The sequence below is a fragment of the Culturomica sp. genome, from assembly GCF_003524185.1.
Taxonomy (GTDB): Bacteria; Bacteroidota; Bacteroidia; order Bacteroidales; family Marinifilaceae; genus Culturomica; species Culturomica massiliensis.
In genome coordinates, this window is record NZ_DOED01000031.1 from 1 (window position 1) to 57,671 (window position 57,671).

Annotated in this window: 40 protein-coding genes and 1 tRNA gene (1 of these 41 running past the window's edge); 15 read left to right on the forward strand and 26 right to left on the reverse strand. The window is 42.2% G+C overall.

The window, feature by feature from the left end; genetic code table 11:
• Positions 1-190: 190 nt before the first annotated feature.
• The 6 genes from DD657_RS10275 (at position 191) to dnaG (ending at position 14,006) form a co-directional block, all read left to right on the forward strand.
• Positions 191-3,343 (forward strand): SusC/RagA family TonB-linked outer membrane protein, encoded by a 3,153-nt coding sequence (locus tag DD657_RS10275; RefSeq protein WP_021987855.1) that lies wholly within the window; start codon positions 191-193, stop codon positions 3,341-3,343.
• A 12-nt stretch (positions 3,344-3,355) separates the two neighbouring features.
• Positions 3,356-5,209, forward strand: coding sequence for a RagB/SusD family nutrient uptake outer membrane protein (locus DD657_RS10280; RefSeq protein WP_287049803.1), 1,854 nt, complete (start codon positions 3,356-3,358; stop codon positions 5,207-5,209).
• 118 nt (positions 5,210-5,327) lie between these two features.
• Positions 5,328-6,296, forward strand: a complete 969-nt coding sequence (locus DD657_RS10285) for a DUF4959 domain-containing protein (RefSeq protein ID WP_021987853.1) — start codon at positions 5,328-5,330, stop codon at positions 6,294-6,296.
• Positions 6,297-6,459: 163 nt separating this feature from the next.
• Entirely contained in the window at positions 6,460-9,216 is a 2,757-nt protein-coding gene (locus DD657_RS10290) for a M60 family metallopeptidase (RefSeq protein ID WP_287049805.1), read from the forward strand.
• Positions 9,217-9,303: 87 nt separating this feature from the next.
• On the forward strand, positions 9,304-11,919 hold the full coding sequence (locus DD657_RS10295) for a TonB-dependent receptor plug domain-containing protein (RefSeq protein ID WP_273133024.1): 2,616 nt from the start codon (positions 9,304-9,306) through the stop codon (positions 11,917-11,919).
• 137 nt (positions 11,920-12,056) lie between these two features.
• The gene (gene dnaG / locus DD657_RS10300) at positions 12,057-14,006 is read left to right on the forward strand and encodes a DNA primase (RefSeq protein ID WP_021987850.1); all 1,950 of its coding nucleotides are present in this window, start codon (positions 12,057-12,059) and stop codon (positions 14,004-14,006) included.
• Here dnaG and DD657_RS10305 read toward each other — a convergent pair whose 3' ends face one another.
• The 7 genes from DD657_RS10305 to DD657_RS10335 form a co-directional block, all read right to left on the reverse strand.
• A complete protein-coding gene (locus DD657_RS10305; protein WP_021987849.1) occupies positions 14,007-14,708 on the reverse strand; it encodes a hypothetical protein in 702 nt (233 codons plus the stop codon). It abuts the gene before it with no gap.
• A 60-nt stretch (positions 14,709-14,768) separates the two neighbouring features.
• Positions 14,769-19,514 (reverse strand): efflux RND transporter permease subunit, encoded by a 4,746-nt coding sequence (locus tag DD657_RS10310; protein ID WP_287049807.1) that lies wholly within the window; start codon positions 19,512-19,514, stop codon positions 14,769-14,771.
• Between the two features lie 24 nt (positions 19,515-19,538).
• Positions 19,539-22,613 carry an efflux RND transporter permease subunit gene (locus DD657_RS10315; protein ID WP_068691475.1) on the reverse strand — a complete coding sequence of 1,025 codons (3,075 nt, stop codon included), beginning with the start codon at positions 22,611-22,613 and terminating at the stop codon, positions 19,539-19,541.
• Positions 22,614-22,809: 196 nt separating this feature from the next.
• Entirely contained in the window at positions 22,810-23,868 is a 1,059-nt protein-coding gene (locus tag DD657_RS10320) for an efflux RND transporter periplasmic adaptor subunit (protein WP_068691473.1), read from the reverse strand.
• Between the two features lie 36 nt (positions 23,869-23,904).
• On the reverse strand, positions 23,905-25,365 hold the full coding sequence (locus tag DD657_RS10325) for a TolC family protein (protein WP_021987844.1): 1,461 nt from the start codon (positions 25,363-25,365) through the stop codon (positions 23,905-23,907).
• 19 nt (positions 25,366-25,384) lie between these two features.
• Positions 25,385-28,720, reverse strand: coding sequence for a golvesin C-terminal-like domain-containing protein (locus DD657_RS10330; RefSeq protein WP_287049812.1), 3,336 nt, complete (start codon positions 28,718-28,720; stop codon positions 25,385-25,387).
• Positions 28,721-28,728: 8 nt separating this feature from the next.
• On the reverse strand, positions 28,729-29,658 hold the full coding sequence (locus DD657_RS10335) for an ABC transporter ATP-binding protein (protein ID WP_021987842.1): 930 nt from the start codon (positions 29,656-29,658) through the stop codon (positions 28,729-28,731).
• Between the two features lie 177 nt (positions 29,659-29,835).
• On the opposite strand from DD657_RS10335, the gene rsgA reads away from it, so the two are divergent.
• Positions 29,836-30,756, forward strand: coding sequence for a ribosome small subunit-dependent GTPase A (rsgA, locus tag DD657_RS10340; protein WP_021987841.1), 921 nt, complete (start codon positions 29,836-29,838; stop codon positions 30,754-30,756).
• Here rsgA and recO read toward each other — a convergent pair whose 3' ends face one another.
• From recO to DD657_RS10370, 6 genes are all read right to left on the reverse strand, one after another.
• On the reverse strand, positions 30,757-31,473 hold the full coding sequence (gene recO, locus DD657_RS10345) for a DNA repair protein RecO (protein ID WP_118773707.1): 717 nt from the start codon (positions 31,471-31,473) through the stop codon (positions 30,757-30,759).
• Positions 31,474-31,593: 120 nt separating this feature from the next.
• Positions 31,594-32,181: a non-canonical purine NTP diphosphatase gene (locus DD657_RS10350; RefSeq protein WP_021987839.1), complete on the reverse strand. Its 588-nt coding sequence runs from the start codon at positions 32,179-32,181 to the stop codon at positions 31,594-31,596.
• A 217-nt stretch (positions 32,182-32,398) separates the two neighbouring features.
• Positions 32,399-33,775: a COG3014 family protein gene (locus DD657_RS10355; protein WP_287049816.1), complete on the reverse strand. Its 1,377-nt coding sequence runs from the start codon at positions 33,773-33,775 to the stop codon at positions 32,399-32,401.
• Between the two features lie 127 nt (positions 33,776-33,902).
• A complete protein-coding gene (locus DD657_RS10360) occupies positions 33,903-34,502 on the reverse strand; it encodes a penicillin-binding protein activator LpoB (RefSeq protein ID WP_068691467.1) in 600 nt (199 codons plus the stop codon).
• A 56-nt stretch (positions 34,503-34,558) separates the two neighbouring features.
• Positions 34,559-35,434 carry an N-acetylmuramoyl-L-alanine amidase-like domain-containing protein gene (locus DD657_RS10365; protein WP_287049817.1) on the reverse strand — a complete coding sequence of 292 codons (876 nt, stop codon included), beginning with the start codon at positions 35,432-35,434 and terminating at the stop codon, positions 34,559-34,561.
• The gene (locus DD657_RS10370; protein ID WP_068692353.1) at positions 35,431-35,916 is read right to left on the reverse strand and encodes a CYTH domain-containing protein; all 486 of its coding nucleotides are present in this window, start codon (positions 35,914-35,916) and stop codon (positions 35,431-35,433) included. The genes DD657_RS10365 and DD657_RS10370 overlap by 4 nt, the downstream gene beginning before the upstream one ends.
• Positions 35,917-36,378: 462 nt before the next feature.
• On the opposite strand from DD657_RS10370, the gene DD657_RS10375 reads away from it, so the two are divergent.
• Positions 36,379-37,653 (forward strand): serine hydrolase domain-containing protein, encoded by a 1,275-nt coding sequence (locus DD657_RS10375; RefSeq protein WP_287049818.1) that lies wholly within the window; start codon positions 36,379-36,381, stop codon positions 37,651-37,653.
• Between the two features lie 161 nt (positions 37,654-37,814).
• Here the strand turns inward: DD657_RS10375 and pheS are convergent, their stop codons facing one another.
• The gene (gene pheS / locus DD657_RS10380) at positions 37,815-38,834 is read right to left on the reverse strand and encodes a phenylalanine--tRNA ligase subunit alpha (RefSeq protein ID WP_287049819.1); all 1,020 of its coding nucleotides are present in this window, start codon (positions 38,832-38,834) and stop codon (positions 37,815-37,817) included.
• 266 nt (positions 38,835-39,100) lie between these two features.
• Between pheS and DD657_RS10385 the strand changes: the two genes are divergently transcribed.
• Positions 39,101-40,687 (forward strand): glycoside hydrolase family 31 protein, encoded by a 1,587-nt coding sequence (locus tag DD657_RS10385; RefSeq protein ID WP_287049820.1) that lies wholly within the window; start codon positions 39,101-39,103, stop codon positions 40,685-40,687.
• A gap of 7 nt (positions 40,688-40,694) precedes the next feature.
• On the opposite strand, the gene DD657_RS10390 is transcribed toward DD657_RS10385, so the two are convergent.
• From DD657_RS10390 to rbfA, 4 genes are all read right to left on the reverse strand, one after another.
• A complete protein-coding gene (locus DD657_RS10390) occupies positions 40,695-41,090 on the reverse strand; it encodes a VanZ family protein (RefSeq protein WP_021987831.1) in 396 nt (131 codons plus the stop codon).
• A gap of 21 nt (positions 41,091-41,111) precedes the next feature.
• Positions 41,112-41,918, reverse strand: coding sequence for a peptidylprolyl isomerase (locus DD657_RS10395; RefSeq protein ID WP_287049821.1), 807 nt, complete (start codon positions 41,916-41,918; stop codon positions 41,112-41,114).
• A 34-nt stretch (positions 41,919-41,952) separates the two neighbouring features.
• Positions 41,953-43,155, reverse strand: a complete 1,203-nt coding sequence (locus DD657_RS10400) for an ABC transporter permease (protein WP_287049822.1) — start codon at positions 43,153-43,155, stop codon at positions 41,953-41,955.
• Between the two features lie 71 nt (positions 43,156-43,226).
• Complete coding sequence (rbfA, locus tag DD657_RS10405; RefSeq protein ID WP_021987828.1) at positions 43,227-43,562, reverse strand: 30S ribosome-binding factor RbfA; 336 nt, start codon at positions 43,560-43,562, stop codon at positions 43,227-43,229.
• 89 nt (positions 43,563-43,651) lie between these two features.
• Between rbfA and DD657_RS10410 the strand changes: the two genes are divergently transcribed.
• From DD657_RS10410 to speA, 5 genes are all read left to right on the forward strand, one after another.
• Positions 43,652-43,724: transfer RNA gene (locus DD657_RS10410), tRNA-Pro, on the forward strand.
• 208 nt (positions 43,725-43,932) lie between these two features.
• Positions 43,933-44,844: a L,D-transpeptidase gene (locus DD657_RS10415; RefSeq protein ID WP_021987826.1), complete on the forward strand. Its 912-nt coding sequence runs from the start codon at positions 43,933-43,935 to the stop codon at positions 44,842-44,844.
• Between the two features lie 4 nt (positions 44,845-44,848).
• On the forward strand, positions 44,849-45,484 hold the full coding sequence (locus DD657_RS10420; protein ID WP_287049824.1) for a murein L,D-transpeptidase catalytic domain family protein: 636 nt from the start codon (positions 44,849-44,851) through the stop codon (positions 45,482-45,484).
• A 168-nt stretch (positions 45,485-45,652) separates the two neighbouring features.
• Entirely contained in the window at positions 45,653-47,113 is a 1,461-nt protein-coding gene (locus DD657_RS10425; protein WP_287049825.1) for a hypothetical protein, read from the forward strand.
• A gap of 200 nt (positions 47,114-47,313) precedes the next feature.
• Positions 47,314-49,209: a biosynthetic arginine decarboxylase gene (speA, locus tag DD657_RS10430; protein WP_021987823.1), complete on the forward strand. Its 1,896-nt coding sequence runs from the start codon at positions 47,314-47,316 to the stop codon at positions 49,207-49,209.
• 117 nt (positions 49,210-49,326) lie between these two features.
• Here the strand turns inward: speA and DD657_RS10435 are convergent, their stop codons facing one another.
• From DD657_RS10435 to DD657_RS10470, 8 genes are all read right to left on the reverse strand, one after another.
• Positions 49,327-50,190 carry an AraC family transcriptional regulator gene (locus tag DD657_RS10435; protein WP_021987822.1) on the reverse strand — a complete coding sequence of 288 codons (864 nt, stop codon included), beginning with the start codon at positions 50,188-50,190 and terminating at the stop codon, positions 49,327-49,329.
• Positions 50,191-50,282: 92 nt separating this feature from the next.
• A complete protein-coding gene (locus DD657_RS10440) occupies positions 50,283-50,882 on the reverse strand; it encodes a rhomboid family intramembrane serine protease (protein WP_021987821.1) in 600 nt (199 codons plus the stop codon).
• Between the two features lie 75 nt (positions 50,883-50,957).
• Positions 50,958-51,656 (reverse strand): peroxiredoxin family protein, encoded by a 699-nt coding sequence (locus DD657_RS10445; protein ID WP_118773715.1) that lies wholly within the window; start codon positions 51,654-51,656, stop codon positions 50,958-50,960.
• 36 nt (positions 51,657-51,692) lie between these two features.
• The gene (locus DD657_RS10450) at positions 51,693-51,977 is read right to left on the reverse strand and encodes a YciI family protein (protein WP_287049827.1); all 285 of its coding nucleotides are present in this window, start codon (positions 51,975-51,977) and stop codon (positions 51,693-51,695) included.
• Positions 51,978-52,049: 72 nt separating this feature from the next.
• Positions 52,050-53,072, reverse strand: a complete 1,023-nt coding sequence (locus DD657_RS10455; protein WP_287049828.1) for a 1,9-bis(guanidino)-5-aza-nonane synthase — start codon at positions 53,070-53,072, stop codon at positions 52,050-52,052.
• A 114-nt stretch (positions 53,073-53,186) separates the two neighbouring features.
• Positions 53,187-54,041, reverse strand: a complete 855-nt coding sequence (gene speB / locus DD657_RS10460; RefSeq protein ID WP_021987817.1) for an agmatinase — start codon at positions 54,039-54,041, stop codon at positions 53,187-53,189.
• 179 nt (positions 54,042-54,220) lie between these two features.
• Positions 54,221-55,099, reverse strand: coding sequence for a DUF3078 domain-containing protein (locus DD657_RS10465; RefSeq protein WP_021987816.1), 879 nt, complete (start codon positions 55,097-55,099; stop codon positions 54,221-54,223).
• A 73-nt stretch (positions 55,100-55,172) separates the two neighbouring features.
• Entirely contained in the window at positions 55,173-56,477 is a 1,305-nt protein-coding gene (locus DD657_RS10470; RefSeq protein WP_287049830.1) for an amidohydrolase family protein, read from the reverse strand.
• Between the two features lie 110 nt (positions 56,478-56,587).
• On the opposite strand from DD657_RS10470, the gene DD657_RS10475 reads away from it, so the two are divergent.
• A protein-coding gene (locus DD657_RS10475; RefSeq protein WP_068691455.1) for a discoidin domain-containing protein crosses the window boundary here: on the forward strand, positions 56,588-57,671 show its 5' portion. Its footprint extends 425 nt past the window's final position; only the first 1,084 of its 1,509 coding nucleotides appear in the window; its start codon is at positions 56,588-56,590; its stop codon lies beyond the right edge, outside the window.

Genomic DNA, 57,671 nt, shown 5'->3' on the forward strand with positions numbered 1-57,671 from the left:
CATGCCTGGTAAGCAGGTATCATTTTTAAACTAAAACACAAATTATCAAACTATTACAATTAAATCACCCTAAAAAAGGGGGGGATAAACGAAAGAATTTATTCACACAAACAATATAATCATTATCAAAAACAGAAATTGGAAAGAAGTTGTTAGGTGCTATTCATTAATTAACATTTTAAGTCACATTATGAAATTACCAAATTTAATCTCGAAGCCCTCACACCGTTTCGCTGTTCTTAGCAAAATAAGTGTGTGTTGTTTGCTTTTCCTCCTTTCGGGAATAGCGGCAAATGCTCAGACACAGAAAGTAAGGGGTATCGTTCAGGACTCCAAAGGAGAGTCGATCCCCGGTGTTTCGGTCGTAGTTAAAGACAATCCGACCCTCGGTGCAGCAACAGACCTGGACGGTCTTTTTGAATTGGATGTACCCATCGATGCTACCTTAAAAATTTCTTTTGTCGGAATGAAGACACAGGAAGTAAAAGTAGGCGGCCAAAAATTCTTGACCATTGTTTTGTATGAAGATTCAGAAGCATTGGAAGAAGTTGTCGTTGTCGGTTACGGTACACAGAAGAAAGAGTCGGTGGTCGGTTCTGTACAAACGATCCAGCCTTCCGAACTGAAGGTTCCTTCCGCTAATTTATCTACCAGTTTTGCCGGACGTATGGCAGGTGTAATTGCCGTACAACGTAGCGGTGAACCGGGAGCTGACGGTGCTAATTTCTGGATCCGGGGTATCTCTACATTCGGTGGCTCTACAACACCTTTGATTGTCGTAGACGGAGTTGAAGTTTCTACCGGCGACCTGAATGCCATCGATCCGGAAGTCATCGAAAGCTTTTCTATCCTGAAAGACGCTACCGCAACAGCTCTTTACGGTTCCCGAGGAGCTAACGGTGTCATGATTGTAACGACAAAATCCGGTCGTGACCTGGATAAACCGATCATTAATTTCCGTGTCGAAACTTCATTCGCAACTCCGACCAAAATTCCGAAATTCGTAAGCGGGAGCAGATACATGCAAATGTACAACGAAGCCGTAACAAACCGGAATACCGGTGAGGTGCTTTATTCCGATGATAAAATTGCCGGTACCCTGGAAGGACGTGATTCTTATGTTTATCCCAATGTCAATTGGTATAACGAAATGTTCAAAGACCTGGCAATCAATGAAAAAGTCAATTTCAACATCCGGGGCGGTAGCAAACGCCTGGACTATTTCATGAGCGTTTCAGTCGATCACGAAACCGGTATGATCAAAGACCGTTGTAAAGATTACGGTTTTTCATTCGATAATAACATCGACATCTGGCGTTACGTATTCCAAAACAACCTGAATGTAAACGTATCTCCGACAACGAAAATATCATTGAAATTAAATACTCAATTGCGCGACTATCACGGTCCGAATGCAAATACAAACGACATCTTCGGTATCGTTATGGAAGCGAATCCGGTAGATTTCCCGATTACATTCCCGAATGATCCGACGGTAGACCATATTCGGTGGGGAGGTAGAAGCGGAGGACGTTACAATTCAGGTATCCGTAACCCCATGGCGATGATGACCAGCGGCTACAAGGACAATTTCCAAAGTACCGTATTGGCAACCCTTGCTGTTGATCAAAAGTTAGACTTTGTAACCAAAGGATTAAAAGCCAGTGCTATGATTTCCTTTAAAAACTGGTCTTCGACCACCTCCTACCGTGGAGCCGGTTATAACCAATACCAGATTAAAAACTACTGGAAAAATACAGACGGTACCTATGATTATGATCTGGAAATGGTCGGCACGGAACAGAATACGACCTTAGAATACGGCTGGGGAACCAGCGGAGATCGTAAATGGTATATTCAGGGGATGGTCAACTACGACCGGACTTTCGGAGGAGTACACAATGTTTCCGGTATGATCCTTTACAATCAGGAAGAATACAACACCAATGCACCCGATACATTTATCAACTCCCTTCCCAAAAGGAAACAAGGTATTGCGGGACGTGCTACTTATGCGTTCGACAACCGCTACCTGGTGGAATTCAACTTCGGTTACAACGGTTCCGAGAATTTTGCCAAAGGCCATCGTTTCGGTTTCTTCCCTTCGGTTGCATTGGGCTATGTAATCAGTGAAGAAAGTTTCTGGAACCCCAAAGTAATTTCTCACCTGAAATTAAGAGGTTCCTACGGTAAAGTGGGTAACGACCAAACCTATGACGATGCGGGTAACCCTGTGCGCTTTATGTATCAATCTCAGGTCAATTTATACGGTGCGGGATATGCTACCGGTTACGACGGAGGCTATGCATTATCCGGTCCGGTATACAGCCGCTACGGCAACAAAGACATCACCTGGGAAACAGGATATAAAACCAATATCGGAGTCGACATCCAATTATTCGGAAAAGTAAACCTGGTTCTCGATGTATTCCGGGAAAACCGGGAAGGTATCTTTATGAAGCTGCAAACCGTTCCGACCTTCTTGGGAACAGGAAATACGGACATTTACGGTAACCTGGGTAAAGTAAATAATGAAGGTCTTGATTTTTCTATCGACTATCAGCATGCATTTGCCAACGGTCTTTCAATGCAATTAAAAGGTACGTTCACATACGCACACAATACCGTAAAAGTATACAACGAGGCTCCCTATAAGCAATATCCGAACTTATCCAGAGTCGGACATTCGATAAACAGTCTGCGGGGATATGTTGCCGACCGTTTATTTATCGACGATGCAGAAGTTGCCCGCAGCCCGAAACAATTGATTTCTGGAAATGTACGCGGCGGTGACATCAAATATATCGACCAGGCTGATGCAAACGGAAGATATGACAACCAGATTACCAGTAACGACCAACAATTTATGGGAAATCCCTCTATTCCGGAAATTGTTTACGGTTTCGGACCTTCTTTCCAATACAAAGGATTCGATTTCTCATTTTTCTTCCAGGGAGTTGCCAAAACCTCTTTCTTTATGTCGGGCTTCCATCCGTTCGGAACTTCAGACAGCCGGAACGTGCTCAAATTCGTTGCCGACGATTACTGGAGCGAAAACAACCAGAATATCTATGCCAAATATCCGCGTTTAAGTAAACAGGAACACGCCAACAATACGGTAAACTCCAACTATTGGTTACGTAACGGTAATTTCCTTAAACTGAAAAGTGTCGAAATCGGATATACTTACAAATCAATGCGTATTTATGCCAGCGGCAACAACCTGTTGACATTTTCCAAATTTAAACATTGGGATCCTGAAATGGGAGGCGGTTCCGGATTGAAATATCCGACACAACGGGTGTTCAACGTCGGTTTCCAGATGACTATTAATAACAAATAAAGAGATTGACCTATGAAATCTATTAAATTCATTATCATATTATCGGTTCTGTTCTCTTTCGGCGCCTGTAATTATCTGGACATTATGCCGGATGAAGTTGCTACCGAAGAGGATGCATTCGAGAACTCCAAAGCAGCCGAACGTTATTTATATTCGTGCTACTCCTACATCCCGAAACTCAATTCCGGAGTTGAAAGTTTAGACTTTATGACGGCCGACGAAGTAATTACAGCCTTTGACCACGAAACATTTGCCAACTTTCCGAAGGGCAACTATACAGCCAGTAATCCGGTTATTTCCTATTGGGACAAACTGTATTTAGGCATTCGCCAATGTTACCTGTTATTGGAGAACATCGACGGAGTACCCCGCATGACAGCAGAAAACCTGAAATCCTACAAAGCCGAAGCTAAATTCTTGATTGCTTATTATCACCATCTGCTGATGAAATGTTACGGTCCGACCACTTTGATGGAACGGAATTATGCCATTACCTCCAGTGCCAGTGAATGGCCGGAACGTGCTACTTACGACAGATGCGTGGAATGGGTAGACAGCATGTACCTCGAAGCAGCCAAAGATCTGCCTCCCCTGCGTTACAGTACAGCCTACGGACGGGCAACCAGTGTTGCGGCTAAGGCATTACGTTCCAGACTGCGTTTGTATGCAGCATCTCCTTTATTTAACGGAGACCAGAGAGGCTTTTACGCCAATTTGAAAAACTCTAAAGGGGAAAACCTGATCAGCCAGACGTACGACGGTAAGAAATGGGAAGCAGCAGCAAAAGCAGCAAAAGAAGCCATCGATTGGGCCGAAGGAGAAGGATACATACTGTATGAAGATGCATCCAGCACCAGTGTATATCAAAAACCGACGGATCACACCGAGCGCAGTCTGCGTCTGAATTTCATCAATGCACAGAATTCCAACGAAGTATTATGGGCCGATACCCGGATGGAAGGCTATTACGATTTACAAAACAAATCAACCCCCTGGTATACAGAGGCTGAAGCCAGTTTTAACGGCATATGTCCCACATTACGGATGGTCGAATATTTCTATACCGAAAACGGACTCCCGATCGACCAGGATAAAAACTACGATTACAACAACCGTTACGGTTACAAAGAATATCATATCACGAACAAAGTAGACGGTGTAACGATGAACCTGAATGTCAGCCGGGAACCCCGATTCTATTCCTGGATTTCTTTCCACAACGGATATTATGAAATCGCCCGTGCCGAAGGGGGACAGATGATCACTCAATATCGCTCACAAGACAATTGCGGTATACAGGGACGTTCCAACAACTATTCTCCCGGTGGTTATCTGAATAAAAAAGGAGTATCTCCGGCTTACAGCAATACATCATTAGCCATTCCGACAGGTTATCCCTGGCCGGTTATCCGTTTGGCCGAGCTGTATTTGAACTATGCCGAGGCATTGATCGAACAACCCAATCCGGATCTTGCTACCGCCCGTATTTATATCGACAAAGTACGCAACCGGGCAGGTCTGGATAAAATCGAGGTATCCTGGGCTGCGGATAAAATCAACAGTAACGGTTGGAATTACAATACTGTGGACGGTATGCGTGAAATTGTACGCCGTGAACGTACCATCGAGCTATATCTGGAAAATCAACGTTTCTGGGATCTGCGCCGTTGGGGTATTGCCGACCAATTCCTGAATGAAAGTCCCAAAGGACTGAATGTTTCAGAATCGACAGATGCCGGCTTCTTCCAGGTAAAAACATTATCTTTTGCGCGTAACTTTGAAATTCCGGCTCATTTCCTGATGCCGATTCCGAGTACCGAAATCGACAAAGTAGAAGGTGTAATCGTACAGAATCCGGGATATTAATAGTCGGTACGGGTTGATAACAACTCTTATCGCAAAAGCAGAATCAAAATCTAAAATTTAATGAGTCATAGACTTAATTAAAAGTTGGAACAAACAAATAACAGAAATACAGGATATTATGAAAAAACTGTTTATAATTTCATTACTCGCTTGTGTTTTCGGCTTCTACAGTTGTTCGGACGATGATACCTCCATCCCGACACCCTCGGAAATCGCAAACATAGAAGCAGTTCCGGGAGCGGGCTCCGTAACGCTCTACTGGGACTTACCTGCCGATACAAACTTAATGTATGTCAAGGTAACTTACGTCAATCCGGAATCAAAAGAACATTTTGCCAAACTGATAAGTCGGTATAACGATTCGTTGGTTATCGACAACCTGTTGAAAAGATACGGAAATATAACTTACACGCTGCAAACGTTCAATGAAAAAGAAACGGCAGGTACGGTTTACACGGTAGATGCACAATCCGATGCAGCATCGAAAATAGCCGTATTAAACGGAAACTCAGAAGCTGTAAACTTAACCATAGACCAATTATTTACCAATGCCCAGGAGTCCAGCGAAGGAGCTTTGACAAATCTGCTCGACGGAGTTGTTGCCAGTAACAACTTTTTCCATTCTTCCTGGAGCGGCGGATGCATAGACAAAAACGGAGGTTATTTTTACGATCCGGGACAGCCGCATTATCTGGTGATTGACCTGGGTAAAGAAGTATATGGTTGTAACTTCGCCTATGCCACCCGTAATGCCGGTGACGTACCCCTGAACTTCGACGTATACGGCAGTATATCTTTCGACTACTCGAATTGGTTAAGCAGCGATCCAACAGGAGCTACCTGGGGAAGCATAAATACGGATTATTCGCCCGAATCGGAAAATGCCGTAAAAATTACAAGCTTAAGTAATATGGTATCGACGGCAACGACATGGTACACTTCTCCCAACTTTATTTCGCAAACACCTTTCCGGTACTTGTGGCTTGTCCATACCGGAAGAGCCTTTTTTGCCATATCGGAAATTAAAGCGACCATATTGGGAGCCGATATTTACGATCCGGAAACCGGGGAAACAACTGCACTGTAATTTCTATTCGGTTTAAAATTTAAATACAGGAACAGGGGTGTACCGGGGAAATTTTCCCGACACTCCTGTTCTTTTTAAAATCAAAATCCATTGGCTGCATCTAAACAAATTAAAAATTTGAATTATATTTTTAACCTGTAATTTTCATTTATCCTTTTGCCTTATGAAGCAATTTCTATTCATCATTTTCGCACTCGCTCTATTTGCCTGTAAAGACGATAAAGTAGACAAAGAACCTTATTTCGAAATAAAATGGACCTCCGATACGGTCAGATTCAATACCGGAGGAGGTAACACCGTTATTCCGGTATCTACCAATCAGGATATAGAACTGGAATATACGGCCGAATGGTTTACCGCAACCTGGAATGCCAAACAAAACAACATTTATATCACAACCGAAACGAATAAAAACAGTGATCCGAACACAGACCAACTGATCATACATGCCGGAACCTTTCAAAAAACATTACGGATTATCCAATTGGGACAGACTCCGGCCTTAATCCCGGAACAAACCTCCTACCGCGTTTCGGAAGATACGTCGACACTTTACATACCCGTAACGGCCAATGTACCTTTCACCACAGAGATCACATTCGAAGATAACGAGGAAGAAGAATGGCTGACTTCCATCGAACGCCGGGATACTCTTACAAACGGAAACATCCGTTTGGCTTTCCACGTTACGGCCTATACAGCCCTGACACCCCGGGAGGCCATTATAACCCTCAATGGAGAAAAAAACCAGAATGCGGTTATCACTGTGACACAATCCGCTTTAGACAGCGTATATTCTCCCTCTGATCCGGAAGACATCGGATCGGATCTAAAAATAACGGTCAACGCGGGAAAAGCTTCCAGCTTTCAACCCGGAGAAGAAATAGAACGAAGCTTCGACGGCAACACATCAACCCTCTACCATTCGGCTTATGACAACTCAAAACCAAACTATTTCCCGATCGATTTGGAGTATTTCTTCACCGACGCAGAACAAATAGATTACCTGATTTATTACCCGCGCAGCGACGGCAGTAAAAACGGTCCGATAAAAGAATTCCGGCTTTACATTAAAACCAAAGGAGACACAGACTATAAACCTCATCAGGGGACATTCGATTTTAACGGTAAAGGTTCACCGAGCCGCATTACGTTCACCGAGCCGCTTATCCATCCCCGGGCTATCAAATTTCAAGTATTATCGGGAGACGGCGACGGTAACGGATTCGTATCCTGTGCCGAAATGGAGTTTTATCGAAAAAATCCGAACAATTCCATTACCGATATTTTCACCGACGCTTCCTGCTCGGAGTTGAAAGCCGGAGTTACTTATGAACAAATTTGTACGATGGAAAACGAATTCTACCGGAACATTGCCAAATATATGTTTGCCGGAGAATACCCGAAAGAATTCCGTATCGCCAGCTATAAACCTTATCCCTATCCCAGCCAGGATGAAGATTTAAAAACCAATACATTTACCTTACTCGATAATCCGACGGGAATCTCGGTCAAATCCGGTGAAGAACTGGTCGTCCTGGTCGGAGACACCCACGGCAGCGATCTTTCCGTCCGGGTAATCGACTGGAACAACGGATACGGATCGAGTTCCGACTACATGCTTACCGAAGGAGCCAACAAACTGAAAATGAATAAAAGCGGATTGGTATATTTGATGTATCACAACAACGGTACCCAACCGGTAAACGTGCACTTCGCTACCGGTAAAGTAAACGGTTTCTTCGATGCCACCCGCCATTCCGACACAGATTACAGAACACTGATAAACAATGCGCAGGACAAACATTTCGACGTTTTGGGTAAATACACCCACATGTGTTTTCCGGTAAGCAAATTCCGCTCGGCCTGTCCTGAAAAAGGACAACGTCTGGTTGAACTTTACGATTCGCTCGTACTATTAGAACATCAATTACTCGGATTATACAAATACAACCGGATACAAAAAAACCGCATTTCTTTCGTCGTCGACTATGAGGAAAGTACTTATATGTATGCTACAAATTTCCGGACAGCCTATGCACCGGGAACTCTCGACGAAATTTTGAATCCTGCGAAATTCAGAAGTACGGCCATCTGGGGACCGGCCCATGAAGTAGGCCACGTACATCAAACCGGTATCGGGATGAAATGGATCGGCATGACGGAAGTGACAAACAACATCATGTCCCTGCACGTACAAACGACATTCGGCAACAGGTCCCGGCAGATTGAAGACGACCGGTATGCAACCGGTTTCAGAACCCTGTTATGCCACGATTATCCTTTCTGTACATCTGACGGTGACGGAGGAAACGACGTATTCGTACAATTGATCCCATTCTGGCAATTGCAATTATACAATGCAAAGGTATTAGGGAAAAGCGGATTTTATCCCGACATGTACGAACAGGTACGGATAGACGAAGCCGCAATTACACCGACAGACGGTGAAGCTCAAATTAACTTCGTCAAAATGGCTTGCCAAAAATCGGGCTACAACCTATTGAAATTTTTTGAGCGTTGGGGCTTTCTGACACCGGTCGATAAAACCATCGACGACTATGCGCAACGGCAACTGACCGTGACGCCGGAAATGATCGACCGGGTGAAAGCGGAAATCGAAGCCATGAATCTGAAAACGCCACTGGCCATCGAATACCTGCGTGATGATAACATCGCTTTATACAAAAATCCTCAACCCGTTAAAACAGGTACCGCCTCCCTAAACGGTTCTACCATTACTTTAACAGGTTGGAGTAATATCGTCGCTTACGAGATTTACAATACCAGCACCAACGGAGACCGTTATCTCGACCAGATACTTCTTCCTTCCGGACAATTGAAATTAAATCTTATCAACGACAAAACCGAAGTTTATGCCATAGCAGCTGATGGTAAGCAAACCGCAGTCAGTTGGTAAACCGAATAACAGGAGCCGGAATAATTAAAAACAATTCCGGTTCCTGTCTTAAATACCGGAATAGCCAAAACCAGAAAAGCAACACCTATGAAACGATTTTCCATTGTTTTCTTTATTTTACTATCCTCCATCTGTCAGGGACAAACGGATAATGCATTCGAAGAAAAGCTGCAACACTGTTTCACCCGGTACAATGAACAGTCAGCTCAAGAAAAAATCTATCTGCATACGGACAAATCGGTTTATACACCGGGTGAGCAAATCTGGCTGAGAGCTTATCTGGCAGACGCCGTTACCCACGTACCCAGCCGGCTTAGCCGATATGTATATGTAGAACTCATCGACCAGGGAAATAAAGTATGTAAACGAATACAGATAAGACTCGCCGATTCCTGCTTTTTCGGCAATATCGAGCTCCCCCTCGATTTAAACCCGGGGAATTACGCTTTACAGGCTTACTCCCGTTGGATGCAAAACAGCAGTGAAGACTTTTTCTTCCGGAAATACATACGTATTTTACCTGCCGCAGACCATCTGCACATACATACAAACCAGCAAACAGACAGTAACGACAGGATTACAACGACATTAACATTGATGAACGGCAACGGAACCCTCTGTTCCGGCCAACACTTTCAAACGACTCTCTTCCACGGCAGTAAAATAGTAAAAAACCCTTTTATCCGCAGTAATGACAAAGGAGAATTAAAATTCGACTATGCCGGCCGGGACAGTATCGACCGGATAGAACTTTCTTTTGCCAACGATAAACCCCGCAAATATAAAACAGAAGTATATCTACCCTTGCAATCTCCGGATTTTAGCCTGCAATTCTTTCCGGAAGGAGGAAGCCTGCTGGCAGGAATACGGCAAGTTATCGCTTTTAAAGCTGTCGGCAACAACGGAATATCCGTTGAAACCGGAGGATTTATATACAACAGTAAAAATAAACCGGTAGGAGCTTTCAACACGACACATCTGGGAATGGGAATTTTTTCCCTGTTTCCCAAAAACGGAGAAAGATACTATGCCCTGGCAACGGGTCCCGGGGGACAGGAGAAAAAAATCGACCTTCCGGTTCCCCAGGCAAAAGGTTATACCTTATCTTTAAAACACCAGGACGAACATACCATCCGGTTATCGGTAGAGAAAGCCATCGATTCAGATACACTCCCTCTTTATCTGGTGTTACACCTACGGGGACAACTGATTACCACTTTCCCGGTAAAACCGGGATTCATCGGTACTATGGATACCCAAAGCCTGCCGGGAGGCATCCTGCATTGTTTACTGATGAATACGGAAGGCAGGGTTTTCAGTCAGCGCCTTTGTTTTATAAAACCGAAAGCTGCCAATCGTCTGACGATTCTCTCCGATAAAAAAATATACGAACGGAGGGAAAAAGTACAACTTTCCCTGCAATTGGTTCCCTCGGCAGCAACATTTACCGAAAGCAGTTTTTCGATCTCTGTCACCAATGACAGTCAGGTTGCCCGGGACAGTAGTTCGGAAAATATCGTCAGCTATCTGTTATTGCATTCCGACCTGAAAGGCTATATCGAATCACCCGGTAGCTATGCTTATGCAAGGCCGGAAGAAACCGACCTGTTGATGCTTACCCATGGCTGGACACGTTTCGATGTGGAAGAACTCATACAACAAAAAGGAAAAGTGTTACCTCCCGAATACCCGGTCGAACTGGAACAGCAAATCCGGGGACAAATCACCAATACAAACGACAAGCCGATGCCCAATGCTTTATTGCGCGTATTCGTTCCTTCTTTAATGACATTCGGAGATGTCAAAGCAGATGAGAACGGAAAATTTCTGATCCGGGGATTCGAATATCCGGACACGACATTATTTCTGGTACGCGGCTATAAGGAATCCGGCGGTAAATCCGTAAAAGTAACAGTCGAAGAGCCTGTCTTTCCCGAATCACACATCTTCTTTCCCCGGAAATATGCCTTCGAATCCACTTCTAAAGATAACTTTCTGGACAATTTCAAAGACAACTATTATATGCAAGACGGCATCAAAGTCTATATGCTTGAGGAAGCTGTCGTGAAAGGATCCCGTAAAAAACAGGAAGAATGGCAGGAAACGGGTAATTACACGGAATTAGCAGATTACCTGTTGAAAGAAGAAGATTTACCCAAAGAAAGCATGAATAATATCTACCAAATGCTTATGCGGCTTCCCGGGGTATTTGTCAGTAATCAAAAAGTTTCCATACGGGGTGGCGGGAGCCCTTTATTTATTGTCGACGGCATAGAAATGGACGAAGCCTTTATTGCCAATATCATTCCCGAAAATGTCAATAACATCGGAGTGATCAAAGACGGAGGACGACTCAGCATGTGGGGCATGAGCGGGATAAACGGAGTCATCCTTATCAACACCAAATTCGGGACCACCGGTCAAAGTGCAGGACCCGGCTATTGTCGTTTCCGACCAATCGGTTGCCTTATCCCGGCAGAGTTTTACATGCCGGATTACGACGATCCGGCTGTCCTGGCTTCCTCTGAAACCGATTACCGGTCGACCGTTTACTGGCAACCGATCGTTATTCCGGACAGTACCGGCAAAGCTATCGTTTCATTTTTTACGGCCGACCTGCCTTCAACTTATACCATAACCGTAGAAGGATTACTGGATAATGGGGAAGCTATTCATCAGGAAATCCGGATCGAAAGGAACTGATCAACTTATCAACAGTTACCTGTGAGATTGTTGACAAACCCCTAAAGCGGAGTCTCCGACTCCGTTTTTTTATTAAAAAAGACTTATACCAGCTTTCATTCTGCCTATATAAACGTTTTATATTTTATCTTTGCGCCATGATCGATCAGGCCACCATACAAAAGATTTTCGATGCTGCCGACATTTACGAGGTTGTTTCCGACTTCGTCAGCCTCAAAAAAAGAGGTGTAAACTATGTCGGTTGTTGTCCCTTTCATAACGAAAAAACCGGTTCATTCACCGTTTCTCCCTCCAAAGGGATATACAAATGTTTCGGATGCGGGAAAGGCGGAAATGCCGTTAATTTCATCATGGAACACGAACAGATGTCTTATGTGGAAGCCCTTCGTTACCTGGCAGCCCGCTATAATATCACCATTGAAGAAAAAGAGCTCAGCGAAGAGGAAAAGAAAGAAAAAAGTGAACGGGAGAGTATGCTTATCGTCACAAACTTTGCTGAAGAATTTTTTGTCGATCAATTATTACATACAGACGAAGGTAAATCGGTAGGTTTGGGGTATCTGCACAAAAGAGGCCTGGACGCACAGACAATCGAGAAATTCGGCCTAGGTTATTGTCCCGAAAAGTGGGATGGTCTTACCCAAGCAGCCCTCGCCAAAGGTTACAAAAAAGAGTACCTGGTCAAAACCGGTTTGACTATCGAATCCGAAAAAGGACTATTCGACCGGTTCCGGGCACGTGTTATCTTTCCGATACGGGATATCGCCGGAAAAATCATCGCTTTCGGCGGCCGTATCATGACGAACGACAAAAAAAGCGCCAAATACCTCAATTCGCCCGAATCGGAAATATATCACAAAAGCCGCACTTTATACGGTATCTATTTTGCCAAAAAAAGTATTGTTCAACACAATCGTTGTTACCTGGTAGAAGGCTATCTGGACGTTATTTCTTTTCATAAAAAAGGCATCGAGAACACGGTAGCCTCTTCCGGAACATCTCTGACAGTCGAACAAATACGGCTGATCCGCCGTCTTACCCCAAACGTTACGATCATTTACGACGGGGACGCTGCCGGTATAAAAGCTTCTCTCCGGGGAATCGATCTCGTGCTTGAAGAAGGATTAAATGTAAGGGTATTGTTACTCCCTGACGGCGAAGACCCCGATTCTTTCTCCCAATCGCGTACCCCCCAGGAATTATCGGAATACATCACAAATCATGAAACGGATTTTATCAGCTTCAAAACAAAGCTGTTGCTGGATCAGGCCGGTAATGATCCTATCGAAAAAGCCCGTCTGATTACGGAAATCGTGCGCAGCATATCGCTCATACCCGACAGCATCACCCGCTCGGTATATGTACGTGAAACGGCGACCCTCATGCAGGTGGAAGAGACCGTTTTATACAATGAAATCGCCCGTATACGTACAGGTAAAAACGCAGATGCCGCACACCAACATATTGTCCGGCATCAGCAAACACATCCGGTTCAATCCCAGGAAAAAACACCTCCGGTATACAGTACGGAAAAACTTTGCGAAACCGAAGAAAGTGTACTGATACGTTACCTGCTGTTATTCGGCAACCAGGAGTTATACGAAGAAAAACGGGATAACGGCACCTACTCTGTCAGTGTCGGCGAATACATCATCGAAGAACTCGGAGAAGACGAACTCGAAATGTTTAATCCCGGCTTCTGTGAAATTCAAAAAGAATATCGGGCTCATTATAAGACACCCGGCTTTATTCCGGCTAAATTTTTCATCGGTCATACTGATCCTGCCATCAGCAGCATCGCTGCCGACATCCTCAGCGAACCTTACGAATTAAGCAAAATGTGGACGGAGAAGGAAAGCAGCGTTGTCAAAGAAGAACGTCTTTTTTCCGAGTTACTCCCTAAGATTGTAGATAATTACAAAATGCGACGGGTAGAAATAATGACCCGGCAAGCCGACAATAAAATCTTAGAACTCCAAAACAACGGTAACGGAGAGGAAATTCTGACCTGGATTAAAAAGAAAAATGCCATCAACCGCATCCGGGCCCGTCTGAACGAAAAGCTCGGTCGTACCGGAGTTAAATAATCAAATAAATCGTTCCCGGTTTTGTGTTTGGTAAAGTCCTGTCAACAGACATATTACAGAAGCTATCAACAAAATAATACGGTTACTCAACACAATACTGTAAAAAACAGCAGGATTTTTATCCAAAGGCAGATCGAAAGGATTCAGAAAAACATTCCATTTACTGGCTCCTAAGGTATTGCGCATAATAAAAAATATCAAGCCGATAATAATAATAACGACCGCCGTACCGTTTCCGTTTTTAATAATCGTACTAAGCATAAAACAAAGTGTACCGATAAAAAAAGCCGGTACTAAAACCTGAAGCGTAAGCTCTACCGGTGCTACTTCCACCAACAGCCAATCCGTAAGCAGCGACAACCCCAGTGTAATGGCGAAACAAATGACATAAGCGATCAGCAAACGGAACAACCACACTTTATAGCGATAATTCGGTATTCCGAAAATAATTTCGATAATCTTGGCATCCTGATCATTCTGAATCCCGAAACACATCGGATAAAATATCAACAGGACAGAAGGCACCAGCAACATATTATACCCCGTACTCTCCGTAATTTCGGAATCGGAAACCAGATTGAGGATCACCGTCAGGATAAAAAAAGCGACAGCACTCAATACAAAATAAATAAACTTATTCCCAAATACGATCTTTACATTGTAATGCGACAAGCGTAATAAGGTATCGAAAAATTGTTTCATATCAATGTCTAAAGTCTAAAAAGCCAAAGGCCACCGGAAAGCGCCTTTAGCTTCAATCGTTTATTGTGTAATAATCTGTTCATTATTTGCCAGTTTTACCCCTCTCAACAGCCACAAATAAGAATCTTCCAATACAGGGTTTGTCCGGACAGCATTCGGGACAGGCTGGGTTTCTGAAAGACATCTTACCCGGATACTTTCGCCCATACGGATATGATGTACGATCAACAATTCCGGTGGTAATTGAGCAAATTTTTCCAGCGAAACTTCAAATACCCAGGTCACGTCTTTGGCAATACCGACCATTTCCGAAGGTGTCCCGTGATATTTCAACGATCCCTTGTTAATAACACCGACCTGATTACAGGAACTGGCAATATCCTCAATAATATGAGTAGAGAATATTACAATCCGGTTGCGGGACAGTTCTACCAACAAATTCCGGAAACGGATACGTTCTCTCGGGTCCAGACCGGCTGTCGGTTCATCGACGACTAAAATACGTGGCAGATTAAGCAGTGTCTGTGCTATACCGATACGCTGTTTCATACCGCCGGAGAAGCCCCCGATTTTTTTGTCCTTATTTTCATACATGTGTACAGCCTCAAGTACTTCCCTGATCCGTCGTACCCGTGTTTCCTTTTCATAAATACCTTTCAACAATGCCTGGTATTCCAGAAATTGCCAGGAAGTCAGATTTTCATAGGTACCGAACTCCTGTGGCAGATACCCGATCAATCCCTGTAATTCTTCCCGTTTCTCCTGTGTATCTATGCCGTTGATAAATATTTTACCGTAACTCTGCTCGAATACACCGCAAATAATACGCATCAACGTCGTCTTGCCGGCCCCATTCGGCCCCAACAAACCGAACATACCGGTGTGAATATCCAAAGACACGGCATTCAAAGCCTTAAAAGGTTTTTTGCGGTAACCGATCACCGGCACCTTGGTAGCCATACGGTAAAAACTTTTCCGCAAAACCCGGAAACTCCCGTCTATCAAATCGATATTGATATTATACTTATGAATACGATCTGAGAGATATTTCACCAGAATACCGGCATACCACAACATGCCCAGCATAACCGGACCGCCTCCGCTATGGAATCTGAATATAGCCCATATAACGGTCACAAAAGGAGAAAAATAATACAATACAAATCTGGTCACCCGCACAATCCGTCCCAGAAAACGCCGGTTACGGAACATCAGGAATTCTTGTCCTATTCTGAGAAGGCGAATAAACAACAGCCATGTCAGAATAGCAAACAACATTCCCCAGAATGTATTTTCCTGGTAATAATACACAAAATAAAAAAAGAATACTGCCAACGGCACAAGCCAGAACAAAAGCCGTAAATCTTTCCAATTCCGGTATTCTTCTTTCAGCCCAAGCCGTTCCCGAATCCGCTGCCCGGATAGCCATTCACGCTTAAATTCAGAGGGACGTCCATAAATTTTTACCAGATTCCGTACCTGAATTGTAATTTCCCGGTCTTCCGGAATAATATGGCTGTTGGCCCGGCGCAGACTCCCTTCCATAAACCAGGTCACTCCCGGCACCAGAATGACAGCCCCTATCAGATAAGCAATCCGCCACAGTAAGGAATCGGAGAACACCATAATACATATCACAGCAACCAACAATAATGTCAATTGCAGAATTTTCATGGTAAGACTCTGGGTGCGGAGACGTCTTAACGCATCCTCCAACCCGGAATATAAGGTAGGAATAATTACCAATGTCAACAAAGTACTCATTGTCAATCCGCCGATCACCGTAATAGCAAAAGGAGCACCTAACCCGGCGACAAACTCACCTTTCCCCATCGCTAACGGCACCATAGCCACAATCGTCGTAATTGCTGTAATTAAAATCGGCCTCAAACGGGAAATACCCGCCAGCAACAACGCCCGTAATTTCCGGTTTCCTTGCCGCCTCAGTAAAGAGGTATAATCGATCAGAATAATACTGTTGTTTACCACAATACCGATCAGGATAATAAAACCGATCATTACATTCGCATTCATCAGCGAATTATTGGTAAACAATAACGCCAGTAACGAACCGATAGCCGCCAAGGGTATGGCAAACATCAATACGACAGGGGCACTCAACGATTCGAAAACAGAAGCCAGAATCATAAAAATGATAACGAAAGCGGCCAAAATCAGGAATGTGAATTCCTCCGTCTCGTTTTCCTCATGCACGACTTCGACAGCCAAACCGGACGGGATATCCAATTTCTGCACCATCTCATCAATCTCGGTCCGGGCGGCCTCCAAAAACTCTTTCGACTCATTGACATCCGAAACGAAACTATACCTGACCTCGATCTCTTTATCCTGATTTACCCGGGTAATGTTGCCTTGTCCGCGTGTAAGATTAATCGTGCTGAAACTCCGTAAATCAATCAGGGAACTGTTCTGATTCGTGACTTTCATTTCCCGCAGCTCATCCAAATTACGCTGCTTTTGTTTATCATCCTCATCCGCCTCTGCAAATTCTTTGTCTTTAATGATGATATCATATTCCTCATCTCCGGCCTTATATTTGATTTGAGTCGTATTCTCAGGAGCAAAATTCACCAATTCCGTCACCACATTATTGGGTGTCACGTCATAGATCCCCATCAGATACTGGTCGAACTGAATACGGGCTTCCGGCTTCCCCCGTGAAGTATTTACCCAGGCATAATTAATATTTTCCAGATCCTGCAATTGATATTCCACATATTCAGCAAGATTCTCCATTTTCTCAAAATCCTGTCCTTTGATGATAATCTTCTCCGTCTGATTTCCCATTCCCATCAATTTGAGCAGTTCTTCCCCACCACCCATAATGGCACTTCCTCCACCACCCTGGAAATTCTGGCTGCTACTCCGGGCTTCCAGACTGATGTTCCAGATCCGTAATCGCCGGGCCTTATCCAACACCATACTCTTGACCTCATTCAGCGATTTCTGATCGATATTTTTAAAATCCTTTTTCAGCTTAATACTGACATTGGCATCTTCTGCATATATTTTGGAAGTAATCTGTTCAATTTCAGGCACTCCGAGCAATTCCTCCTCATAACGGCGGATCATATCGTCGGTACGGCCAAGCGTATACCCCGTCGGAGAAGTAATATACACCTCGAAAGTATCCGACTCCACTTCTTTCAATGTATTGAGCGTCAATGTCAGTGACAACACAATTGTTATGATCAATGCAAGAATCGACCCGATAACGATCTGCGCCGGTTTACGCAGACAATATTTTAAAATAGCGATATAAACCTGCACCGGCCGGCTGTAAATAGAAAGGGAACTGAAATTAACGGGATGATCCTTTCTGGTCATAAAATAATTCACTGCCATAGGAACCAGCAACAAAGCCACGACCAGAGAAATAGTCAGTGTCGCCACAATAGATACACCCACATGCTCACCGATCAGCTTGATCATGTAATTGTCGGCAAACACAAAAGGCAGAAAAACGGTAATTGTCGTCAAAGTCGCCGCCAGAATTGCCTTCCATACTTCTTTCGTCCCCCTCACTGATGCTTCCTCAGCAGACACACCAATCCCCCGCAAACGGAATATATTCTCCATGACGACGACAGAGTTATCGAGTAACATCCCGACCGCCAGAGCAATTCCCGTCAACGTAAGCGTATTGATCGTTATCCCGCTCAAATAAAAGAAATAGAAAGAAGAAAAAACCGAAATCGGGATCGCGAAAGCAATAATCGTTACAATCCTCAAATTCCGCAAGAAAAGATAAAGAATAAAAATCGCCAGGATTGCACCCGTCAAACCCAGATTGACAATCGTATCGATATTCTCATTCATGGTCTCCGCCACATCCGTATCGATCTTTATACTGACTCCTTTCGTCTCTAATTCCGCATTTAGTTTACCGATCTCCGCTCTGACCCGCTCCGACAACTCGATAACATTGACTTGTGGAGATTTCGCGACAATACAGGTTATCACCTCCTTGCCGTTCACCCGGGAGTAAGATTCTTCCTCTTTAATTCCGAAGCGGATTTCAGCGATATCCTTCAGCAACACCGGTCCCTGGGCAACGACAATATTCCCCAGGTCTTCCGTTTTCAAATACTCTGCCGTTACATTGACAAAATAACGCCTGTTATTTTCATAAGCCGGACCGGCAAAGGTTTTTTCTGCCATATTCCGGCTAATGAGCGAACTGATTTGAGAAGTAGTCAACTTTAAAGCATCACACTTGTCCTGATCAATAATAATTTCGATGCTTTTCTGGCGTCCTCCCATAACCGACACGGCGGCCACCCCATCGATATTTTCCAATATCGGAGCAATATCTGCATCAGTGACACTGCGTACATAGTCGACATCCTCATCACTTAAGACAAATAAAGTCATAAACTGAGAATTCACCATCCCGGTCGGAGCTTTGTTTACCGAAATTCTGAATTCGTCAGGTATATTTGCCGTAATCGCCTTGATCTTTTCTTCCAATTTCAGGTAAGCATACTTGATATCAGTACTTTTCACGAACGTAACCGTAATCCGGGCATTCCGGGTGGAAATCTGGGTTTCGATCTTCTCAACCCCTTCCAGGGCACTTATCACACCTTCTACCGGAATAGCAGCCTGACTCTCGATATACTTCGGATCAAGTTCATTCGTTGTCGTAATATTTACACTCAGCATCGGCAATTCAGCATTCGGGTAGAGTTCCATAGGCAGATAGCTATAGGAAAAATACCCCATCAGCGTTAAACCGATGAAAAGCATTGAAATCAAAACACGACGTTTAATCAGTTTATCCATTTCATTAAAGTCAAAAATCAAAAATTATTTTTTGACTTTCCGGTCAAAAATATAATACACACAAGGAATAACGATCAATGTCAATATGGTCGCCGTAACCAAACCACCGATAACAGCCAACGCCATCGGAGAACGCAAAGAAGCTCCCTCCCCGAATCCGAAACACATCGGCAACAGAGCTAAAATCGTCGTAAGCCCCGTCATGATAATCGGTCGTATACGCTGCTGGGCTGCGGCCATAATTGCCTCTGTCAGCTCCATTCCCTGCTCTTTCAACTGATTTATCCGGTCGACCAGAATAATAGAACTGTTTACCGCTATTCCCGCCAGCATGATGATTCCGATAAAAGCCATCATATTCAATGTCTGTCCTGTCAGCAGGAACGCCAGGATACTTCCGACCCCGGCTAAAGGAATAGTCAGTAAAATCGTAAAAGGATGCCGCAACGATTCAAATTGCGAGGCCATTACCATATATACCAAAATAATGGATAAAAGCAAAGCGAAACCCAATCCATTGAAAGATTCAGCTCTCTTTTCCTCCTCTCCCGTAATCTTTGCCGAATATTTCGCCGGGAATTCCACCTCATCCAAACGGGCATTCACCTCCGGAGTGACCCTTCCCAACGAATAGTCCTTCGCCAGCAAAGCCGTTACTCTTCCGATCCGATTCTGATTATTACGGGCAATTTCTTTGGGAGCCGTCGTCACACTCACTTCGGCAATTTCTCCCAAACGGTATTTTTTATCTCCCTGACGAATTTCTACGTTCTGTAAATCTGCCAATGAAATTTCAGGTACCCGGATTTCGATATCTACCGGTTCTCCCTGCGATTCATAGTTACCGGCAGCTTTTCCATTCAGTTTTTCCTGCACCTGTTGGGAAACAGAGGCAACATCCACCCCATAAATACCACTCCGCAAGCGGTCGATATTGACATTGACTTCCGGCGCTCCCTTTTCCATCGAAGTTTCGATATCATAAAGCCCTGCTATATCCGAAATCCGTGCCTTTACATCCGCACACAGTTGCTCCAGCACTTCTATCTCCTCTCCTTTTATCTCAATGACCAAAGGAGCCCCTTCTGTCCCCAAAGCACTCTGCAAAGCAGACTGTTCCTTTTCATAAGTCAATTCGACATCTTCCGGCATATCGGCATTTTGTCCGAGAGCCGTTATCAGATAATCCGCATCGATGGTTGAATTTTTCCGGAGCATAACTTTGATTTCCGCCTGATGCTCTTCTTTGGCTTTGGTTCCGGCTTCGATATCCGTATTCGAAGGGCCGACCAGCGTATACATCCATTCCAGATTCTCTCCGCCCAGGTCCCGGATCATCTCCTCAATAGAAGAAGCTGCATAGTCCGTACTTTTTAAACGGGTACCCGTCTCCAAGGTCAATTTTACATTGAACTCCCTCGACTCGGCTTTCGGCATAAATTCCATACCGATCAAAGGCAATGTCATATATGCCGCAATCATCAATATCAAGGCCCCCAGTACAACGGCATAACGATGCTTCAGCAATTTACCGATAAAAATTCCGAATCCTTTGATTTTTACCGATTTTATATCCTTACTTCCCTGTTTGATAAACCGGGAAGACAACATCGGAATAAACAATATGGCTACAAATAAAGACGACAACAATGAAAAAGTAACCGTCCAGGCCTGCTCTTTAAACAATTCTCCCGCTGCCCCCTGAATATATACGATCGGCAAAAAAACGACGATTGTCGTCAAGGTAGAAGAAGTAATCGCTCCCGATACCTCTGAAGTACCTTTAACGGCAGCTTCCTTCACCGACAAACCATTTTCCAGATTCCGGATGATATTTTCCATGACGACAATTGCATTATCCACCAGCATTCCAGCCCCCAATGCCAATCCTCCCAACGTCATAATATTCATTGTCAGGCCATTGAAATACATAAGATTAAAGGTTGCAATAATGGAAATCGGGATAGACAGACTGACAATCAAAGTCGTATTGATACGCCTCAAAAAGACGTACAATACAATCACCGCCAACAATATTCCCAATACGGCAGAATCCTTTACTTCTCCGATAGATGCGCCGATAAAATCACCCTGATTGGTAATGATATTGAACTCATAACCGGGCATACTCTTCCGCAATTCCTCCAGCTTATTCTGAATATTTTCAACGACCTTAACCGTATTGAATTTATTTTCTTTGTAAATACTGATTCCCAGACAACGTTCTCCGTTAAAACGGGCGATATTATCAGGATCCTTATTTACAGTCTGCACGACAGCTACATCTTTCAAATAAACCGGAGCCTTCACATTTGTTGCAGAAGAGGACGCACCGTTTTCGTCTGCAGCCGGTTCTTTAAACGCCACAATGATGTTACTGATATCCTCTATATCCCGAATCAGGTTAACCCCTTTCACTGTATATTGAATATCCTCATTTACAATCGTCCCCCCGGAAACATTCCGGTTAACGCTTTCTATTTTAGAAGCAATGTCGTCTGCCGTCAAATTAAAAGCTTCCAGCATATACGGATCGGTCTTCACCTCGACATAGACATTCTCCTGTCCGTTCAACTGTATATCGGCCACGCCATCCAAACGCACCAACTCACTGCGCATATAATTTTCGGCTATTTTGCGCAATTCGTTCATATCCTTGATCTCGTTATGAGTAAGCGCCAGTGTCATTACCGGCTTTGCATTGGCATCATAACGGGATACATTCAAAGAAGTAACTTCGGAATTCTGGGCTATTTGTGAAACACTTCGTTGTAAATCGAGAAAAGCCGCATCCATATCCTGATCCCAGTCATACTCTACAGTAATCAAAGCCGAACCGGCCATACAACTGCTTTTTACACTCTTCACCCCATCCTGACGGGCCGCCAATGACTCGATATTCTCGACGAACTGTTTTTCCACTTCTTCAGGCGGACGTTCCCCCACCTGCAAATCAATATATAATGCCGGATTCTTTAAATCCGGGAATAAATCGGTTCCCAGTTTATTGTAAGAAATAATCCCGAGCAGGCAGATAGCCAATGTAATCATCAGCACACTCACGGGATATTTAACTGCGAACTTGGTTATTTGATTCATCTTATTTTACTTTTATTACCTACAATCAAATTGTAAATTATCCGGAAGATTGATTCGTTATCAGATTCACAGAATCTAAAATTTAAAACCTATATCCGTTTTGAATTTACGCTTCTCCCCATCCGCCGGAAAGCTTGGTGGGACAACCTAAAACCCAAATCCAGAATCTACAATAAATACTTACCGGTACAAACCGTTATTTCATCACTTTTACCTTACTTCTGTCACGCAACCACTCGTATCCTTTCACAACCACCTTTTCTCCTTTTTCCAATCCCTTTTCCACTTCCACATATTTATCGTCACTGATACCGACCGTAATTACTTTTTGCTGTGCGGCAGAGCGATCTACCGTAAAGACAATCTTATTTCCCCGGCGACTCGTCACGATTTCTTTCGGAATAGAAAGTACCGAATCCTTACGTACCGTAATAACGTCTGCTTTGGCAAACATTCCCGGACGAAGCTTCAATTCAGGATTATCGATCTGGATATAGCCCGAAAATGTCCGGGTATCTTCATTGATCGCCGGTGACAATTGAGTCAGCAATCCTTTTAATGTATCCGATTTGATATTGTAATTGGTAACATACACCCTTTGACCCACTTTCAGTTTCGGCATCACATTTTCCGGAAATTGCGTTTCCAGGTACATTTTACTGTAATCCATAATACCGACAACCGGCTGGGCAGAAGCCACCTCAACATTGGGAGTATAATAAGGCAAACTGACTATGACCCCTTTAAACGGTGCCTTTACACTCATCTTGCCTAAAGTAATATAAGCATTTTCCAATTCCAGCTTTGCATTGATATATGCCGTCTCTGCATTATTCACATCTTTCTGTGTCGCTCCTCCTTTTTCAAGTAAAGTCTTCTGTCCTTCCCATTCCTTCTCCGTGATCTGGATGTTCAGCTTTTTACTTTCCAACTGCACATTATTCTCGTATTCTTTATTTTCCAAACGAACGATTACAGCACCGGCCTCCACGATGTCTCCCAACTGATACGGCTTACCGGTCTTCGGGTTTGTCTGTAAAACATAATCCCCGTTTGTTTCCGATTTCAGTTCTACGGTACGGGTTGCTTTAGCCGTACCTGTCGTCGTTATAAATTCTTCTATCGTACGCTGACGAACATCATCTACCCACACGGGCGTCGTCGTTTCTCCCGACTGATTATTCCGATCTCCGCCACAACTATACAATGCCATCCCCAAGGTCAGAACACCGATTAGCTTAAAGTAATTATTCATAGTATTGAGATTTTATTTATATCGTATTAAATTAATTTATTTTTTTGCTTCCAAAGGCAAATACGATTTATTCGTCGTATAATCCCACAATGTCTGTACTTTCAGATTCAATAACTCCAGCTTATAACTGATAATCGCATTGGTATATTCCTGTTTAGCACTCGTCAGCTGGGTTTGGTATTGTTGCAACTCCATACCGGTTAAATTTCCGTTCCTGTATTTTTCCAGATTGATCTCATAAGTACGTTCCGCATTTTCTATACTCTTTTTCTTTATGTTGATCTGATTGATCAGGGTCGGTAAATTCCGGCAAATCTGCCGTATATTTATCGTAATCTCTTTCTTCTGCTCGCTCATATCCACTTCGTCCGATTCCATGGCCAGCTTACTTGACTGTACTCTTGCCTTTTTAGCTCCCCAGTCGAAAATCGGAATAGTCAAACTTACCCCGATTTGTTCATTATCCGTCGGATTATCATACATATTTCCCACCTTATCTCCCAGAGCATTGAGGCCGACACGGGCAGAAATATTTCCTTTAAACTCATTTTCTGCCTTTGCCCGGATAATAGAAAAAACATCCCGCTCCAATGTAATCTGTTTTTGACGCAATTCCATCCGTTGGTCCAATCCATGTTTTACAGCTTCTTCCGTATTCACGGTGATGGATTCTACTTCCGTATTCGGCAATACGGCGATGTCCTCGTCCAGAGAAACCCCCAGCAACAACTTAAAATTATCCTTCGCATTTTCATAATTTATTTCAGCCGTATATACGGACGATTCACTGGTAGCCAGATTCACCTCAGCCTGAAAAAGTTCTTCCCGGGCAACCAATCCGGCTTCCACCTTATTTTTTATAATATCGTAATTCTGTTTCTGGTTGGCATACTCATCCCGGGCAATCGATAAATCTTTAAACCGCTGATATACCGAATAGAAATTATCCGTCACATTCTTCTCGATATTCAGTTGCTGCATAGCATAACTCAATCGGGCATTCTCAAGACTTAATTCCAATTCCTTCAATTGCATCTTCGTCCGGTTATAAGTAAAAATAGGCTGCTCTATCCGCAAAGAAATATTGTGATTGAAAGCGGTACTCTTTCCCCCGGAAGAACGATTGGAAGCATCCTGCCAGGACACGTCGTTCACCAAAGAAACCGTACCGTCCGTCCATTTAATCGGCTGTACAATTCCCAGAGAAGCCGAGGAACTCATAGTCTTACTGTCAAACCATTTGCTGTTATAACTGTCATACTGACTGCTACGGGAATAATTAAACGGACTGACATCTAAGGAAAACTGTGACTTCAAAGAAGCTTGCTGAGCCTGTAAATTCAGCTCATTCTGCTGAAGGCTCAACTTACTTTGTATCAAAGCCGGACTGTTCTGAAAAGCAATGCTCAAGGCCTTGTCCAATGTCAGTACTTGCTGTGCGAAACAGATACTCCCGCAAAGCAGAAAAAACGAAACGAATAAAGCGTGTCTGTACATACTTATTGCCTTAGTTATATTATTTAATCAATGTAAACTTCACTGCATCCGCTGAGACAAAAACAGAAGAAACCTTATCCGTCAATGTCACAGTCACTCTGCCTGCCGGCAAATAATAGCTTCCCAACGACACCCATCCGTTTTCTTCCTGTGCAAAATCAACGGATGCCGTCTCTTTCTCTTCATCGTAAGCAATCGTATAGGTTTGGGTCTGGTCGTTACGGGTGCGGTTGTGTCTTCCCCAAAACCAAATCTCGAATTTAGGATTCCATACAAATATCTCATAATAATTATCCTTCGGGATTTCAGCCGTCCATTCAACCTTATTGGCACCGGTACCTTTACTTTTATAAACAGCCGAATGTACCGACTCTCCAAAACAAGAGCTCTTAACAACGGCAGTCCATTTCGACGGATAACGCCAAGGCATAAAATTCTGGTATTTATCCTCCTCTTCTTTCCGGAATAAATCTTTCAGCTTATGTCGTGTATTTCCCTCGATTGTGCGGAAACCGGGGTCTTCATTATCTATAATAATCTCGCCGGGAACAGCAGCAAAAACAGCCGTATCTATCGGAAAAGCTCCCGTCAATGTATCGGAAACCTCGGTATCTACTTTGGAGAAATTGAAATCGAACTCATTCGGTAAATTCCGGGATACCATCGTATTTACAGTTATACGTCCGGGACGATCGTCGTTAATGATCTTGATTTCCCGGGCACTGCCTGCCGGTATATAATAATGATGAATATTATCTTCATCCTCACCCGATCCGGGTCTACGGGGACCTCTTCCCCGCATACCTCCGCCGCCACTCTCGACATTGACATTGATCATACCATCCACATCCGAAGGATTATAAGCCTTCAGGCTGATCCGGTATTTGGTAAAATCATCCAGAATAACCTGATTCACATCAACATCTTTTAACTTTATCTCAGGGGCATGGTCCGTCGTATACCATTGATGAATAAAATCAGCAAGATCGATATGAAACTCTTCTTTAAATTTTTCCGAAAATTCCTCCAAGTCCGTTTCTTTAAACAGATGGCTTTCATTGAAATTTCTCAAAAAAGAATGAAATGTTTTCATTGGTATCTGCGAAACGACAAAGCTTTTCAAAAAATTACTTTTCAACTTCAGCACCTCATAAAACACCTGAGGCTTGATGTTTTTATCTTTCATAGCAGCCTCAAAACTGTGATCCTGCAAATAAACATTTGCCCGTTGATTATCAGACAATTCAGTACTAAAAAACCATCTTCTCTGGTTGGATTCACTTGTATTCTGCATTGTATTCAAAGCAACATCGATAATCGGATAATCGGCAGAATACATAAAACCCGTAAATCCGAAAAACATAGCTCCGATATTCAGCTTATTGACCTCCGGAGAAGAACTCCAACGCATACTCCCATCGGAAGAAGTCTCTGCAACAAAAGTATTATTAATGTAATTCTTTAACATCTGCACCTGAATTTCCTTATCTTCAGGTATATCATTCTGATTACGCCAATCCCTGATCCGATGTTGTTCTGCCCTGAAATCGACCTGTGTCCGTAAGCCTCGTTCCGGCAAAAAAACAATTTCCGGCATCACCTGCTCGGTATATCCTTTCCAATTACGAATATATCCGGTAAAAGGAAGCGGAGTCTCAGCCATAACAAACTTTGAAAAAGGATAACTTCTGTTTTTACCGACTTCCAGGTCGGCCCGGATTTCCCGTATAATTGCCGGCAAAGTATCCTGTATCTCTTCAAAATACTTTGAAAAAAAGTCATGCCCTTTGAAATAATACAACTCATAATCCGTAGAATCCACAGAAATGGCTTTTTTCTCGTAATCACCGATTGCTACACTGATGCAAGGCAGAGGTGTGGCATTGGAAAATACGGTTTTTCCCTCTTTCCGGACAGCATCTCCCTGAGATATGGCCGTTCTATTCTCCGGATGTTCGACAGTAAGCGTATAACGGGTAAATTCCTTCTTAATATTGTAAGGCATAGCCGGATAAGCAGGCGATTCCGCTACCGGATACCACAAACATTCGGGAGTAAGAATGGTGTAACGGTCTTCCAGGTAAACATAGCGTTTTCCATACCGGAAAGAAAATGTGTTCCCCGTCGGATTTGCCAAAAAATCTTTCTCGTCTATATCCGTATAACAAACATTCTCATCCAGCGGCCCGGCATAACGGATGGTAATCTGCTTTTCTTCGCCGGGCTGCAACGCCTGATCAATCAATAAGACCTGCTTTTCCCGCTTATATGTAACCGCCTGACCGGCAACTTCCAAGCCTAGAATTTCTACCCCCGGATTCAAATAAAGAATAACCTGCGGAATCATTTCCCCGCGGCTATTTTTTACCAGCATCCGGCTTTCGGCTTCCAGGCTGTTTCCACTCTGCTTTATAGTTATGTCATTCGAAGAAATGTCCGCTTTCGGCAAAACAGCATACTTATCAAACAATGCAATATATTCCTTCCGAACCTCGGCAATATGCCGGAAATGCCGGACATACAGAAAACCCGTTCCCACACTGACCAACAGCAATACAAAAGCACAGATATTTATAATAACCGTTTTCCAGGGACGGTGAGGCAAACGCTTAACCAATGTTATCGTAAAACACAAAAGAGCGATCCCCCCCAAGAAATAAACGGTACGCTGTAATAAAAACAAAGCCAGATCCGGATGCCCCGTTACATCAGAAAAAATAGCCGGAATATTGACACCGAAAAAGTCAAACACTCCGTACAAATTATCCCCGACATAGAAAAAAAGCGTACCGATAATACCCAACATTACAATAAACGTTACGGCTTGATTTTTCAATATACACATCAATGTAAACGACAATCCCAGCACAAACCACAAGGAAGGCAACGAAATCGTAAAAAGATAAAACAAATAAGGGAAAATACTGAAAGGGGAACCTCCCACTACTAAATTGACAAACATCCCGACCAGTAAGGTAATTATATTCAATCCGAGAAATACCCGGGTAATCCCCCATACTTTTCCGACAATATAATCCGCATTACTCATCGGACGTACATAAATAACTTCGGCTGTATCCAATTTCTTATCCCGCTTCAAAAAACTACCGGCCAGAAAAACAACAATTACCGATTGAGCAATATTGTAGAGATAGGTCGTAAAAAAAGGGATCAAAGAAGTCACTCCGACATAATTCCAGGTCTCGCTATATTTCCAGAAAACCGGAGAAAGATTGCTCAATTGAGTCAATGTCAGAATCAACAGTACCAATATTGCAAAAATACGAAACAACCAACTCCTTTTCAGTAGCTTCACTTCGTACCGCGCAATAACGTTTATCGTATGAATATTCATATTAAACTCTATTTAAATAACTCTCCACCTTCTTCCTTATCGGCATACATATCCATCCTATCCTGTAAAAGATAGTCCATAAAATAGACATAAGCGTGTTCTATATTAGGGGTGATCATCTTTCCGCCGAAACCGTCCAGATTATCGGCAACGACCTGTATATCCCAACCTCCGTTAGAAGGAATCGTCGAAATAATCGGATATTTTTCCTTGATATCCTTGAACTCCTGATCGGTAACAAATATTTCCCATACCTTTCCCTGCGCCAACTCGATCATATCGTCGGGCGAACCTTCAAATTTCAATTCCCCTTTATTCAATAAAGCCAGTTTCTTACACGTACTGGAAATATCTCCCACGATATGAGTGGAAAGAATAATAATGACATCCTGATCACTGACCTCCGACAAAATATTCCGGAAACGGATACGTTCTTCCGGATCCAGTCCGGTAGTCGGCTCATCGACAATGATCACTCTCGGATTTCCGATAATAGCCTGTGCAATGCCTAAACGACGCTTCATACCTCCCGACAAACGATTCGCCCAACGATCGCGCACCTCGAACAAACCCACCTTGCGCAACATTTCGTCTACAATTTCTGCCCTTTTCTTCACCCCTTTGATTCCAGCCAACCCAGCTCCGTAATCCAGGAATTCCCAGGTTTTCAATTTTTCAAAAAAACGGAAATCCTGAGGTAAATAACCTAATACAGAACGGATAGCTTTACGATCTTTGGCAATGTCATAATCATCGAAAAAAATCGTTCCCGACGTAGCACTTTGCAACAACGTCATGATTCGCATCAATGTCGTTTTACCCGCACCGTTAGGCCCCAACAAACCGAACATACCCGGCTCGATGACCAGATTCAATTCATTTAAAGCCTTATGTCCGTCAGGATATATTTTACTGAGATTCTTGATTTGTATTTTCATCGTTTACCACCACGTCTTTGAAGGCTTAAAAGTAACAAATTCACGCCTACAATAACTATTTTTACACACTTTTAATATTTTAATAACAGTATGACAAAAATTTACCTCAAAGGTTTAGTCTTCCGGCCATAAATATTCCGCGAAGAATATTACTTTTGCCTTCAAGAAAAATAAGAGATGGAAAAAGGTATCGTAATAAAGTCTACCGGGAGTTGGTACTTGGTAAAAAGGACGAACGGAGAAATAATCGAAGCCCGTATCCGGGGAAAATTACGTACGAAGGGATTGCGTACAACCAATCCCGTAGCCGTCGGCGATATAGTCAGCCTGGAAAAAAACGAAGACAATTTTGTTATCACAGAAATCGGTGAACGGCGCAATTATATTATCCGGAAATCTACAAACCTCTCCAAAGAAGCACACATTATTGCCTCCAATGTAGATCAGACATTACTCATTGCCACAATCAACCATCCGGTAACCTCTGCAGTATTCATCGACCGGATTTTAGCAACGACGGAAGCATACAATATTCCGGCCATTCTGGTCTTCAACAAAAGCGACCTATACGATAATACCGACCGGGAAAAAGCGACAGAACTAATAACAATATATTCAGAAATCGGTTACCGGTGCTTGCAGGTGTCTGCGGTAACAGGTCAGAATATCACAGAACTCCGGGAATTATTAAAAGACAAAGTTACTGTTTTGTCCGGCATGTCGGGGGTTGGCAAATCCACACTGATCAATTGTATCGAACCCCAACTTCAACTAAAAACCGCAAGCATATCAGACAGCCACGATACCGGAAAACATACGACGACTTTTGCCGAAATGTTCCCGTTAAACGAAGGAGGATACATTGTCGATACCCCGGGAGTCAGAAGTTTCGGGATCATCGATATGGAAAAGGAAGAAATTTCTCACTTTTTCCCCGAAATATTCCGGGTTTCCGAACATTGCCGCTTTTACAACTGTACCCATATTCACGAACCCGGTTGTGCTGTCATAGAAGCCGTCCAAAACGGAAGAATCAGTGAAAGCCGGTATTGGAGCTATCTCAGCATGATGGAAGAAAGCAAAGAAAAGTACAGATAATCAATCTTCGAACACTTCCCGTATAACGCGAATACTCTTAACGTTGAGATCCGTATTTAAATGAATACTGTAGAAAAGCAAAATAATGTCCAAAAGAATACTCCGGCTCTTGCGATCTAAAGCTATTTGCTTTAAATCTTCAACCTGACAAGTACACAACGTAAAAATTGTTTTGGCAGCATTCGGTCCGGAAATATAGGGTTCATTTGTATCCGGAGAAACAAAAGTACCATCATTTACATTGAAAACACAACCTTGCGAATAGGTGGATGAATCGATTTTAAATCCAATCAGCGCCGCTATCCTGTATAGAAAAAATAAATTAAAATTCGCGGTATCATTTTGAGTCGTATTCAGATAGTCAACCGATTTCAAAATAAACTCAAAAAGATTTATATTTTTCTGTTCATTTTTCAAAATTAAATTTAAAATTTCACTCCATAATACAATAATATTCATTTTGTAAATATCGAGATAAATATTTGAAAGACTCAAAAGCGGAGAAACAGATTTCAGTTTTTGAAAATTTCCCTTTTCATTGGGAAAAAATTCAACTTCACAAATCTGAAAAAGATTAACGGTGCAACTCTTTTTCCGGAACAAAGAAGAAGGAGAAATAAAAGAAAGATAACCGCTCTCCTTCGAAAAAGCATGTACTATTTTCTGTGTATCTGAAAAATTTAATATTTTAAGAACAACTATATTAGCTACTTCCATATAAAGTATAACTTAAAAATAGTAACACGATCTAAAATAAGCTTAAACACCCTCTCCCACAAACTCAAAATATACGATTTCTGATTTTAGATTCCGCTTCAAGCTGATTTGTACTTCCGATCAAAAATCCTTTACAGTTTTATTCAAAAACTCCGTCAATTTTTCCACAGCCCGTCCCCGGTGGCTGATTCCGTTTTTCTGTTTCATTTCCATCTGGGCAAAGCTCTCTGTAAAACCCGACGGACGGAATATGGGATCATAGCCGAAACCCGCGGTACCCTGTTGCTCCGTCAATATTTCCCCCAAAACCTTTCCTTCAAAACAATATTCCTTTCCATTCATAACCAATGCAATAACTGTACGAAACTGTGCTTTTCTATTGGTTTTTCCTTCCATTTCTTTCAACACTTTACGCACATTATCTTCCGAACGCTTAGCCGGACCGGCATAACGGGCAGAATAAACCCCCGGACGATTCTCCAGAACTTCTATTTCCAACCCGGTATCATCGGCAAAACAATCATAGCCATAATGCTCTTTCACGAAACGCGCCTTTTGTAAAGCATTTTCCTGTAAAGTCTCATGATCCTCAGGTATATCTTCATGACAACCGATCTGGCTCAAAGACACGATTTCAAAACGATCTCCTAAAATATCCCGGATTTCTTCCAGTTTATGCCGGTTATTGGTAGCAAATACTAATTTCATCACATCAAATAATCATTCAAAATTAACAGCAGATTTTCAATTATATGTCTATCAGCGTACTACAAACAAAAAAAATACACCGACGAACTCCATACGAAATAATTCATATCCTACATTCAAACGTTCTGACACCCTGTTATAAAGAGAACTCAGCATAAATCCGTTTCATCCCGGCGTACAATACGCCGCTTACAAAGGTATTAAATAAGTCCATGAATTATAAAGTCGAATAAACAAAAAAGCTCGTTTTTTTCGGGTTAGCAGGAAAAATAAACGTTTCCCGATGTACATTATCTGAGGTAAAAAAATTAGCAGAAACCTGATTTTCGGAAGACTGTAAAGGAATCCTCACATACGAAACGGAATAAGGCAAGGTTTGCCAGTTCCGGGTATCGGCTTTCTCCGTCATGGCATTGGCCAAACCGACAGCAAATCCCAGCCACTCATTCTGTTTGGAAGCGGCATATTGCAATCCCTGCTTAGCCGCAACCCGCAACAAAGAGGTCGAAAATTCCCGCAACATTCTATCGTGCAATGTTTTAAAAGCGATCTGATTAATATCTTCAGCCAACTCCAAAGGATAAGACTTATTCTCATACTGCAGTGTAGCCCTGGAATAAAGAGGAGGACGCTCTTCATATTTCGGAAAAACAGCCCGTACAATCTTCAGATTGGCTAAAGAATTACGTTCATGGTCACTATAGCCGCTTCCCCAGAAAAAAGGGAAAGTTAACCCATACTCGGCATTATGAAATACAATAGCCCCGTCTCCCCTTTGTTCTTTTACAAAATTGATTCCCCATTCCGATTTCACTGGTCCTAAGCCGTTTAGCCAGAAAAATATCAATTGCCCGTCAGCCGGAGGCGACGAATAAACGTATTTTTGCCCGAACTCTTCTTCATACCTTTTCAATTCCTCCTTAAATCCGCACAAATAGGCGGTTCGAAGTATATCTTGCCTCAATTGTACGGGTGCTTCTATTCCGAAATTTTTCTTATAATCGGTTTGATAAGTTTCAAAAGCATTTCGATAAGCGATAAAAGCATCATTGAAATTTCCGGAAGCATCATAAATCAACCCCATCAATAAATGAGCAAAAGCATCCCTCTGATATCTGTTTTTATGGTCAGGATATTTGTCATTTAACTGATTGAGCTTGATATTGATTTGACGAACTTCGACCAATGCACCCTCCATATCTCCCAAACGTAAATAGTTCATGGCTTTGTAGAAATTAACCATGATAACTTCAAAATCTTCAGGCTTATAAGGTAATATCTCAGGATTACTTAAGAGTACAGCAGCCTGTAAGGCAGGATTACCGGACTGTTCGTCAATCATCTTCTCTGCCGTTTCGAAAGCAGCATTACTTTCCTTCGGATGATCCAGCATAAATTCAACATACCCCAAATTCAGATAAAAAAGAAGTCTGTTTTTCCCCTTTTCCATCTTTTTGTTCTTATGCAACAATTTATCAGCCTGCTCGAAATTCCCTTCTTCCACGGTACGTTGAAATTCTGCTGTACGCTCATACCAGGTGGCACAAGAGGACAACAACAAACAGAAAACAACCGGAAACAAAGTAATTCTCATCCGAATATAAATTTATACAGCTTAACGGCCGGTCAGACCGGATAATCCCCCACTGCTTAGGGATTAATGAAACCGATATTATGATTTACGACCGAACTCAATAAGATCAGTTATCATTTATTTCAATCTAAAATCGGTCAGATACCGTTTTCTTGATTTTTTTATCTCCCATCCAGACAACCTCATTGGTCTCCAGATTTGTCAACTCGAGATCGATCTGGTAAGCTACGACTTTATTCTTTTTATAAGAATCGACAATACTATTGATCGTTCCTTGTAACATAAAATCAGCCCCCAATTCAAGTCCCCATCTTTTAGCCGTCTCCGCAGAAACAAATCCTTTATTCTGATCTTCCCGCTCTGCTCTTAACTCTTCTCTTTTAGCACCGGCCTGTACCAAACGTACGCTTCCGTTGTTTATAATTGCTTTTTCAATATCCTTGATAAACATCTCGGCATCGATGTGTTCATGACTTTTATTCAGAATTGTACCGACAACAACAACCGGGCGCTTATTGTTATGCTGATTTTCATAAATAGGAATCCATTTTGCCCCGAGCAAATCTTTGATCATCTCATTGGAAACCAAACGGGAGTCTGTATCATTCCACCGACCGCTCAGATCGATCACCTCCCCGCTGTCAACACGAGTCACTTTCCGGCTCGCACAGGCAGAAACACTAACGATAAGAGTGAGAACTGCAAATACCTGAACTAATTTTTTCATATGATTTCGTTTTATGGTTGATTTTATTATTTTACAATTTGTATGCCAAACCCCGCCTAAGGAAATACGATCCAAGCCTCGCCTGGGACCAGATTGACCCGGCCCACCATGATTCCCGTCTGTGACGGGATATCCGCCATATAATCGGGCAGAGGGTGTTCCGAACAAACAATTTTTTTCGCCGTACTCGAGGCATGCAGCAAATAAACCCGTCCTTCCTTTTTCACGGCAATCCCCAAATGAGAAGTATCCAAACCCTTTATATTCGTCGTTATCAAAATAATATCTCCGGTCATTATCTGTTTTTCCGCAATCCTAATATTATGCTTTGGAATATAATAATACGACCTTTTATTGATCGCTGTTTCAATTTTTTTCATTTCCGGTACTAAAAGCGTATCCCGTGACAATATGGGATACTTCCGATAGTTTTTCGTCATAAAATAAACCTCGAGAGGATATTCGATCCCTCCGATTTTATGAGTCACATCAGAAAGAATATGTTGCCGCTCCATCTCGTATAACCAGTCACTGGAATAGTGAAGACGGGAAATGTAACTTTCGATTTTTCCTTTCCGATAACGAATCCGGATCAGATTATCCACAAACTGAGCCGTCTCACTTTTATCATAACGATTTAAAAAAGTCAGTGCCAACGTATTCTCGACAAATGTCACACAATCGAATTCCCGTAAATTTATAACAGGCATTTCTTCCATAGGCACATTCAAAGTGCCCGCTTTATAAGGCTTATTTATAAAAAACCGGCCGATCAAAACGACACGCTGCCCATAGGGTAAATCAGCCAGCTTATTCGTCCGGGCATATACCCAGAATTTTTCGAGAACCAAACTATCGGCAGAAGAAAAAACAACCGCTTCAGCAGTCAAACACCACCCTGTCAGAAAGCACAACAATATCCATCTTTTCATTTTTCAATACAATTAGTCCATTCTTTATACGGATACCTTATCAAAGAAGAATTATAATAACGTTTATCTCCCGTTACTTCTTCTCCCAACCAATCGGGCTTGACAAAAGCCTCATCCTCGGCACCAAGCTCAATTTCAGCAACAACCAATCCCTCATTTTCCCCGTGAAATTCGTCCACCTCATAAATATGCTTACCGGCCCGTACCAAATAACGCACTTTATCAATGATTCCCGGCTCACAAAGCTTTATCAACTCCCGGGCATCTTCCGTATTGATTTCTTTTTCCCATTCAAAACGGCTCAAACCGTCCGCAGTAGCAGGTCCTTTAATTGTCAGACAAGCCTTTGACCCACATAATCGGACCCTCACATTCCGTTCCGGAACGGAAGAAAGATACCCTTGTAAAATGGGTACTGCCTGAAAAGCCTCAGATTTAAATGCCCCTTTTACCAAAAATTTCCGCTCAATTTCACGATGCACATTTTTTTCCATAATTCAATCCAAACATTATCGGACAACAAATATAAGGTAAAAGAGCTGAATGTACTGATTTTAGATTGTAGATTGTAAATTGATTTCAGCATTATTCATATATGAGCCCAAAGACGGCAACGGATAGAATGCCTTTTCAAACAAGCTTGAAATACAAAGCCGGATTATTTATCCGTATTTTACAGACAAAGTCTAATAAAAGAACAGACCGGTATTTAAGCAAAAACCGATACTCCCAAGAACGAATAAAATCAAAACGGGATTCACTACATACTGAAAAAATATAATAAATATCTCAAGCTATACCGTATTCATATGCTTGATCTGAAAATAAATTTCAGCTATATAAAAGATATCTTCCTGCTTTTTGTCCGCATCTTTCGTTAAAATTATTGCCAATGTGTGATATTTTGATAAATTTGTCAATCAATACTTCTTAAAATACAAGCTATGAAAATATTAATGTTATTATTACTCTCCGTTTTTTTCTCTTCTTGTGCTTTTTGGCGGGGAGTTTTCCACGGAGCTCCGAACATTGACGATTACAAAATTTTTCCACAAGCGACGATAAAAAAAAGCAGTAATCCGTTTCATTTTACAGAACTTCCGCCTGAAAGAAAAATATTAGATACGGCAAAAATATTCCGTCAGAAAATGGTACATATCACTCTTGAGGAGTATTTTGGCCAAGCCGGTGGGAACGGATCTTTTTTACTCATATATAACGATACCATTGTATATGAAAAGTATTTCGGTGAATTCAACCGCTCCTCAATCTCTACGGTATTTTCCATATCGAAGTCCTTAACCTCCCTTTTATGCGGAATAGCTATCGACGAAGGATATATCAAAAGCATCAATGATCCGGTAACAGATTATCTGCCGGAATTAAACAAAAAAAATGCTAAATTCAAATCATTGACAATTGAACATCTGCTTGGTATGCGTACAGGCATTAAATTTAAAGAGCAATATAACTGGATTGTCACAACCGGAATCGCCCGCCTTTATTACGGAAACAATCAATTACAACAAATTAAATCCCTGAAATTTGAAAACGAACCGGGTTCCACACACTATTATCACAGCATTGCTACCGCCATTCTCGGTATCATTATCGAACGTGCAACAGGTAAAGGATTCGCCGAATATATGGAAGAAAAAGTATGGCAACCCCTGAACATGGAGTATGACGCATCTATAAGTCTGGACGGCAAGCGTAACCATTTTGCAAGGGCGGCAGTAGGTTTTTCGACAAATGCCATTGATCTTGCCAAAATCGGCCGTTTATACATGAATAAAGGAAATTGGAACGGAAAACAAATTGTTAGTTCTGAATGGATAGAACGTTCCGTAAAAGGCAATGTAAATAATAAAGGATATCAAAACTGCTGGTATTCTATCCCCAAACTGTTAAGAAAGGAAAATGGGAACGGCATTTTTCCGGACTCGTTATCTGTCGTTAAACGTTTTGACGAGCTAAACATTCCACACAGCGAGAGATGTATATATGAACCGGAAAAGGGCGAATGGATAGGAGAAACTTATACTCCAAACTTCTATGCTCTGGGGATTTTCGGACAGGTTTTATATGTAAACCCTGAGAAAAAAATTATAGCCGTCAGACTCGGAGAAAAGCAACATGAAGATTATTACATCATAATACATAAACTGGCCGAAGCACTTAAAGTGAAAAGTACAACCGATGAAAATAACACAAACTAGATATTCCATAAAATAACCGGATAACAACAAATATCGCCTCAACACCTCCGCAAAGTGTTCCGGAGTTTGCGGAATACCCGAAAAAGACTTGCAATACCTGATGAAAATAAAAAAGGAGTACCGAAAATTTCGATACTCCTTTTATTATCATAAACATCCGGTCAGATTGCCGTTGTAAATTGCTCCAGAAACCGGAGATCGTTTTCAAAAAACAAACGCAGGTCCTTGATGCCGTATTTCAACATGGTGATACGTTCGATACCCATCCCCAAAGCAAAGCCGGTATATTTTTCTTTATCGATACCGTTCAATTCCAAAACATTCGGATCGACCATTCCGCACCCCAGGATTTCCAGCCATCCCGTTCCTTTACATACATTACAACCTTTTCCGTGGCAAAGCGTACAGGACACATCCATCTCGGCAGAAGGCTCGGTAAAAGGGAAATAAGACGGACGAAGGCGAATCTGCGTATCGGCTCCGAAAAGTTCTTTCGCAAAATAAGTCAATGTCTGTTTCAAATCGGCAAAAGAGACGTTTTCATCTATATACAAAGCCTCGATCTGATGGAAAATACAATGTGCCCGCGCAGAAATTGCTTCATTCCGGAAAACCCGGCCGGGAGTCACCAGACGTATCGGCAGCTCATGTGTTTCCATATCCCGTACCTGTACGGAAGAAGTATGTGTATGCAATACGATATCCGGATGTTTCTCTATAAAGAAAGTATCCTGCATATCCCGTGCCGGATGTTCTTCCGGGAAGTTCAGTGCTGAAAAATTATGCCAGTCATCCTCGATTTCAGGACCTTCCGACACCGTAAAACCCAATTTATCAAAAATTGAAAGGATTTCATTCCGAACAATGGCCAAAGGATGACGAGTCCCCGTTTTCAGGACATCCCCGGGTAAAGTCAGGTCAACCCCGGATTTACCGGTATCCTGATCACAAAGTTGTTCTTTCAACTCATTGACCTTAGCCGTTGCTACCGTTTTCAGTTCATTCAGAGCCTTACCGATCTCTTTTTTCTGCTCAACAGGAACATTTTTAAAATCTTCGAATAACAAAGCGATCGTCCCTTTTTTACTCAAATGCTTGATTCTGAACTGTTCTATTTCTTCGGGAGTCTGAGCCGAAAAAGCGGAAATCTCAGTAATTAACTGATTGATTTTTTCTAACATCTTCTCGTCTTTTAAGTACTCTATAATAAATAATTAATGATACATTTAAGTATTTAACAACCTTTGTTTCAGAAGATTGCAAAACAAAACTGTAACCTAAAGTCTAATAAACCCACAGGCTTAATTAGCAAAGGACAAAGTTAGAAAAATATATTTGAGTTTTCCATGGAAAAGCAAATTGCTCAAAAAAGATTTTTAATTATGTTTGCAGCGAAATTTCAAAAATAAAATATCTCTTATTTACCGGTGCCTCAAAATAACATACGATGAAAAAAACGATAACTATATTCTTTTTTATACTTATCTGTTCCCTCTTCCTCTATGCCCAGGAAAATGAAACAAAAATTCCCAGCCTGCAAAATGAAAAATGGTGGGGCGCTTTCGTTGCAAAGGGATCGGTTATGCCCTGGAAAGATACTCCGACTCTGTTGGATTTACACAATCAGAACTTTAACAATCAAACCGTGCCTTTATTCCTTTCCGACAAAGGGAGATACATCTGGTGCGAAAAACCGTTTCAGTTTACCGTAAAAGACGGCGATATATACATAAAAACCGCTCCGCAAAATATTGAGATTGTAAACGGAGGCTCGACTTTGCGGGAAGCTTATCTGGCAGCTTCCCGTTCCCATTTCCCGCCTTCCGGGAAGCTTCCGGACACCCTTTTCTTTTCTATGCCGCAATACAATACCTGGATCGAACTTATGTACAATCAAAATCAGCAGGACATTCTCGACTATGCCGCAAATATCCTCCGGAACGATTTTCCGACCGGTGTACTGATGATCGACGATAACTGGCAAAAGTATTACGGAAATTTTGACTTCAAACCCGAAAAATTTCCTAATCCCCAGGCCATGGTCGCTCAACTGCACAAGCAAGGCTTTAAAGTGATGCTGTGGGTATGCCCGTTTGTCAGTCCGGATAGCCCTGAATTCCGGGAACTTGAAAGCAAAGGCTATCTGTTAAAAAAGAAAGGGTCGCACGAAACAGCCCTTATACATTGGTGGAACGGATTCAGTGCCTGCTATGACCTGACCCATCCCCAGGCTTTCGATCATTTTATCAAGCAATTGAAAACAGTTCAGGAAAAATACGGTATTGACGGTTTCAAATTAGATGCAGGAGATGTTGCTTATTTAAGCGGAACTTCTTTCGACAGCTATCAAAAAGACGCGCTCTGCGTGGACCATTCTCAAAAATGGGCCGAAGTCGGCTTACACTTTCCCTTCAACGAATACCGGGCATGCTGGAAAATGGGAAATCAGCCTTTGGTACAACGCCTGGGCGACAAAGACTATTCCTGGAATGCCTTGAAGCTGTTGATTCCGGATATGTTGACCGCCGGACTACTGGGATATTCCTTTACCTGTCCGGATATGATCGGCGGCGGACAAAATTCAGCTTTTCTCAATGTCGGGAAATTCGACGAGCTATTGATCGTACGCTCAACCCAGGTACATACCCTCATGCCTATGATGCAATTTTCTGTTGCTCCCTGGCGGATCCTCAACGAATCGAATCTTGCCATTTGCCGGAATATGGCCAAACTACATGTAAAAATGGGACCTTATCTGTTGAAATATGCCAGGCATTCGGCTCAAACCGGAGAACCGATAGTAAGGCATATGGAATATGAATTCCCGCATCAGGGGTTCAGTGATTGTAAAGATCAGTTTATGCTGGGAGAAAAATATCTGGTAGCACCCATGCTCACTCCTGATGCCGGGCGGACAGTAAGATTACCCAAAGGGAAATGGAAAGACGATTCCGGAAAAATAATCCATGGCGGTAAAACAATCGACATCACGGTTGCCCCCGACAGACTTCCTTATTTTGAAAAAATCAAATAAGGCCGGGCTATTTCCAGATTTTATTTTTCCAGCGCATCAAAACCGGATAAAGCAAACAACCGACAATAGCACCTAAAACATCTGCCAGGAGATCCAGTATATCTCCGCTTCGATTGAAAAAGTATTGTTGTAAAATCTCTATAACCCCGCCATATATTAAAGAAATAGTTACGGTAATTAAATATATCTTTCTTTGCGTCAGATTTGTCTGATATCCCAATTCACTACACAACAATACTGCCATTATAAAAAACATACCGAAGTGAACCACTTTGTCCAAATGAGGTATATCCCAATGGGGATTCGGAATGTCCTCCGACGGCATCGCACATAACACAAAAATGACCAATGCCCAAATAATATTGCGGAACAGCAACAACTGCTTTCTCTTTTTCTGTATCATTTCCAAATGCTTTATCCCATCTTAATTCAGTACTTTCACCTTGATTTTTACGTCTTTAAAAGGACGATTGTTCTCGTCGGTCGGTAAAGCTGCAATTTTATCGATAACCTCCAACCCTTCGACCACCTCTCCGAAGACAGTATATTCCTTATCCAAATGGTGCATACCACCGGAATTCATATAAGCCTCTTTTTTATCTTCCGGCATATATATTTTATCCGTATTGGTATTCCAGTCGAACTCGATATTTTCCTTGATTTTTCCGGCAATCCGGCGGAATTCATCAACCTTCTTCAACACTCGCAAAGAATCAAGTATGACTTTTTTCTCCGGAGTATAATATTTTCGGCGAATGGCATTTTTGATCGGTATATTTACAGACTTTTCAATCATTTCCAATTCTTTCTCCGTATATTTTCTCCCTTGTACGATATAAAATTGAGAAATATCGGATTCTTTGTAAAAATTTTCCCGGTTCGGTTGGCGGGGGGCTGCCAAAGCCCCTTTCTTGTGATAATGCTCTTCTTTTATCTCGGCATCTATCGTCATCGGTTTACCGAAACCGATAGACTGTCCGGCTATAGCCCCACGGCTATCAGAAGATCCACCCTGAATGACAAAATCTTTTATCACCCGGTAAAACAAGGTTCCGTCATAATGCCCTTCCCTGGCCAAACGAATAAAATTATCCCGGTGTTTGGGAGTATCGTTGTATAACTTCACTTTCATATTCCCCAGGTTCGTTTCAATCAAAACCATTCTTTCTTTTTCCTGGGCAAAAAGCGAAAAAGAAAAAATCAAAAATAAGGCTGTAACTAATTTCTTCATCTTCCGGATCATGAATAGAATGAATAAACACTTATCACTTTATGAGTTTTCTCACCAGATATTTTACCGGAAAATAAGAGGCAACATATCCGATACATAAAACCGTAAATATAATCAAAACAATATCTCCGAAAATCAGTTTCACCGGATAAGCTTCCAGCAAATACCCTCCTTCTCTCAATTTTATCAATCCGTAATTCTCCTGTAACAAACAAATCGCGACACCCAGCACCACCCCGATAAAAGCACCTATACAGGTAATCAGATTTCCTTCCGTCTTAAATACAGAGACAATTCGGTTCAAAGGCATACCCAAAGCTTTATATACCACTAAATCTTCTTTCTTATCCAGTATCAGCATAGATATCGAGCCGACAATATTAAAAGAAGCGATCAGCAATATAAAAAGTAATATCAAAAATACGACCAACTTTTCGGAACGCATCATTGCATAGAAAGACCGGTTCAATTCATATTTATCTTCGACCCGGTAATGAGAACCGGCAAGTTGCTGCAACTGCTCTTTCACTCGTCCGATGTATTTTTCGCCTTTCAATTTCAGCTCTACCTTAGATATCTCGTCATCCAGAAGAAATAATTTCCGGGTAAAATCAATATCAGTAATTACCAGTTTTCCATCGATTTCCTGTTGGGAAGAAAAAATACCCGCAGGGAAAAGATATTCGGTATTCAATGCCGAATTTAAAGAAGACGCCCGTTTATCCGGATAATAAAACATCATCGGTGTCAGGAAATTCAAGCCGAGTCCGACCTCGACAGCTACCCCGGCCCCGACAACCGCTTCATATACATCCCGGTCTTTCAGCCGGAATCCACCCTCCACAATACTGTTGACAAAACCTGTCACCTCCGGAAAATCTTCAGTCACTCCTTTTACGACAACGGGACGTAAACGCTCTCCGTATTTTAACAAAGCATTTTCTTCAATCACCGGATTATAGTAAGCAATTTCCGGTATCGCATCCATACGGTCGTAAAAAGTAGAATCGAAATGCATGAATTTACCTTCTGCAGGAAATATGACGATATCCGGCGTCAGGCTATCCGTACTCTTCTGCAGAAATAAATCGATGCCATTGAAAACCGAAAGAATAACGATCAATGCCGTCGTTCCTATAGCCACCCCTACCGTGCTGATAGCAGAAATAATATTGATGGCGTTTTGCTTTTTCCGGGAAAACAAATAACGCCGCGCTATAAAATAGGATAACCGCATTGTCTCTGATTTACGATTTCAAATTTACGATTTCAGATCAAAACGGCAAATCTGAAATCTACATCAGGAGTTTATTTTAACAAATTATCTATTTTCTCAATATAATCTAAGCTATCGTCCACAAAAAAACGCAATTCGGGAATAATCCGCATCTGCTTTCCGACCTTTTTCCCCAATACAAAACGAATCGATTTATTTTTCTCTTCCAGACTATTCATGGTTACTTCAATCCGGTCCGAAGGAAAAATACTCAAATAAATCTTGGCATAAGAAAGGTCCGGACTCACCCTTACCGTCGTTACAGAAACCATAGCGCCGGCTATAATTTCCTTACATTCATTCTGAAACATTCCACTTAACTCTCTTTGAATCAAGCGAGAAACTTTATTTTGTCTGATAGAATCCATTCTCCGATAAATTATTGAATAAATTTTTTTACAAATATACTATATTAAATTCATTATTTTATTACATTTGCATCCGCAAACAAAGCAATCGAGATGTAGCGCAGTTGGTAGCGCGCCACGTTCGGGACGTGGAGGCCGCTGGTTCGAGTCCAGTCATCTCGACAAGACAGCAATTTTCGTTTGAGAATTGCTGTTTTTTTCTCACCAAATGTGAAGTTTTCGTAAATAATACAAAAGCTTTCAGCCAGATCCGGAAGAAACTCCTACTTTTACGTATTGAATGGAAGCGCCGCCTGAAAGAGGGAATAAGCCTGTCAATCCGGACAAGGACAGGATCAGGTAATCCGTTAAATTTCGGGCCAGATGAATCATGAAAAAAATAATTCTGATTGCAGGAGGCTTTCTGTTTTTATACCTGACCGTATTTGCGGCCAGAATTGAAAAAGCATTGCTATACAAACAGCATACGTTGCAAGATACATACAAATACCAGGAAAAAGAGCGGAATTTTCAGTGGAAGAAAATTTCGGGGAAAATAGATACACTGATTATGCTGGAAGAAATGGCACCGGAATTCGGAGCGCTGAATAATTACAAAAACCGGAATGGAGTTGCTCCCTTAGCGGACAGCGTAAAGCAGGATGCCTATAAAGCGATTACCGACAAACATGGAGTACGAAGGGACCAAGCCATACCGTTTTACCGTTTTAATAATCTATCCGTGCCGGAATGTTACGGCCGTGACGGTGCGCTGGTATGGATTTTAAGGGATACGGCCGATTATCTGGTTATCGTAGCAGCCCCTTTCAGGGGAATCTGGCTGGTACCGGCAAAATATGTAGACCGTTTACCCGAAAGGTATTTCCGGAAATTACTGTTTGTCGACCGTACAAATCAAAATATAACCACATTAGAACAAAGTGACACGGCCTGGCTGGTCAGGAGTATGAACCCTGTAACGACAGGAGTGGAAAGACCGCCGCATCGTTTTGAAACACCGGCCGGAATATATGTCATACGTTCCAAGCAAACAGCTATGCTGTACCTGAAAGACGGGAAGAACGAACTCGATGGATTTGCCCCCTGGGCCAGTCGTTTTTCGGGAGGAGCATATACACATGGCGTACCGGTAAAATATCCGAATAAAAAAACCATTGAGTACAGTTGGTCGTTAGGAACAACCAAACGTTCGCATATGTGTGTGAGAAATGCGACCTCACACGCTAAATTTATTTATGATTGGGCACCTGTCGATGTGTCGTTAGTATATGTATTTGATTGAGAAAATGAGAAAAACGTGGCTTTTATTAATCCTTGTGTGTTGTTGTCATATTTCTATCGGAGAGGCAGTTCTGCCCAGAACAGAGGGGTCAAACTGCCGCCGCCTGTACCAAGAACTTGGTATCGGACAAACAATCGGATTTCCGGCTTTTTACAAAGCCTTGGAAAACTACCACAAATACCGTTCTGAAAAACAGGACAAACTGGTTGTGATAGACTTTACCAAGCCTTCTACGGAAAAAAGATTTTGCGTCATAGATATGCAACAGAAACAGGTCCTATTTGAAACTTATGTATCACACGGAAAAAATAGCGGAGGAAATTATGCGACATCCTTCTCTAACCAGCCCGGTTCTTTTAAAAGCTCGCTGGGACTTTTCCGGACAGGGGAAACCTATTACGGAAAAAACGGATATTCTTTAGTTTTAGAAGGCTTGGAAAAGGGGATAAATGATAAGGCCAAAGAACGGGCCATTGTCATTCACGGAGCCTCTTATGCCGATCCGGCCCTCATCCCGGCCCAAGGGCGTTTAGGACGCAGTCTGGGTTGTCCGGCATTGCCGCCCGTCGTCAGCCAGAAAGTGATCGACACGATCAAAGAAGGCATGCTTCTATATATCTACGGAAACAACAAGGTCTGAAAATACCTGACCGCACGATATCCTTTTGCCGCTTTTCATTTCTTTTATTCGTATATTTGCTAATAAGTTTATTGACTCCTTCCTTATTTTCGCAGTCCTGTTTAAACAAAAAACAGGATATTTGAAAATATACAACGAATCAGGACCGGTTATTTAAATAAAAAAGAAATGATAGATATCAAAGTCCGGGTGCACGACCGTTTTTCCGTGGAATTTAAAATCGGCTATCTGGTCCAAAAAAACCTGAAAGCCAACGACTTTATGATGAACACCTGGATATTTATACCCAATAGTCTGGATATAAATTCGTTTACTTATGGTAAAACGGAATTCTATCGCCATGCCAAATCGAATATCCGGTATATTACACCGATATACACGTTAAGTGAACTCAGAAACGAAGAAGCCTTGCCTTTCAGATTCCTGGAAGTAGCTTTCCATGAATTATCAGCCGATCATTCACAGGAGAATCTGGCCGAAACAGAATACCAGATTAAAATGTTCTGCTCCATCGTTAAAAGTGCCCTGCGAAAAGAAGCGGACCAGATAATAAAATATACACCTGAATCTGACCGGGAAAAGGCGATAGACCTTTATATTGAACAAATAAACGATATTACAGGCAAATACCGCAAACTGAAAGACATTCTACAGGATTCCGGTTTATACGAAGAAGTAGTAACCCTTCATTCATTCGGAGACGAATTCTTATCCAATCTGATCGAATTCCAAACCTATCGCTTACTTGAACTGATAAAACAAAAAGACATCGAATGTTACAACCGGATAGAAGACAGATTAATGCTATTGATCCGGCACGAAAGAAAATACAAAAAACAACATCAATACCAGACCATAGAGAAAAACAGTCCGGACCATAACCGTGCCGTCTTTTTCCGGATGCGGCTATTGAAAAAATTCGTGGAGAGCCATCTGTTTTTAAATGCTTACAAGAAAAAAGACGGACAAATGGCAGAGCAGGTTTATTACAGCATTGCCGCAGGTATTTCGATGATATTCGCTACCGCTATCGCATTCTCATTCCAGCAAAAATACGGAAACTTTACGATGCCTTTGTTTGTCGCTCTGGTCATCAGTTATATGTTGAAAGACCGGATCAAAGAGCTGGCCCGTTTTTATTTTGTACATCGGTTAGCTAAAAAATATTTCGACAACAAAACGGTTATCAGTATAAAAGACACCCCGGTAGGATGGATAAAAGAAGGCGTCGACTATATCACAGAAGACCGGGTTCCGGATGAGGTCATGGCCATGCGTGACCGTTCGGATTTGCTGGAAGCAAATAACCGGCACACGGCTGAAAAAATAATTCTTTACCGTAAACTGGTCAGAATTAACGGACAGGTATTAGACGAAAACAACCAATACGACATATCGGGAATAAACGATATTCTGAGCTTCAACATATCCGGATTTATTTTAAAAATGGACAACCCTGAAGTGCCGTTAGCCGTACCGAAAAAAGACAAAGGATATGAAATCATACGAGGAGAACGGATCTATTATCTGAACTTTTTAATTCAGCTTCGGTATGAAGACAAAATCGATTACAAACGCTTCCGGTTAGTCATGTCGAGAAACGGAATCGAAGGCATTGAAAAATTTTAAATACGCCGGGAGAGACAAAAGCCCGAAAAGAGTCTGTTTTACAACAAATCTCATAATCGATAGTCGCCCACGCATCTATCGGTTAACTTCCTGAAACTGAAATATTAATAAATTTCGGATTCCACTTTCAATTTTCAATTAATTCCCGTAGATTTGCACCGATTTATAAACACAAATATTATCGATTTCAACACACAGAAATGAGAAAATGGAGTATTGACGATTCAGCGGAACTGTACAATATCAACGGTTGGGGGCTGAACTATTTTTCTATCAATGAAAAAGGGCATGTTGCAGTTACCCCGAAAAGTGACGGACCTTCTATCGATTTGAAAGAATTGATGGAAGAGTTACAGGTTCGTGACGTAGAAGCCCCGGTATTATTACGTTTTCCGGACATCTTGGACAATCGTATCGAAAAGATTTCCAATTGTTTTGAATTTGCAGCCCGTGAATACGGTTATACGGCAAAAAATTTCATTATCTATCCTATAAAAGTCAATCAAATGCGACCTGTGGTTGAGGAAATCGTCAGCCACGGCAATAAATTCAATATCGGACTCGAAGCCGGCTCGAAACCGGAACTCCATGCCGTGCTTTCCATTGACATCGATGATGATGCAATGATCATTTGCAACGGCTATAAAGATGAAAGCTACCTTGAGTTAGCCCTTCTGGCCCAAAAAATGGGAAAACGCATTTTTCTGGTGGTGGAAAAACTGATGGAACTGCGGACAATCGCCAAATTATCCAAAAAAATGAATATCCGTCCCAACATCGGTATCCGTATCAAATTAGCCAGTTCAGGCAGCGGAAAATGGGAAGAGTCAGGGGGGGATGTCAGCAAATTCGGTGTCAATTCGAGTGAACTTCTCGAAGCTCTGGATATTCTCGACAAACATAAAATGAGAGATTGCCTCCAACTGATACATTTCCATATCGGTAGCCAGGTAACCAACATACGCCGCATCAAAACAGCCTTGAAAGAAGCTTCCCAATTCTATGTACAGTTACAAAATATGGGATTCAATATCAGCTTTGTAGACATCGGCGGCGGACTCGGAGTAGACTATGACGGTACCCGTTCGGCAACCTCAGGAAACAGCATGAACTATTCCATACAGGAATATGTAAATGATGCCGTATCTTCCATTGTCGATGCCTGTGAGAAAAACGAGCTTCAGCAACCCAATATCATTACAGAATCCGGTCGTTCATTGACGGCACATCACTCGGTATTGATATTCGAAGCATTGGCCAGTACACATCTTCCGGTTTTCGATGAAAATGAAGAGATCTCCGAAGACGCTCATGAATTGGTCAAAGAATTGTACGACTTATGGGAAAATTTAAACCAACCCCGTTTGCTGGAGACCTGGCACGATGCCGTACAATGCCGGGAAGACGCTTTAGGCTTATTCAATCTCGGACTGATAGACCTTCATACCCGCGCACAGGTAGAACGGTTGTTCTGGTCGGTAGCACGGGAAGTATACAACATGGCCGAAGCCACGAAACATGCACCCGATGAATTAAAAAAAATTTCCAAGATGTTACCGGATAAATATTTCTGTAACTTCTCATTATTTCAATCTCTTCCGGATTCATGGGCCATCGATCAGATATTTCCGATCATACCGATCAGCCGGTTAAATGAACAACCGACGAAATCTGCAACAATTCAGGACATTACCTGTGATTCCGATGGAAAAATCGACAATTTTATCTCTACCCGCAATTTTTCATACCATTTGCCGGTACATGAACTGTCAGGGAAAGACCCCTACTACTTCGGTGTATTCCTGGTGGGTGCCTATCAGGAAATCCTGGGCGATTTGCACAACCTTTTCGGAGATACGAATGCCGTACACATCAAGGTAAAAGGAAACGAATACGTCATTGATAAAATCATCGAAGGGGAAACCGTTGCCGATGTCTTGGAATATGTACAATTTACGCCTAAAAAGATGGCCCGTACTGTCGAAGTATGGGTAACCAGTTCTGTTAAGAAAGGCATCATTTCAGCAGAAGAGGGCCGCGAATTCCTTTCCAACTATCGTTCAGGCCTATACGGTTACACTTATTTGGAACAATAACCTCATATCACACTACCGCTGCGATTTTTGCAGCGAGCGAATAAAAACAAAGTCGTTGATTTGAAAAGTACAAAGTTACTTCCAGATCAACGACTTGTTACTACAAGGATACCCGTTTTAACTTTCTATAGGAATATAAAGTTCTGTCTTTAGTTTCCCGGGCTCTGTCTTATCCGGATGATTCAGGTATTTTTCAAATCCGGGAGTCATTCCCAGGGTATATCCGCTTTCAGGCAACCATTTCCCATATATCGTATCATACACAACCCCCAAATCAGCATAAGGTCCCTGATAAGAGAAAACGGCATATTTACCACCTTCGATACATTTTACGCCGACTTCTCCTTTGGCTACAGCCGGTTTCCGGACAACCAGGCATACATCTGTTCTCAACTTATCCGCTTCCGTCACTTTGGGATCGTCATGATACACACAAAGATGCTCTATGCCGGCAGAAAACAATTTGTGCTCTTTTACAAAAGCCCATAAACGGGTCCAGGCACCGGCATAGTCGATATTCATATAAGCACCGGTCAACCGGAGATAGATCACACTTTTCGGCTCCATCTCTATGATCTTGGGAGCTTTTAATTTTAAATCGGGATTCAATAAAACAGGTCTCATAATCGTATAATTTTTATTGTTACGGTAATCATTCGGCGTAATGGCATAATATTGCCGGAAAACTTTCGATAAAGAGGATGGTGCATCGTAACCAACCCGCCAGGCAATTTCCTGAACCGGGAGTTCCGTATACCGCAACAAACGGGCAGCGGTCTCCAACCTCATCCGTACAATAAAGGCACCGATCGGCTCACCCAAAAAAGCTTTTAATATACGATGAAAATGGCAGGGGGAAAAATGAGACATTTCTGCCAAGAATCCCAAATCAATCGTTTCATCCAAATGATTGTTGATGTATTCAACGATTATATTGATTCGTCTTTGATATTCTTCCCTGGTAGATTGTTTAGGTTGCATACACTCTCTTTTTATTTCGAAACAAAAATACAGGATGTAACCTATCCTCTCTTTTCCGATCTTGCTATCTTAAAAAAAACGATATGATATTTTTATCTCTGGAAATGATTTAAAAAAACAGAAAACAACCCGGGGTTCATAAAAAGCGGAAAGATAAAGCCGTAAACGGCTCCGTAAAAGTGGGCATTATGATTGATGTTGTCCCCACCCCGCTTAGCCATATACTGACAATAAATCAGATAAACCACCCCGAAAAGAATTCCCGGAACAGGTATTACCGCAAACAATAGTATCTTATCCCACGGATTCAGGAATATGGAGGTAAACAAAATGGCCGAAACAGCACCCGACGCCCCGATAGAACGATACCAGGAAGCATTGCGATAGCGTATCAAATCCGGAACGGATGCTATCACCATCGCACCGAAGTAAAGCAACAGATAATATCCCGTTCCCCAATCTGCGACCTCAAATACCTTCTCAATATAAGTACCGAATGACCAATATGTAAACATATTCACGAAGAGATGTGTTCCGTCGGCATGCACGAAGCCATGCGTAATAACACGGTACCATTCGTGAGCGTGGACAACCCGGTAAGGATTAAGCGCCAATTTCTCAAACAACTGCCGGTTATTGAAGCACAGGAAAGATACCACAACCGTAATGGCAATAATAGCATAAGTTACCATCGTTTCAAATTTTGTATTTCTACAAAGTTTATAAAAATTATCCTGGCAAAAAAATCTGCCGTAAACAAAAGTGCATTATTCCGCATTCATCCGGTCTAACGCATCTTTCAAACGCTTATGCGTTTCTGCATCTCCCCCATACAAAACGAAACGCACAATTCCCTTTTTATCGATGATTAAATCGACAGGAAATGCCGTAAGGTGATTGTCATCTAAAAACTGTTTTCCTTCCGTCAACTGCGTAAAATGAAAAGGTGTATTTTCTACAATCTCTTTTATTTCCCGGGAAGTATTGGGAGAAATAGCCCAAAACTGGTAATCGGGATAGTTTTTCATCAATTCATTTAAAGCCGGCATCTCCTTTTTACAAGGTTTGCAAGAGATTTTCCAGGTATTGATCAATGTCACCTTCCCTTTCAGATCTGAATTTTTCCAGACTTTTCCCGAAGGATCCGGCAAAGCAAAATCCGGAAATGGCTTCCCGACGAAAAAAGCAGAGAGCTGTTGTTCATACTGAGCTTTATACGTCCGTGCAGCTTGCTTAAATTGAGCCGTATCTATCACCGTGCGCCCCTGCGCATCCTTTTTCACCTCTATCTTTATGTTAGGCATCCGAAAAGTATCAGCAACAAACAAATCCGCAGGCATATCGACGGTTTGTCTTATTCCGTTCATCCCGGAAATCATTTCATCCGGTAAACGATTCCCGGTCACCCGGGTCACAAATACGAATCCACAAAATACCGGCAATAAAAAACATATCCCGCTTTTCATAAATCTGGTTATTACGGTTAAACAATATAAACTACCTTAAAGAAATTTTTCAAATCCTTCGGCATATTTGGTCAATGTAACATCTATCACCTGATAATCGGCTATCCCTTTATAATAAAAAGGATCCTCTTTTATGATTTCATTCACTTCTGCCTCACTAACCGCATTACAAAGAATACAACCTCCGGTACGCGGGTTTCTCCTTCCTGAGAAAATAAATTTACGAAGAACATAATATTTATCCAAATACGCCCTGTGCGCGTCCAGATTTTCCTCCACATCCCGAAGAGTTTTTTTATAATTGACTAACAATACAAACATCACACAATAATATAAACCACAGAATTAACTCATATACACAAACAAAAAAGGGCTTTATAAAGCCCTTTTTCATCATTTCTTCTCGTACAACTTCGCCCAGTTTTTATATTCCCGGTCTTTCCAGGCGTTACTGTGATATACATAACTGGCGATCAGCGGAATAACCGTCGTACCTTCTGCATATACCATCTGTTCGTAAGTTACGTCTACCTTACCCCAGGAACAAGCTTCTTTCAAAGTAGAAGAAGAACAGGCTCCGTCACGCACATCTGCTACCGTAATCTGTACGGCATATTTGTGCATCGGTACTTCGTGACCTAAAATTTCAGCACATACAACTGTATCCTGAGCAAAATTTTTCGGCGTACCGCCACCGATCATAAACAAACCGGTTGTCGGGGCATTCATTTTAATCATCGTCAATTCGATAAAATCTTTTACAGAATCGATCGACAAATGTTTATCCGGATGTTCCCATTGGTGTTTGCCGATACCGAAACCGGCACTGCAATCTGAAAATGCCGGACAGAAAATGGGCACTCCGCATTCGTAGCATGTCTGAATCAGGCTATTCTTTTTCTTGGAATGTTTGGTCAGCCATTTACCGATTTCCCATATAAACTCACGGGAAGAATACGGACGCGGCTCTAAATTATTAGCAATCTCATAGGTCGTATGATCGCAAACCTGCAATTCTTCTTCATCGATAAATGTATCGTAGATACGGTCGATATACAAATCTCTCAACTGCATGTCAGGAACATCCTGATGTCCCTTGTAGTGCTTAAAGCCCAAAGCTTCAAACAAATCCATATCGATGATGGAAGCTCCGGTAGCCACCACAACATCTATCATCTTGTTGCGGACCATATCCACATAAACCTGCATACATCCGGCTGCACTCGTACTACCGGCAATGGTAAGAATATTAGTACACTCTTTTTCCTTCACCATTTTCATCAGGATATCGGCAGCACGGGCCGTATCGCGGGAGGTGAATGACATATCGCGCATAGCGTCAATCAACTGGGTTGAGTCGTAAGACTTAATGTCGATGTGCTTAATCGTGTCTTTTAATAAATCTTTCTTTTCCATTTTTATATTTAAACAATGTAAGGTACAGATATGAGGACCTTACTGACTCAATCAGATTAATGTATAGCATCCGGCAACAACGTCACCCCTTCCGGATGAGACTGGATTTACAGATCATCGATTATTGAATTTCATACTCAAAATCTGATAAATCAATTTAGATGCCAGAAAATCCGGGGCTTTATTCGTTTCATTCGGACACAATTCCACAACATCCAGACCGATGATATTGTGACGTTCATTGATCAGTTTCAAAAAATTCATCACTTCCCGATAGGTCAAACCGTCCGGTTCAGGCGTACCGGTCGAAGGCATGTACGCCGGATCAAAAACATCCAGGTCTATCGTCACATAAACATTATCACTCAACTTTTCAGATACATCGTACATCCAGTTCGAAGACTCTTTAATTTCATGTGCATAAAAAATCCGGTCCGGATCGATGTTGTGTTTTTCTTCAATACAGGAACTGCGGATTCCCACCTGAGCCACAGACGCCATTTCTTTAGCGCGTGCCATAATACAGGCATGATTGTGATCGGACCCTTCGTATGAGTCACGCATATCCGAATGTGCATCCAGTTGTAACACCGAAAAATCTTCATAATGCTTGGCAAAAGCACGGATAGAACCGATACTGACAGAATGTTCCCCACCCAACAAAACCGGAAATTTCTTATCTTTCAGAAGGGTATCCACCTGCATTTCGACGGCATCCGACATGGCTTCCGGAGAAGAGGACTCGGTTACCGGGTCCAGAGTAGCTATTCCCTGCGTATAAACTTCCGAATCCGTTTCAATATCATACAATTCCATGTTAGCAGAAGCTTCCAAAATAGCGTCCGGCCCCTTATCAGCACCCTTCAGCCAGGTACTGGTACCGTCATAAGGAACAGGCAACACTACAATTTTAGCATCTTTGTAGCTTGTAAATTCATTATCCAATCCTCCGTAATTCTGTTTTTCCATATCCATTACTTTTATAAATAAAGTCCGACAATCGCTAACCATCAAAATCTCTACGACTTACAGACCAAATAACGATACAAAACTACGCTATTTAATTGAATTTAAAAACGACTGTGTAAAAAAATTCAGAATAGATACGCTATCCCCCGAAATATTTCGGTAAAAATACCGGTCGAATCTTAGAAATTCACTTGAAAACCGACACCCAAAACCTCCTTGAACTGGAGGCGTGGTCCCTTGGAACCGTCTTTTTGTACGATTTTCGTATCGTTATCATAAATCATATTTGTGGAAATATTGGCAGAGAACCATTTATTCACTTTCATATTTAACAACACATCCCAACGGACATCCACATTTTTTGTATCTTCCAGATAATTTGAGAAAAAATCAACCCGGGAATAAATTGTCATATTTTTCATGAATTCATAATTTACCTCTAGCTTCAAATTACCTCCCATCTCCGAGAACAAATGCTCTCCGGGCTTTACTCCATAAGCTCCTTGTTCAGAAAGCACATCGCTGGTAACAAACGTTCCTCTCCACGATATCGCCGATAAAGTTGCCGTAAAATAAACCTTCGGATTCCAGGTCAGACCAAGACCTCCCATCAAATAACCGGGTGCCATAAAGCGGGAAATCAATACTCTCGGGTCCGGCTTATAGTCATAACCTTTTGCAAACTGCGAATTAAAACTCACCATACTGCTGACATACAAACTTTTTGTCAGCCCATAACCATAGGTTGAAGAAATATAAATTTTATCATTCGTCTTTTTCGATCCGTCTGTTTCTGTCCGGTTCAACCCGTAAGCCAGCTCCAGACGATTTTGCCAAAGATGTTTTGCTTTTTTATAGTCTGCATTGTATGCAAACTGTACATTAAAACCGATAGCGTCCTCACCTCCCGCCGACCAATTGCTGAGACTGACCTGCGATAAAGTCAAAGCCGACATTCCGGAGAGGGACCAACTGGAATCTTTTTTGACAGTCTCTTCTCCCCGAAGAGACAAACACACCGTATTCAACACCAAACAAACGATTATTAATTTTCTCATAACTGATTTATTTATAAGATTTAGCTAAAAAACTGCCTATGCAGCTTAATCATTTATGAGACAAAATTAAGGTTTATTTGTTATTTTTTACAATAATATTTTTTAAATCTTCGATAGCCTCGTCTTTATCAATACGCAGAACGACACGGTCCAACATGATCCATTCTCCATGTACCATGGAAGAACGAATATTTTTACTGTTCATGGCATAAACGACAGCCGAGTAATCGTTATATACCGGTATCATATTACTGGCAGCTATATTCACCGTTATCAGGTCGGCACTTTTTCCGACTTCCAAAGAACCGGTTACATCCTCCAAACCCAATGCCCGGGCTCCGTTTATAGTTGCCATTCGTAAAGCCTGCGCAGCATTTACTGCTTCCGGGTCATAATGCATGGCTTTAGGAAGTAAAGCTGCAAAACGCATTTCTTCCACCATATCCAACGTATTGTTACTGGCCGTACCGTCGGTACCGATACCGACCGTTATACCTGCCTTCAAATAAGTATCCGTATCGGCAATTCCACTGGCCAGCTTCAAATTACTTTTCGGACAATGGCCGATAGAAGTTCCGCATTCTGCCATCAGTCGCACCTCACGGGCATTCAACCATACACAATGCGCAGCAATAACGTTCCGGTCGAGCAGGCCGATCGAATACAAGTATTCGGCAGGAGGCATTCCGGTACGGGCAGTAATATCTTCGACTTCTTTCCGGGTCTCCGCAACATGAATTTGCAGCAAAGTAGCATAACGATCGGCCAGACATTTAGCTTTCTGTAAAGTTTCTTTCGAACAGGTATAGGGAGCATGCACCGTAACAGAAGGATGAATAAGAGGATCTCCCTGCCATTCCCGAATCAGTTTCTCGGATATTGCCAGTCCCTCATCTACGGACTTAAAGCTGGAAGTCGGGAAATCGATAACCGACTCGTTCATAACACCCCGTATTCCAGCCTTTCTAGCCTCGTCCGCAATCACATTCTCAAAAAAATACATATCGTTAAAACAAGTCGTTCCCGACTTGATCATTTCCACAAAAGCCAAACGGGTAGCGATCCTTACATTTTCAGGCGTCACCAATCTGGCTTCCGCCGGAAAAATATGTTCCGTCAACCAGGTATGCAAAGGCAAATCGTCTGCGTATCCCCGCAACATCGTCATCGGCACATGTGTATGTGTATTCACAAATCCCGGCATTACCAACATGCCTCGAACATCCTTTATTTCTCCCGGAAAATTCTCTACATGACATTCTTCCATCGGGCCGATAGCCTCAATCTTTCCGTCTTTAATCCGGATATATCCGTCAGCAATAACATCCATGCCGGCATTCATCGTCAGTATCCGGGCATTACAGATTAATTTTTCCATTCAGTCTTTCTTTTGATACCTTAACAAAGGTACATAAATTACAGACATTCCCCCGCCATTTCCCTACTTTTGGTTTAAATTTATAACTTTGCCCGCCAAACTAAAAGACCATGAAAAGACCGTATCTGAAGCCCCTTTACATTCTCATATTATTACCCTTATTGGGGTATGGTTGCAAAACCGCAAAAAAAGAATACCAACCTGCTTACGCCTTGAACATCGTATATTTTTTACCCAAAGACAAACTACCGATAGAAAACTACCGGCAACGGTTAAGCGATATCCTGCTTTATACACAGGATTTCTACCGCCAAGGGATGAAAAATAACGGTTTCGGAGATAAAACCTTCGGACTTCGAAAAGATTCCGACGGGAAAGTAAAGATATCAGTCATTCCGGCACAGCAGAATGCAGACTATTACCCATATGAAGGAGGTGGATGGAAAGCGGTCCGGGAAATCGACGCCTGGTTCGCAGAACACCCGGAAGAAAAAAGCAGCGAACATACTCTTGTTTTTATGCCGACCATCACGGAAGATACAAATCCGGGCGGGGTTCCTTTTTACGGACTGGGTAAAATTTGTTTTGCCTTGGATTATAAATATTTTGATTTAAAACACCTGGGAGATCCGCTGTTAGCCAAATGGTTGGGCGGCATGGCCCATGAACTCGGGCATGGCCTGAATTTACCCCACAACAGCGAAACAGTATCCACGCGGCAAAGTCACGGTACAGCCCTCATGGGGAACGGTAACTACACATTAAGTATAAAACCGACCTTCCTGACAAAAGCCAGTTGTGGGATTCTCAACAATTGTCAGGTATTTTCTTCCGTTAAGCAAGACTTTTATTCCCAACCGGATACGGCGGGCCCTGTCATCCGGAACTTACACATCGAATTCAAGGAACATACCATAGATATTCGTAGCGGATTCAATATACCGCTTCCGTTTAACGGCATCAATATTTATTACGACAATGCACCCTACGGGGAAGTAAACACGGACTACGATGCAGAATCATTCTTTGTAAAACCACAGCAACAAGACAGCCTCGCTTTCCGTATTCCGAAAAACGAACTTTTTAACTTTGCAGGAGCGGATTTTCAAATCAGAATTATTTTTCTTTGCACCAATGGCTCCACATATTACATCACAGTTCCTTTCAACAAAAACTCCCCGGCAGATTTTCATT

Coding starts and splice junctions, on each gene's coding strand:
- DD657_RS10285 (WP_021987853.1), top strand. CDS start 5,328: ATGAAAAAACTGTTTATAATTTCATTACTCGCTTGTGTTTTCGGCTTC.
- DD657_RS10360 (WP_068691467.1), bottom strand. CDS start 34,502: ATGAAAAAATTAGTTCAGGTATTTGCAGTTCTCACTCTTATCGTTAGT.
- DD657_RS10320 (WP_068691473.1), bottom strand. CDS start 23,868: ATGAATAATTACTTTAAGCTAATCGGTGTTCTGACCTTGGGGATGGCA.
- speB (WP_021987817.1), bottom strand. CDS start 54,041: ATGGAAAAACAGAATTACGGAGGATTGGATAATGAATTTACAAGCTAC.
- DD657_RS10335 (WP_021987842.1), bottom strand. CDS start 29,658: ATGAAAATACAAATCAAGAATCTCAGTAAAATATATCCTGACGGACAT.
- DD657_RS10450 (WP_287049827.1), bottom strand. CDS start 51,977: ATGTTTGTATTGTTAGTCAATTATAAAAAAACTCTTCGGGATGTGGAG.
- DD657_RS10390 (WP_021987831.1), bottom strand. CDS start 41,090: ATGATACAGAAAAAGAGAAAGCAGTTGTTGCTGTTCCGCAATATTATT.
- dnaG (WP_021987850.1), top strand. CDS start 12,057: ATGATCGATCAGGCCACCATACAAAAGATTTTCGATGCTGCCGACATT.
- DD657_RS10355 (WP_287049816.1), bottom strand. CDS start 33,775: ATGAGAATTACTTTGTTTCCGGTTGTTTTCTGTTTGTTGTTGTCCTCT.
- rsgA (WP_021987841.1), top strand. CDS start 29,836: ATGGAAAAAGGTATCGTAATAAAGTCTACCGGGAGTTGGTACTTGGTA.
- pheS (WP_287049819.1), bottom strand. CDS start 38,834: ATGTTAGAAAAAATCAATCAGTTAATTACTGAGATTTCCGCTTTTTCG.
- DD657_RS10425 (WP_287049825.1), top strand. CDS start 45,653: ATGATAGATATCAAAGTCCGGGTGCACGACCGTTTTTCCGTGGAATTT.
- DD657_RS10375 (WP_287049818.1), top strand. CDS start 36,379: ATGAAAATATTAATGTTATTATTACTCTCCGTTTTTTTCTCTTCTTGT.
- DD657_RS10330 (WP_287049812.1), bottom strand. CDS start 28,720: ATGAATATTCATACGATAAACGTTATTGCGCGGTACGAAGTGAAGCTA.
- DD657_RS10365 (WP_287049817.1), bottom strand. CDS start 35,434: ATGAAAAGATGGATATTGTTGTGCTTTCTGACAGGGTGGTGTTTGACT.
- DD657_RS10325 (WP_021987844.1), bottom strand. CDS start 25,365: ATGTACAGACACGCTTTATTCGTTTCGTTTTTTCTGCTTTGCGGGAGT.
- DD657_RS10310 (WP_287049807.1), bottom strand. CDS start 19,514: ATGGATAAACTGATTAAACGTCGTGTTTTGATTTCAATGCTTTTCATC.
- DD657_RS10435 (WP_021987822.1), bottom strand. CDS start 50,190: ATGCAACCTAAACAATCTACCAGGGAAGAATATCAAAGACGAATCAAT.
- DD657_RS10395 (WP_287049821.1), bottom strand. CDS start 41,918: ATGAAGAAATTAGTTACAGCCTTATTTTTGATTTTTTCTTTTTCGCTT.
- DD657_RS10455 (WP_287049828.1), bottom strand. CDS start 53,072: ATGGAAAAGAAAGATTTATTAAAAGACACGATTAAGCACATCGACATT.
- DD657_RS10465 (WP_021987816.1), bottom strand. CDS start 55,099: ATGAGAAAATTAATAATCGTTTGTTTGGTGTTGAATACGGTGTGTTTG.
- DD657_RS10385 (WP_287049820.1), top strand. CDS start 39,101: ATGAAAAAAACGATAACTATATTCTTTTTTATACTTATCTGTTCCCTC.
- DD657_RS10415 (WP_021987826.1), top strand. CDS start 43,933: ATGAAAAAAATAATTCTGATTGCAGGAGGCTTTCTGTTTTTATACCTG.
- DD657_RS10445 (WP_118773715.1), bottom strand. CDS start 51,656: ATGAAAAGCGGGATATGTTTTTTATTGCCGGTATTTTGTGGATTCGTA.
- recO (WP_118773707.1), bottom strand. CDS start 31,473: ATGGAAGTAGCTAATATAGTTGTTCTTAAAATATTAAATTTTTCAGAT.
- DD657_RS10305 (WP_021987849.1), bottom strand. CDS start 14,708: ATGAAACAATTTTTCGATACCTTATTACGCTTGTCGCATTACAATGTA.
- DD657_RS10420 (WP_287049824.1), top strand. CDS start 44,849: ATGAGAAAAACGTGGCTTTTATTAATCCTTGTGTGTTGTTGTCATATT.
- DD657_RS10470 (WP_287049830.1), bottom strand. CDS start 56,477: ATGGAAAAATTAATCTGTAATGCCCGGATACTGACGATGAATGCCGGC.
- DD657_RS10400 (WP_287049822.1), bottom strand. CDS start 43,155: ATGCGGTTATCCTATTTTATAGCGCGGCGTTATTTGTTTTCCCGGAAA.
- DD657_RS10440 (WP_021987821.1), bottom strand. CDS start 50,882: ATGGTAACTTATGCTATTATTGCCATTACGGTTGTGGTATCTTTCCTG.
- DD657_RS10275 (WP_021987855.1), top strand. CDS start 191: ATGAAATTACCAAATTTAATCTCGAAGCCCTCACACCGTTTCGCTGTT.
- speA (WP_021987823.1), top strand. CDS start 47,314: ATGAGAAAATGGAGTATTGACGATTCAGCGGAACTGTACAATATCAAC.
- DD657_RS10350 (WP_021987839.1), bottom strand. CDS start 32,181: ATGAAATTAGTATTTGCTACCAATAACCGGCATAAACTGGAAGAAATC.
- DD657_RS10295 (WP_273133024.1), top strand. CDS start 9,304: ATGAAACGATTTTCCATTGTTTTCTTTATTTTACTATCCTCCATCTGT.
- DD657_RS10290 (WP_287049805.1), top strand. CDS start 6,460: ATGAAGCAATTTCTATTCATCATTTTCGCACTCGCTCTATTTGCCTGT.
- DD657_RS10280 (WP_287049803.1), top strand. CDS start 3,356: ATGAAATCTATTAAATTCATTATCATATTATCGGTTCTGTTCTCTTTC.
- DD657_RS10315 (WP_068691475.1), bottom strand. CDS start 22,613: ATGAATCAAATAACCAAGTTCGCAGTTAAATATCCCGTGAGTGTGCTG.
- rbfA (WP_021987828.1), bottom strand. CDS start 43,562: ATGGATTCTATCAGACAAAATAAAGTTTCTCGCTTGATTCAAAGAGAG.